Source organism: Avibacterium sp. 21-586, from assembly GCF_026226775.1.
Taxonomy (GTDB): domain Bacteria; phylum Pseudomonadota; class Gammaproteobacteria; order Enterobacterales; family Pasteurellaceae; genus Avibacterium.
The window spans coordinates 1,547,672-1,605,342 of sequence record NZ_JAKKOD010000001.1; the positions used below are offsets into that span (position 1 = coordinate 1,547,672).

At 39.1% G+C, this 57,671-nt stretch carries 52 protein-coding genes, 5 tRNA genes and 4 pseudogenes (2 of these 61 running past the window's edge); 29 read left to right on the top strand and 32 right to left on the bottom strand.

Features of this window, described 5'->3' with window-relative positions; all coding sequences use genetic code 11:
- The 4 genes from lpxC to L5B71_RS07135 all read left to right on the top strand — a co-directional run.
- Nucleotides 1–431, top strand: partial view of a UDP-3-O-acyl-N-acetylglucosamine deacetylase gene (gene lpxC / locus L5B71_RS07120; protein ID WP_265757672.1) — the 3' end only. It extends 487 nt beyond the left edge of the window; only the last 431 of its 918 coding nucleotides appear in the window; its start codon lies beyond the left edge, outside the window; its stop codon occupies nt 429–431.
- 169 nt (nt 432–600) lie between these two features.
- Entirely contained in the window at nt 601–906 is a 306-nt protein-coding gene (locus tag L5B71_RS07125; protein ID WP_265756211.1) for a transposase, read from the top strand.
- Nucleotides 903–1,478 (top strand): IS3 family transposase, encoded by a 576-nt coding sequence (locus L5B71_RS07130; RefSeq protein WP_265757674.1) that lies wholly within the window; start codon nt 903–905, stop codon nt 1,476–1,478. The genes L5B71_RS07125 and L5B71_RS07130 overlap by 4 nt, the downstream gene beginning before the upstream one ends.
- A gap of 1 nt (nt 1,479) precedes the next feature.
- Nucleotides 1,480–1,743 carry an integrase core domain-containing protein gene (locus L5B71_RS07135; protein WP_265757675.1) on the top strand — a complete coding sequence of 88 codons (264 nt, stop codon included), beginning with the start codon at nt 1,480–1,482 and terminating at the stop codon, nt 1,741–1,743.
- 239 nt (nt 1,744–1,982) lie between these two features.
- Here L5B71_RS07135 and fabB read toward each other — a convergent pair whose 3' ends face one another.
- Entirely contained in the window at nt 1,983–3,203 is a 1,221-nt protein-coding gene (gene fabB, locus L5B71_RS07140) for a beta-ketoacyl-ACP synthase I (protein ID WP_265757676.1), read from the bottom strand.
- 157 nt (nt 3,204–3,360) lie between these two features.
- Here fabB and mnmC point away from each other — a divergent pair, with 157 nt between their 5' ends.
- The 8 genes from mnmC (at nt 3,361) to L5B71_RS07180 (ending at nt 9,734) form a co-directional block, all read left to right on the top strand.
- Nucleotides 3,361–5,391 carry a bifunctional tRNA (5-methylaminomethyl-2-thiouridine)(34)-methyltransferase MnmD/FAD-dependent 5-carboxymethylaminomethyl-2-thiouridine(34) oxidoreductase MnmC gene (mnmC, locus tag L5B71_RS07145; protein ID WP_265757677.1) on the top strand — a complete coding sequence of 677 codons (2,031 nt, stop codon included), beginning with the start codon at nt 3,361–3,363 and terminating at the stop codon, nt 5,389–5,391.
- A gap of 127 nt (nt 5,392–5,518) precedes the next feature.
- Nucleotides 5,519–6,322: a glucosamine-6-phosphate deaminase gene (gene nagB, locus L5B71_RS07150; protein ID WP_265757678.1), complete on the top strand. Its 804-nt coding sequence runs from the start codon at nt 5,519–5,521 to the stop codon at nt 6,320–6,322.
- Between the two features lie 274 nt (nt 6,323–6,596).
- On the top strand, nt 6,597–7,820 hold the full coding sequence (locus L5B71_RS07155) for an ROK family transcriptional regulator (protein WP_265757679.1): 1,224 nt from the start codon (nt 6,597–6,599) through the stop codon (nt 7,818–7,820).
- 146 nt (nt 7,821–7,966) lie between these two features.
- Nucleotides 7,967–8,043: transfer RNA gene (locus L5B71_RS07160), tRNA-Met, on the top strand.
- A gap of 5 nt (nt 8,044–8,048) precedes the next feature.
- Nucleotides 8,049–8,133 (top strand) — tRNA-Leu (locus tag L5B71_RS07165).
- A gap of 27 nt (nt 8,134–8,160) precedes the next feature.
- Nucleotides 8,161–8,235 (top strand) — tRNA-Gln (locus L5B71_RS07170).
- Nucleotides 8,236–8,278: 43 nt separating this feature from the next.
- Nucleotides 8,279–8,353: transfer RNA gene (locus tag L5B71_RS07175), tRNA-Gln, on the top strand.
- Nucleotides 8,354–8,474: 121 nt separating this feature from the next.
- Entirely contained in the window at nt 8,475–9,734 is a 1,260-nt protein-coding gene (locus L5B71_RS07180; RefSeq protein WP_265757681.1) for an NRAMP family divalent metal transporter, read from the top strand.
- Between the two features lie 213 nt (nt 9,735–9,947).
- Here the strand turns inward: L5B71_RS07180 and gorA are convergent, their stop codons facing one another.
- The 4 genes from gorA to dapA all read right to left on the bottom strand — a co-directional run bounded on the left by gorA (nt 9,948) and on the right by dapA (nt 14,400).
- The gene (gene gorA, locus L5B71_RS07185; protein WP_265757682.1) at nt 9,948–11,303 is read right to left on the bottom strand and encodes a glutathione-disulfide reductase; all 1,356 of its coding nucleotides are present in this window, start codon (nt 11,301–11,303) and stop codon (nt 9,948–9,950) included.
- 116 nt (nt 11,304–11,419) lie between these two features.
- A complete protein-coding gene (locus tag L5B71_RS07190) occupies nt 11,420–12,265 on the bottom strand; it encodes a 23S rRNA (adenine(2030)-N(6))-methyltransferase RlmJ (RefSeq protein WP_265757683.1) in 846 nt (281 codons plus the stop codon).
- An 81-nt stretch (nt 12,266–12,346) separates the two neighbouring features.
- Entirely contained in the window at nt 12,347–13,351 is a 1,005-nt protein-coding gene (gene bamC, locus L5B71_RS07195; protein ID WP_265757684.1) for an outer membrane protein assembly factor BamC, read from the bottom strand.
- Nucleotides 13,352–13,503: 152 nt separating this feature from the next.
- Nucleotides 13,504–14,400 carry a 4-hydroxy-tetrahydrodipicolinate synthase gene (gene dapA / locus L5B71_RS07200; protein ID WP_265757685.1) on the bottom strand — a complete coding sequence of 299 codons (897 nt, stop codon included), beginning with the start codon at nt 14,398–14,400 and terminating at the stop codon, nt 13,504–13,506.
- 135 nt (nt 14,401–14,535) lie between these two features.
- Here dapA and bcp point away from each other — a divergent pair, with 135 nt between their 5' ends.
- Nucleotides 14,536–15,003, top strand: coding sequence for a thioredoxin-dependent thiol peroxidase (bcp, locus tag L5B71_RS07205; RefSeq protein WP_265757687.1), 468 nt, complete (start codon nt 14,536–14,538; stop codon nt 15,001–15,003).
- A gap of 508 nt (nt 15,004–15,511) precedes the next feature.
- Complete coding sequence (locus tag L5B71_RS07210; RefSeq protein ID WP_268741543.1) at nt 15,512–16,336, top strand: DNA ligase; 825 nt, start codon at nt 15,512–15,514, stop codon at nt 16,334–16,336.
- Nucleotides 16,337–16,406: 70 nt separating this feature from the next.
- Here L5B71_RS07210 and metG read toward each other — a convergent pair whose 3' ends face one another.
- Nucleotides 16,407–18,458 carry a methionine--tRNA ligase gene (gene metG, locus L5B71_RS07215; protein WP_265757688.1) on the bottom strand — a complete coding sequence of 684 codons (2,052 nt, stop codon included), beginning with the start codon at nt 18,456–18,458 and terminating at the stop codon, nt 16,407–16,409.
- 191 nt (nt 18,459–18,649) lie between these two features.
- Between metG and apbC the strand changes: the two genes are divergently transcribed.
- Nucleotides 18,650–19,774 carry an iron-sulfur cluster carrier protein ApbC gene (apbC, locus tag L5B71_RS07220; protein ID WP_265757798.1) on the top strand — a complete coding sequence of 375 codons (1,125 nt, stop codon included), beginning with the start codon at nt 18,650–18,652 and terminating at the stop codon, nt 19,772–19,774.
- Entirely contained in the window at nt 19,731–20,123 is a 393-nt protein-coding gene (locus L5B71_RS07225) for a hypothetical protein (RefSeq protein ID WP_265757690.1), read from the top strand. Before apbC ends, L5B71_RS07225 begins: the two co-directional genes overlap by 44 nt.
- Nucleotides 20,124–20,233: 110 nt before the next feature.
- Here the strand turns inward: L5B71_RS07225 and rpsO are convergent, their stop codons facing one another.
- The gene (rpsO, locus tag L5B71_RS07230; RefSeq protein WP_017805737.1) at nt 20,234–20,503 is read right to left on the bottom strand and encodes a 30S ribosomal protein S15; all 270 of its coding nucleotides are present in this window, start codon (nt 20,501–20,503) and stop codon (nt 20,234–20,236) included.
- A gap of 168 nt (nt 20,504–20,671) precedes the next feature.
- Here rpsO and L5B71_RS07235 point away from each other — a divergent pair.
- Nucleotides 20,672–21,795: pseudogene (locus L5B71_RS07235) on the top strand (glycerate kinase).
- An 80-nt stretch (nt 21,796–21,875) separates the two neighbouring features.
- Here L5B71_RS07235 and ispD read toward each other — a convergent pair.
- The 3 genes from ispD to eno all read right to left on the bottom strand — a co-directional run bounded on the left by ispD (nt 21,876) and on the right by eno (nt 24,347).
- On the bottom strand, nt 21,876–22,577 hold the full coding sequence (gene ispD / locus L5B71_RS07240) for a 2-C-methyl-D-erythritol 4-phosphate cytidylyltransferase (RefSeq protein ID WP_265757691.1): 702 nt from the start codon (nt 22,575–22,577) through the stop codon (nt 21,876–21,878).
- Nucleotides 22,577–22,855: a cell division protein FtsB gene (gene ftsB / locus L5B71_RS07245; RefSeq protein WP_265757692.1), complete on the bottom strand. Its 279-nt coding sequence runs from the start codon at nt 22,853–22,855 to the stop codon at nt 22,577–22,579. The genes ispD and ftsB overlap by 1 nt, the downstream gene beginning before the upstream one ends.
- A gap of 190 nt (nt 22,856–23,045) precedes the next feature.
- Nucleotides 23,046–24,347, bottom strand: a complete 1,302-nt coding sequence (gene eno / locus L5B71_RS07250; RefSeq protein ID WP_265757693.1) for a phosphopyruvate hydratase — start codon at nt 24,345–24,347, stop codon at nt 23,046–23,048.
- A gap of 250 nt (nt 24,348–24,597) precedes the next feature.
- On the opposite strand from eno, the gene ypfJ reads away from it, so the two are divergent.
- Nucleotides 24,598–25,422 carry a KPN_02809 family neutral zinc metallopeptidase gene (gene ypfJ / locus L5B71_RS07255; RefSeq protein ID WP_265757694.1) on the top strand — a complete coding sequence of 275 codons (825 nt, stop codon included), beginning with the start codon at nt 24,598–24,600 and terminating at the stop codon, nt 25,420–25,422.
- Nucleotides 25,423–25,465: 43 nt separating this feature from the next.
- Here ypfJ and lysC read toward each other — a convergent pair whose 3' ends face one another.
- From lysC to L5B71_RS07270, 3 genes are all read right to left on the bottom strand, one after another.
- A complete protein-coding gene (lysC, locus tag L5B71_RS07260) occupies nt 25,466–26,824 on the bottom strand; it encodes a lysine-sensitive aspartokinase 3 (protein ID WP_265757695.1) in 1,359 nt (452 codons plus the stop codon).
- A 172-nt stretch (nt 26,825–26,996) separates the two neighbouring features.
- Nucleotides 26,997–28,253 carry a glutamate-5-semialdehyde dehydrogenase gene (proA, locus tag L5B71_RS07265; RefSeq protein WP_265757696.1) on the bottom strand — a complete coding sequence of 419 codons (1,257 nt, stop codon included), beginning with the start codon at nt 28,251–28,253 and terminating at the stop codon, nt 26,997–26,999.
- A 23-nt stretch (nt 28,254–28,276) separates the two neighbouring features.
- Nucleotides 28,277–28,948: a trimeric intracellular cation channel family protein gene (locus L5B71_RS07270; RefSeq protein WP_265757697.1), complete on the bottom strand. Its 672-nt coding sequence runs from the start codon at nt 28,946–28,948 to the stop codon at nt 28,277–28,279.
- Nucleotides 28,949–29,123: 175 nt separating this feature from the next.
- Between L5B71_RS07270 and dnaE the strand changes: the two genes are divergently transcribed.
- Nucleotides 29,124–32,600, top strand: a complete 3,477-nt coding sequence (gene dnaE, locus L5B71_RS07275) for a DNA polymerase III subunit alpha (RefSeq protein WP_265757698.1) — start codon at nt 29,124–29,126, stop codon at nt 32,598–32,600.
- A gap of 137 nt (nt 32,601–32,737) precedes the next feature.
- Here dnaE and L5B71_RS07280 read toward each other — a convergent pair whose 3' ends face one another.
- Complete coding sequence (locus tag L5B71_RS07280) at nt 32,738–34,153, bottom strand: sugar porter family MFS transporter (protein WP_265757699.1); 1,416 nt, start codon at nt 34,151–34,153, stop codon at nt 32,738–32,740.
- A complete protein-coding gene (locus tag L5B71_RS07285) occupies nt 34,140–35,249 on the bottom strand; it encodes a prolyl oligopeptidase family serine peptidase (protein ID WP_265757700.1) in 1,110 nt (369 codons plus the stop codon). The genes L5B71_RS07280 and L5B71_RS07285 overlap by 14 nt, the downstream gene beginning before the upstream one ends.
- Nucleotides 35,250–35,363: 114 nt before the next feature.
- Here L5B71_RS07285 and L5B71_RS07290 point away from each other — a divergent pair, with 114 nt between their 5' ends.
- Nucleotides 35,364–36,284 carry an AraC family transcriptional regulator gene (locus L5B71_RS07290; RefSeq protein ID WP_265757701.1) on the top strand — a complete coding sequence of 307 codons (921 nt, stop codon included), beginning with the start codon at nt 35,364–35,366 and terminating at the stop codon, nt 36,282–36,284.
- A gap of 171 nt (nt 36,285–36,455) precedes the next feature.
- Nucleotides 36,456–37,107 (top strand): annotated as a pseudogene (locus tag L5B71_RS07295) (IS1595 family transposase).
- Nucleotides 37,108–37,236: 129 nt separating this feature from the next.
- Here L5B71_RS07295 and L5B71_RS07300 read toward each other — a convergent pair.
- From L5B71_RS07300 to fbp, 3 genes and pseudogenes are all read right to left on the bottom strand, one after another.
- Entirely contained in the window at nt 37,237–38,601 is a 1,365-nt protein-coding gene (locus L5B71_RS07300; RefSeq protein ID WP_265757702.1) for an L-serine ammonia-lyase, read from the bottom strand.
- 77 nt (nt 38,602–38,678) lie between these two features.
- Nucleotides 38,679–38,933: pseudogene (locus L5B71_RS07305) on the bottom strand (serine transporter); the annotation flags it as partial.
- 96 nt (nt 38,934–39,029) lie between these two features.
- Nucleotides 39,030–40,022: a class 1 fructose-bisphosphatase gene (gene fbp, locus L5B71_RS07310; protein ID WP_265757703.1), complete on the bottom strand. Its 993-nt coding sequence runs from the start codon at nt 40,020–40,022 to the stop codon at nt 39,030–39,032.
- Nucleotides 40,023–40,169: 147 nt separating this feature from the next.
- On the opposite strand from fbp, the gene mpl reads away from it, so the two are divergent.
- Complete coding sequence (gene mpl, locus L5B71_RS07315) at nt 40,170–41,540, top strand: UDP-N-acetylmuramate:L-alanyl-gamma-D-glutamyl-meso-diaminopimelate ligase (protein WP_265757704.1); 1,371 nt, start codon at nt 40,170–40,172, stop codon at nt 41,538–41,540.
- Nucleotides 41,541–41,716: 176 nt separating this feature from the next.
- Nucleotides 41,717–41,926: a cold-shock protein gene (locus L5B71_RS07320; protein ID WP_046097841.1), complete on the top strand. Its 210-nt coding sequence runs from the start codon at nt 41,717–41,719 to the stop codon at nt 41,924–41,926.
- Nucleotides 41,927–41,980: 54 nt separating this feature from the next.
- Here the strand turns inward: L5B71_RS07320 and L5B71_RS07325 are convergent, their stop codons facing one another.
- The 4 genes from L5B71_RS07325 to rho all read right to left on the bottom strand — a co-directional run bounded on the left by L5B71_RS07325 (nt 41,981) and on the right by rho (nt 44,846).
- Complete coding sequence (locus L5B71_RS07325) at nt 41,981–42,304, bottom strand: HI1450 family dsDNA-mimic protein (protein ID WP_265757706.1); 324 nt, start codon at nt 42,302–42,304, stop codon at nt 41,981–41,983.
- A 193-nt stretch (nt 42,305–42,497) separates the two neighbouring features.
- Nucleotides 42,498–43,142, bottom strand: a complete 645-nt coding sequence (gene adk, locus L5B71_RS07330; protein ID WP_265757707.1) for an adenylate kinase — start codon at nt 43,140–43,142, stop codon at nt 42,498–42,500.
- Between the two features lie 203 nt (nt 43,143–43,345).
- Nucleotides 43,346–43,435: transfer RNA gene (locus tag L5B71_RS07335), tRNA-Ser, on the bottom strand.
- 148 nt (nt 43,436–43,583) lie between these two features.
- Nucleotides 43,584–44,846 (bottom strand): transcription termination factor Rho, encoded by a 1,263-nt coding sequence (rho, locus tag L5B71_RS07340; RefSeq protein WP_265757708.1) that lies wholly within the window; start codon nt 44,844–44,846, stop codon nt 43,584–43,586.
- 455 nt (nt 44,847–45,301) lie between these two features.
- On the opposite strand from rho, the gene L5B71_RS07345 reads away from it, so the two are divergent.
- On the top strand, nt 45,302–45,457 hold the full coding sequence (locus L5B71_RS07345) for a hypothetical protein (RefSeq protein WP_265757709.1): 156 nt from the start codon (nt 45,302–45,304) through the stop codon (nt 45,455–45,457).
- 115 nt (nt 45,458–45,572) lie between these two features.
- Here L5B71_RS07345 and lipA read toward each other — a convergent pair whose 3' ends face one another.
- The 10 genes and pseudogenes from lipA to L5B71_RS07395 form a co-directional block, all read right to left on the bottom strand.
- The gene (lipA, locus tag L5B71_RS07350) at nt 45,573–46,535 is read right to left on the bottom strand and encodes a lipoyl synthase (protein ID WP_265757710.1); all 963 of its coding nucleotides are present in this window, start codon (nt 46,533–46,535) and stop codon (nt 45,573–45,575) included.
- A gap of 17 nt (nt 46,536–46,552) precedes the next feature.
- On the bottom strand, nt 46,553–47,206 hold the full coding sequence (lipB, locus tag L5B71_RS07355; protein WP_265757711.1) for a lipoyl(octanoyl) transferase LipB: 654 nt from the start codon (nt 47,204–47,206) through the stop codon (nt 46,553–46,555).
- 26 nt (nt 47,207–47,232) lie between these two features.
- Complete coding sequence (ybeD, locus tag L5B71_RS07360; RefSeq protein ID WP_265757712.1) at nt 47,233–47,535, bottom strand: DUF493 family protein YbeD; 303 nt, start codon at nt 47,533–47,535, stop codon at nt 47,233–47,235.
- Nucleotides 47,536–47,628: 93 nt separating this feature from the next.
- The gene (locus L5B71_RS07365; RefSeq protein ID WP_265757714.1) at nt 47,629–48,816 is read right to left on the bottom strand and encodes a serine hydrolase; all 1,188 of its coding nucleotides are present in this window, start codon (nt 48,814–48,816) and stop codon (nt 47,629–47,631) included.
- Between the two features lie 20 nt (nt 48,817–48,836).
- The gene (locus tag L5B71_RS07370; RefSeq protein ID WP_265757716.1) at nt 48,837–49,694 is read right to left on the bottom strand and encodes a septal ring lytic transglycosylase RlpA family protein; all 858 of its coding nucleotides are present in this window, start codon (nt 49,692–49,694) and stop codon (nt 48,837–48,839) included.
- A gap of 38 nt (nt 49,695–49,732) precedes the next feature.
- Entirely contained in the window at nt 49,733–50,848 is a 1,116-nt protein-coding gene (gene rodA / locus L5B71_RS07375) for a rod shape-determining protein RodA (RefSeq protein WP_265757717.1), read from the bottom strand.
- Complete coding sequence (gene mrdA, locus L5B71_RS07380) at nt 50,848–52,785, bottom strand: penicillin-binding protein 2 (RefSeq protein WP_265757718.1); 1,938 nt, start codon at nt 52,783–52,785, stop codon at nt 50,848–50,850. The genes rodA and mrdA overlap by 1 nt, the downstream gene beginning before the upstream one ends.
- A gap of 3 nt (nt 52,786–52,788) precedes the next feature.
- Nucleotides 52,789–53,256 carry a 23S rRNA (pseudouridine(1915)-N(3))-methyltransferase RlmH gene (gene rlmH / locus L5B71_RS07385; RefSeq protein WP_265757719.1) on the bottom strand — a complete coding sequence of 156 codons (468 nt, stop codon included), beginning with the start codon at nt 53,254–53,256 and terminating at the stop codon, nt 52,789–52,791.
- Nucleotides 53,257–53,568 carry a ribosome silencing factor gene (rsfS, locus tag L5B71_RS07390; protein WP_103853974.1) on the bottom strand — a complete coding sequence of 104 codons (312 nt, stop codon included), beginning with the start codon at nt 53,566–53,568 and terminating at the stop codon, nt 53,257–53,259.
- A 461-nt stretch (nt 53,569–54,029) separates the two neighbouring features.
- Nucleotides 54,030–54,682, bottom strand: a pseudogene (locus tag L5B71_RS07395) (IS1595 family transposase).
- A 158-nt stretch (nt 54,683–54,840) separates the two neighbouring features.
- Here L5B71_RS07395 and L5B71_RS07400 point away from each other — a divergent pair.
- The 5 genes from L5B71_RS07400 to L5B71_RS07420 form a co-directional block, all read left to right on the top strand.
- Nucleotides 54,841–55,935 carry an EndoU domain-containing protein gene (locus tag L5B71_RS07400; protein ID WP_265757720.1) on the top strand — a complete coding sequence of 365 codons (1,095 nt, stop codon included), beginning with the start codon at nt 54,841–54,843 and terminating at the stop codon, nt 55,933–55,935.
- 10 nt (nt 55,936–55,945) lie between these two features.
- Complete coding sequence (locus L5B71_RS07405; protein ID WP_265757721.1) at nt 55,946–56,461, top strand: hypothetical protein; 516 nt, start codon at nt 55,946–55,948, stop codon at nt 56,459–56,461.
- Between the two features lie 80 nt (nt 56,462–56,541).
- On the top strand, nt 56,542–56,925 hold the full coding sequence (locus L5B71_RS07410; RefSeq protein WP_265757799.1) for an EndoU domain-containing protein: 384 nt from the start codon (nt 56,542–56,544) through the stop codon (nt 56,923–56,925).
- A 1-nt stretch (nt 56,926) separates the two neighbouring features.
- The gene (locus L5B71_RS07415) at nt 56,927–57,442 is read left to right on the top strand and encodes a hypothetical protein (RefSeq protein WP_265757722.1); all 516 of its coding nucleotides are present in this window, start codon (nt 56,927–56,929) and stop codon (nt 57,440–57,442) included.
- Between the two features lie 81 nt (nt 57,443–57,523).
- Nucleotides 57,524–57,671, top strand: the 5' portion of a protein-coding gene (locus L5B71_RS07420) for an EndoU domain-containing protein (protein WP_265757800.1). It continues 233 nt past the right edge of the window; the window shows 148 of its 381 coding nt (coding positions 1–148); the start codon lies at nt 57,524–57,526; the stop codon falls past the right edge of the window.

Sequence of the window (57,671 nt, forward strand, 5' to 3'; positions counted from 1 at the left end):
ATCCGGCGATTGGTAACAATGTACGTAATTATGTGATGGATTTCTCAGCTCAAGCGTTCGTGCAACAAATCAGCCGAGCAAGAACTTTTGGCTTTATGAAGGATATTGAATATTTACAATCACAGGGCTTGGCATTGGGCGGTAGCTTAGATAATGCGATTGTGCTTGATGATTATCGTATTTTAAATGAAGATGGCTTACGTTTTAAAGATGAGCTAGTTCGTCATAAAATGCTTGATGCGATTGGTGATTTATATATGTGTGGCTATAACATCATCGGTGATTTCAAAGCTTATAAATCAGGACACGGTTTAAATAACAAGTTATTAAGAGCCTTGCTTGAGAGTCAAGATGCGTGGGAATTTGTTACCTTTGAGGATAAACAAAGTGTGCCACAAGGCTATTTATCGCCTGCTCAAGTACTTATTTAATTGAATGTGGATAAATTAATATAAAAAAAGGTTAATTCTGTTGAATTAACCTTTTTTTATGTGATCAGTTTACATATATAGTAAACAATACGTTGAAAAATAGTGTAGTGGTACACTAATTTTACAGTCCTAGATAGGTGGTAAACTATCACAAAAAGAGGACACTAAAATGAGAAGAACATTTAGCCCAGATTACAAAGTGGCCGCAGTAAAATTAGTCACCGAGCAAGGTTACTCTATTGCCCAAGCCTGTTTAGAATTAGGCATAGGCGAAACAGCCCTGCGTCGTTGGATAAAACAAGTCCAAGCAGAAAAACAAGGCTATGTATTACCAGGAACTAAGCCACTTTCACCCGAGCAACAACGGATACGAGAGCTTGAGCGACGCATTAAAATACTTGAAGAGGATAAAGAAATCCTAAAAAAGGCTACAGTGATTTTCATGTCACTCGAGCGCAACGCTATCAAGCGGTGAAGACATTAAAATCATATGGAATAAAACGTGTTTGTGCTCTATTTTCTCTTTCAGAACGAGCTTATTATGCTCAGAGAAAGCAAAAAGCTAAGCCCAATAAGCATTTAGGCTTGGCGGTAGAGATAAAGGCGTTATTTGATGAAAGTCGGGGTTCAGCAGGAAAGCGGACTTTAAAGGTGAGATTAAAAAGTAAGGGGATTGAGGTAGGATTAGCCTTAATTCGAAAGCTGATGAAACAACAGGGATTGGTCAGTAAACAGCCACAAAAACGTTGGCGTCAAGGTACATTAGAGAAAGCGTCCACATTGTTTCATAATGTGTTAAATCGGCAATTTAATCCAACCTCAGAGACAACGGTATTATGTGGTGATACAACTTATCTAAAGGTACAGGGGGAGTGGCATTATTTGGCAGTGGTAATGAATTTAGCGCACCGTCAAGTAGTAGGTTGGCGATTACAGAAACAGCATGATTCAATGTTAGTGGTTGGCGCCTTAAATCATGCAATGCTAACAACGGAGAGAACGAGGGATGTTGTTTCACTCAGACCAAGGCAGTATTTATGGGAGTGAGTTGTTTATACAATGTGTGAAACAGCATGGTTTGATACAAAGTATGAGTCGCCGAGGAAATTGTTGGGATAATGCGCCGCTGGAACGTTGGTTTAGAAGTTTTAAATATGAATGGATGTTAAAGGGCGGTTATTCTTCCTTAGATGAAGCTAAGGAAGATATTAAACGTTATGTGTTTTACTATAACAGGGTGAGACCGCATAGCTATAATCAAGGATTACCGCCAATTTTAGCGAAAAAAACCTATCAGGGACTGCTAATTTAGTGGATCACTACATAGTGTTGAAACCTTTTATCGTACTAGACATTAGTTTACGCTACTTATATCGCTAATTACGTTATTAGTATTTATGGCAAAATCTAGATGGATAGACTACTTGGTAGAGATTATGTTTAGCTAAAAAAGAAGTCGGGGGGATAAATCTGACAGCCATCAAAATTTAAAATCGAAAACTGTCAGATTATGGTTTTGTTCTTATAGACTTTTGGGGGTTAAATAAGAAATTATTTTGTATAGCGTCTAAACACTAATGTTGCATTTGTACCACCAAAACCAAAGCTGTTTGACATTACGGTATTTAAGCCTGCTTTTTCTTTCGTTTCAGTAACGATATTCATTCCTTCCGCTTGTGGATCGAGGGTCTCGATGTTAATGCTTGGGGCAATGAAATCGTTGTCCAACATTAATAAGGTATAAATGGCTTCGTGTGCGCCAGCCGCACCTAATGAGTGGCCTGTCATTGATTTGGTTGATGAAATGGCTGGTTTTTCATCACCAAAAACATTTTTGATCGCGCCCAATTCTTTCACATCCCCCACTGGTGTTGACGTGCCGTGTACATTGATGTAGTCGATAGGGGTATCTACCGTTGCCATTGCTTGTTTCATACAACGTTCTGCGCCTTCACCGCTTGGGGCAACCATATCATAACCGTCAGAGGTTGCACCATAGCCCACGATTTCTGCATAGATTTTTGCACCACGAGCAAGGGCGTGTTCTAATTCTTCCACCACGACCACAGCGCCACCTCCGGCAATCACAAAACCATCACGGTTTGCATCATAAGCACGCGAAGCTTTTTCTGGCGTATCGTTATATTTGGTAGAAACTGCACCCATTGCGTCAAATTCTGTAGCACATTCCCAGGATAATTCTTCGGCACCACCTGCAAAAACAATATCTTGCTTGCCTAGTTGGATTAATTCTAAAGCGTGGCCGATACAATGGGCTGAAGTGGCACAAGCAGAGCTGATACTATAGTTTACGCCACGAATTTTATAAGGCGTGGCCAAACAAGCCGACACGCTTGATGCCATTGTTTTGGTTACGGCATAAGGTCCAACGGCTTTCACACCACGCGGACCACGCACCGCATCACAAGCGATAAGCTGATTGCGTGCAGAACCTGTTCCTGCGCCGATCACTAAACCAGTGCGATCGTTAGATACTTGTTCTTCTGTTAGACCTGCATCTTCAATTGCTTCTTTCATTGAAAGATAGGCATAAGCTGCTGCATCGCCCATAAAGCGATAAACTTTACGATCAATCAATTCTGAAGGTGTAATTTTGAGCGTACCTGCGATATGGCTACGCATACCCATTTCCACAAATTCAGGCACTAATTCAATGCCTGATTTACCCGCTTTTAATGAAGCTAATACTTCTTCTTTATTGTTACCAATACTGGAAATGACACCGAAACCAGTAATCACCGCTCTTCTCATAGATTATTCCTTTTGAGTTGAAAGAGTAAAAAATACAGTTGATCGCTAACTTACTATGAAATGAAAATATTGCAAGCATTTCTTTGAAGGTTCGACCAATCCCGAAAATTTGGTTATTATAGCAAACTCAAGTAGTACAACAAAGATGCCAGCAAAGATGTTTAAACTTAATCACGCAGAGATTTATTTTAATCAAGAAAACACGCCTGTATCGCACCAATTTGATGATGTGTATTTTTCTAATCAAGATGGTTTGGCAGAAAGCCGTTATGTATTTCAACAAGGGAATGAACTATGGGAACGTTGGCATCAGTTTCACCAGAGACATTTTGTGATTGCCGAAACTGGCTTTGGTACAGGGCTGAATTTTTTTGCAGTCACCCAACTTTTTCGTCAATTTCGCCAAGTCAATCCGCACAGTCCGCTAAAACGCTTGTTTTTTATTTCTTTTGAAAAATATCCGCTCAATTCAACACAACTTATCCAAACCCATCAGCCTTATCCTGAATTTGCCGATTTAAGCGCGCAACTTTGTCGCCATTGGCAGCCGATGATCACAGGCTGCCAGCGTTTTCATTTTGCCGAAACCACGTTGGATATTTGGTTTGGTGAAATAGCTGCAAGCCTGCCACAACTGGGTGATTATATGCAAAATCGCATTGACGCGTGGTTTTTAGATGGCTTTTCGCCTAGCAAAAATCCGCAAATGTGGAGCGAACAACTTTACAATGCAATGTTTGATTATTGCAAACCTAACGGCACGTTTGCTACCTTCACCGCCGCAAGTGCGGTGCGAAAAGGCTTAGAAAATGCAGGATTTAGCGTGCATAAGCGCAAAGGATACGGCAAAAAACGTGAATGTTTAGCGGGCATTAAACCAGAAAATTCCGCAAAAAATCACCGCACTTCCACAATTTTAACCCCTTGGTATTTGCCACAAGCTGCTCAAATGAATGAAACACAAGACATCGCCATTATCGGCGGCGGCATTGCTTCTGCCTTTACCGCGCTTTCTTTATTGCAACGTGGCGCGAATATCACACTTTATTGTGAAGACGAGCAAACCGCACTCAACGCCTCAGGCAACAAGCAGGGGGCATTTTATCCGCAACTGAGCGATGATGATGAACGTAATATTCGTTTTTATATTCACGCGTTTTTATATGGGCAACAGCAACTGCATTGGGCGATTGATCAAGATATTGAATTTGAACGGGATTTTTGCGGTGTAGCGCTCTGTGCTTATGATCATAAAAGTGCGGTGAAATTAAACAAAATTTCTGGCTTAGCTCTGCCCGAAGCCTTATTCCAACGCCTTTCTCAAGCTGAATTAAGCGAAAAAGTAGGCTTGCCACTGCCTTGTGATGGCGCATTTATTCCGCAAGGTGCTTGGCTTGCGCCCCGTCAACTCGTGCAAAACTTATTTGCCTATTTGCAAAAGCGTGGCGTAACCCTAAAAACTTTGCAAAAAATCACCGCACTTTCTCAACAAGGCGAAGGCTGGTTGCTGACTAATGCACAGGGCGAAACCTTTTCTCATCAGATCGCCATTATTGCTAATGGGCATAAACTCAAAGACTTTAGCCAAACCGCACAACTGCCTGTTTACCCCGTGCGTGGGCAAGTGAGCCAAATTCCCACCACACCACAGCTAAAACAACTTAAAGCGGTGCTTTGCTATGACGGTTATCTCACCCCTGCGGATCAAGAACAAACTAGCCATTGCATTGGCGCAAGCCACATTCGTGATAATCAAGATCGCCAATTCTGCCTACCAGAACAGCAAGAAAATCAGCACAAAATTCAGCAAAATCTTGCCGGTGTGGAATGGGTGAATACGATTGATACGTCTGACAATCTAGCCTGTATCGGCGTGCGTTGTGCGGTGCGTGATCGCATTCCTATGGTGGGCAACGTGCCAGATTTCGCACAGCAAGTAGAAGACTATAAAAACCTGTTTAATCTCCGCCGCCGCAAACAGCCTATTTCGCCTGCGGCAATTCATCGTAATCTTTATTTAATTGGTGCGTTAGGCTCAAGGGGATTAACGTCCGCTCCCTTACTTGGCGAACTGCTGGCTTCATTAATTTATCGCGAACCTTTGCCGTTAAGTGAAGATATTTTGCATCAGCTCAGCCCAAATCGAAGTTGGATAAGAAAATTGCTGAAAGGTACGTTGATCAAATAAATATTATTTTGTGATATAAATCATAGTTTTCCTTTTTAGGTTAAATTTTATTTCATTTTGAAGTTAATATTATTTTATAATTATCTCTATGAAAAAACACTTCAAAAAATAAAAATAGGAGAGAGTTATGCGTTTAATTCCTTTAAAAACAGCAGATCAAGTTAGCAAATGGGCAGCACGTCATATTGTTGAGCGTATTAATGAATTTAGCCCAACGGAAGAACATCCTTTTGTATTGGGATTGCCAACGGGCGGCACGCCGTTACAAACCTATAAAGAATTAATCAAACTTTATCAGGCTGGGGAAGTGAGCTTTAAAAATGTAGTGACCTTTAATATGGATGAATATGTTGGTCTGCCTAAAAATCATCCAGAAAGTTACCGCTCTTTTATGTATAAGAATTTTTTCGATCACATTGATATTCAAGAAAAAAATATTAATTTGTTAGACGGTAATGCCGCCGATCTAGATGCTGAATGTCGCCGTTATGAAGAAAAAATGCAGTCTTACGGCAAGGTAAATTTATTTATGGGCGGGGTCGGCGTGGATGGGCATATTGCCTTTAACGAGCCGGCGTCATCACTAGCTTCTCGCACCAGAATTAAAACCCTAACGGAAGATACCCTTATCGCTAACTCACGTTTCTTTGATAATGATGTGAACAAAGTACCTAAATATGCGTTAACCATTGGTGTAGCTACCTTGCTTGATGCTGCTGAAGTAATGCTTTTAGTGACAGGGCATAATAAAGCATTGGCGTTGCAAGCCGGAGTGGAAGGAAGTGTAAATCATTTTTGGACAATTAGTGCTTTGCAGCTACATCGTCATGCTATTTTTGTCTGTGATGAGCCAGCAATGCAAGAATTAAAAGTGAAAACGGTGAAATATTTTACTGAATTAGAGGCTAAGGCTATCCATAGTGTTTTATGAAAATAGTAAGAAATGGTTTATCAGCTAGGTAATCATGTATATCGTATAGATAGTTGGGGACTGTAGACAGCAATTTTCTATTATTATATGAACAGAAAATGGTTAATCTTTTTTAGCGTAAGTTTACTGCATTAGGCTATGCAGTGAGTGGATAATAGTTTAGATAAAAAAGAAATTCGGTTGCATTTTTTGCTAGTCAATTTTACAGTCTAGGCATTTTATTGAATTCATTTTAGAATAGACTATTATTAATTTTCTATACGTGGGAAAAAGAATGCGTGATAATCATCAAATCGCGAATATTGATTTTGTTAAACAAACGAATAGTGCCGTAGTTTATAAATTGATTGATCAGCAGGGGCCAATTTCCCGCATTCAGATCTCTGAACTTAGCCAACTTGCCCCAGCCAGTGTGACGAAAATTACTCGTAATCTTTTGGCGCGAGGATTAATTAAAGAAGTTGCTCAACAAGAATCAACAGGTGGGCGGAAGGCAACTTCGATTATTGTGGAGAGTAAGGCTTTTCACTCAATTCTGGTTCATTTAGGTACTAAGCAGATGACTTTGGCGATTATGAATCTTTCCTCAGAACTCTTAAAAAAAGAGATTCTCGATTTACCAGATTGTCAAAGTGCGGTGGAAATGGAGCAATTTTTAATCGCTCACCTTGCGAGATTTATCGAAAAAAATCAACGTAAAAATGCAGCGTTGATTGCTATCGGTATTACAGTTCCTGGGTTTGTAGATGTTAAGACTAATTGTATTCAATATTTACCACATTTATCTCTTAGCGAACCTTGGGATTTAGCTAACCATCTTGCGGAATATTTTCAACTTATGACTTTTATTGGTCATGATGTGCGAAGTTTGGCGTTAGCGGAGCATTATTTTGGGGCCACGAAAGACTGTTATGATTCCTTATTATTGCGTATTCATAGAGGGGTTGGTGCTGGGATTGTTATTAACCATGAGATTTTCCTTGGTTATAAAAATAATGTCGGTGAAATTGGACATATTCAGGTTGATCCGTTAGGGAAACGTTGTTTATGTGGTAATGTTGGTTGCTTGGAGACTGTGGTTAGTAATGAGGCAATTGAGGAAAAAATGCTAGGTTTGCTTGAAGAGGGCTATAAAAGCAAATGGATTTCATTAGAAAGTCACGATATAGAAGCAATCTGCAACGCAGTGAATAAGCACGATATAGTAGCGGTCAATTTAATTGAACATGTTGGTACGCAAATTGGGCGAGTGTTGGCAATGAGTGTGAATATGTTTAATCCTGAGAAAATAGTGATTTCAGGGGAGATAACGCAAGCACAGAATGTATTATTTTCTGCTATTCATCGTACATTGGATAATCTTGCGCTACCGGCTTTTGTAAAAAACACTCCGTTGGTTGTCTCGGAATTGCAAAATGAAGATGTTATTGGCGCATTTGCCTTGATAAAACAAGCTTTATTAGATGGTAGATTGCTACAACATTTGCTCTCGGAGTAAAGCGGGATCGCTTTTATGCTAATATTGTATAATCTCTATGCGAACGAGAAAGAATTTAGGAAAAAGAAGAAAAAAAGAGTTGACGAAGGGCTATCAGATCCGCATAATTAGCCCCGCAAAGCCGATGAGGTGAATGCAAAATGTTTGGCTATGTAGCTCAGTTGGTTAGAGCACAACACTCATAATGTTGGGGTCACAGGTTCGAATCCCGTCATAGCCACCATATTTGCGGGACTGGCGAAATTGGTAGACGCACCAGATTTAGGTTCTGGCGCCGCGAGGTGTGTGGGTTCAAGTCCCTCGTCCCGCACCATTCATTAGCTTGCAGTTCTTTAGTAGGTGGGGTATCGCCAAGCGGTAAGGCACCGGGTTTTGATCTCGGCATCCCTAGGTTCGAATCCTAGTACCCCAGCCATACTACCTAACGTTTCAATCTTTTTTCGTAAAGAATTTTCTATTGGGGTATCGCCAAGCGGTAAGGCACCGGGTTTTGATCTCGGCATCCCTAGGTTCGAATCCTAGTACCCCAGCCATTATATTTATTATCGTTATTCAATTGGATTATTGAAAAATATTAAATTTTTCGTGAAGTCCACTATACTTGTATTTGTTTGAATAAATCAATTATAATCTTGTTTTTAATAGGAATTTATTATGCAAACAAATATGATTAAAAACACTTGGAAAACTAAGCTTCAAGCTTTAGGACCTGGTATTTTGATGGCTTCAGCCGCAATCGGTGGATCACACGTTATTGCTTCCACACAAGCTGGGGCTATTTATGGTTGGCAATTAGCGATTATTATTATTTTAGCTAATCTTTTTAAATATCCGTTTTTTCGTTTTGGTGTGCAGTACACATTAGATTCAGGGAATACTTTGCTTGAAGGCTATTACCAAAAAGGAAAAGTTTATCTCTGGATCTTTTTTCTACTTAATCTTTTTTCAACTGTGATTAATGTAGCAGCTATTTCATTATTATGTGCTGCGATATTAACTTTTGCATTACCATTTCCTGTACCAGTTCCAACGCTAAGCCTGATCGTAATTTGTGTGACGGCAGCTATTTTATTATTAGGTAAATATCGTTTTTTAGACAGTTTTGCGAAGTTGATTATGATTTCCCTTTCGGCAACAACTATTCTGGCAGTTGTTGTCGCACTAATGAAAAATGGACTTCAAGGCGTTGCTGCAGCAGATTATATTTCTCCCTCACCTTGGAGCTTAGGTGCCTTAGGATTTATTGTCGCACTGATGGGGTGGATGCCCGCACCAATTGAGATTTCAGCGATCAATTCGATGTGGGTCGTTGCGAAACGTCGTATTTCTAAAGTTTCTTATGAAGATGGTATTTGGGATTTTAATATTGGTTATATTAGTACCGCAATTTTGGCTTTAGTTTTTTTAGCTCTAGGTGCATTAGTGCAATTTGGTTCAGGAGAAGCGGTGCAAATGGTGGGCGGAAAATACATTGCTCAACTTATTAATATGTATGCTTCAACGATCGGTGAGTGGGCAAGAGAGCTTATCGCATTTATTGCTTTTATGTGTATTTTTGGCACGACAATCTCTGTAGTCGATGGCTATTCACGTACAAATGTGGAAACTTTGCGTTTATTAATGGGAAAAAAAGAGAGTAGTCCAAAGACATTAAATATAGCAATTATTCTTGCTTCATTATCTGGCTTAGCAATTATTTTCTATTTCAATAATGCTGTAGGACCAATGCTTAAATTCGCAATGATTGGCTCTTTTGTCTCCACTCCTGTTTTTGCATGGTTAAATCTATCATTAGTTATGAATGGTGAGCATAAAGTAAAAGGTCAATTATTATGGTTATCTCTAGTTGGATTAATTTACCTTACTGGTTTTACATTACTTTTTATTGCCTCACAAGCTGGATTATTTAGCTAAAAAATATAAACACTGTTACATTTTGATAAATGTATTTTTCTTGATCGTAAATTTATGCTTGGATTGCCAGCTTAAAACAGAGCAGTGTAGTGGTAAACTACACTGCTTATATTTTATCTGCTCGTTATTTCGTTGAAGTATTTAGCTTTCAAGGAATAGCGTATTTTAAATGCGGGTGGCTATGTATTGAGAGAGAGAAAAAGTACGCTTAATCTATCTCATCGTTACAAATTCTTCCGAACCGGTTGGGTGAATAGCAACAGTGTTGTCGAAATCGGCTTTGGTTGCCCCCATTTTAATGGCTACCGCAAAGCCTTGAATCATTTCATCAACACCAAAACCAATGCCGTGCAAGCCGACAATTTTTTCATCTTTACCGACACAAACTAATTTCATTTGGCAAGGTTGGCGATGTTGGGTTACCGCACTGTACATTGGCGTGAACGATGATTTATACACTTTTACGTTTTCTGTGCCATATTGCTCAATGGCTTGCGACTCAGTTAAGCCAATAGTGCCGATTGGTGGGTGGCTAAACACTACGGTTGGCACAAGATTGTAATCTAAATGTTCGTTTGGTTTATTGTTGAATAAACGTTCAGACAAACGGCGTCCGGCAGCAACGGCAACAGGGGTGAGTTCAATCCCTCCTTCAATAATATCGCCCACCGCATAAATGCCTTTCACATTGGTGTTTTGATATTTATCTACTTTAATGAAACCTTTATCGTTGGTTTCTACGCCTGCTGCTGCAAGGTTGATGTTCGCTGTATTTGGTTTACGACCAATCGCCCAAATTACTTTTTCAACAGTTTGCTCACGCCCATCTTCTAATTTTAAGGTGAAAGAACCGTCAGCATTTTTAACCACTTCTTTTGGAATGGCGTGGGTGTGCAGATGAATGCCATCTTGCGCCATCACTTCTACAAGGGTTTCTACAATAAGCGGATCAAAGCTACGCAACGGGCTTTGTTTACGCACAAATAGGTGAGTGTTCACGCCTAGGCTGTTTAATACACCGGCTAATTCCACTGCGATGTAACCTGCACCGACAACAGCAACGGATTTTGGTAACGCATTTAATTCAAATACGCCGTCAGAATCAATGCCGTATTCTGCTCCTTTAATTTCAGGGTGGGCAGGATAGGCCCCTGTTGCGATCAAAATATGATCTGCGCTGACTTTCTCGCCGTTTACTTCAATGGTGTGGGCATCAACAAATTTGGCAAAGCCTTTGATCACGTCCACGTTATTTTTGGCTAATACATTGTTATAAGAATTGTGGATACGTCCAATATAAGCCTGACGATTTTCCACTAACTTGCTGAAATCGAACTCTTTTACCGCAACATCAAAGCCGTAATCTGGCGCATACAGATTGATCGCTTCTGCCACTTGTGCGCCATACCACATTACTTTTTTCGGCACGCAACCCACGTTTACACAGGTTCCGCCTAGTTCTTTTGCTTCAATAATGGCACATTTTTTGCCATAGCTTGCCGCACGGTTGATTGAAGCAATACCGCCACTTCCGCCACCAATGGCGATGTAATCATAATGTTTTGTCATTTTTAACTCCCTAAATTGGTGAATTGGGCTGTGAATGCGAAAAGCCCATAATAAATCTGCGCTATTTTGCCGAAAAATACGAGATAAAGCGACTAATTAATCTAATCGGTAAATTCTTACTCTGGCGCGATCCATTCTACCTTCCAGCTGCCCGTGCCTTCTGGCACAAGGGTTTTGGTTAAATAAGGCAGAATTTTTTTCATTTGTGCTTCTAGCTGCCAAGGAGGATTAACCACAATCATTCCGCTTGCGGTCATTCCACGTTGATCCGAATCAGGACGCACCGCCATTTCAATTTGGAGAATTTTGCGAATGCCCGTGTTTTCCAACCCTTTTACAATGCGCTTGGCTTGTTGACGTAGCACCACAGGATACCAAATAGCATAAATGCCCGTGGCAAAACGCTTCACGCCCTCTTCAATGGCTTTTACCACCAAATCATAATCTTCTTTTAATTCATAAGGGGGATCGATCAAAATCAGCCCGCGTCTTTCTTTTGGCGGTAAGGTGGCTTTAATTTGCTGAAAACCGTTATCGCGTTTGGTGGTAACATTATCAAATTCTTTGAAATTATTGCGTAATAATGGGAAATCCGCAGGGTGCAGCTCGGTTAATAATGCTCGATCTTGTGGACGCAATAAATGTGCGGCGATCAGCGGTGATCCGGCGTAATATCGTAGCGATTTGCCACCATAATTCAGCTTTTTAATCAGGGCGACATAACGCGCCACTTCTTCGGGCATTTCTGTTTGATCCCACAAACGCCCGATCCCTTCTTTATATTCACCGGTTTTTTCCGCTTCATTGCCGAATAAGCGATAATGCCCCACACCGGCGTGGGTGTCTAAATAATAAAAGCCTTTGTCTTTTTGTTGCAGACTTTCAATAATCAGCATTTGCACAATGTGTTTTAGCACATCGGCAAAGTTGCCTGCGTGGAAGCTATGACGATAACTCAGCATTAGTTTGCCCTTAAAAATTTGATAAAAAAAGACCGCACTTTTATGCGATTAGGAAAAGTGCGGACATTTTTTGGTGTTAAATTACTTTGCTAAAATATTGTGTAATGCTTGATAAATGTGCTGGATTTTTTCTTCTGGTAAGGTTTTGTTATCTTCATCAGAAATAATCACAGCACTTTGTCTGCCAAGTGAGATTAGCTGCATAGTGTAAGTGTCGTTTTCTAATTTTGGATCGACGCTACCATATCTTGCCCATTCCGTAGCTTCGGACGCGGAATAACTTAATTTACGATAGCCTTTTACTGGATTTTCTTCGCTTGTTTTAAAGCCTAATAAATTTAATGCAGGGCGCAGTCTATTCCAAGAATAGGTAAAAGAGGCATCTAAACCTAAAGCTAATCGACCATTCATATCTCGCACTAATTGTGATGTAATCGGCGTGGAAATCCCACTATTTAATTCTTGTTGTTGCTTGTTATAAGCTGTATTCAACTGACCAATCAGTTGGTTTAAGCGATCGGACGTATAACGTTGAATCTCAAGCGTTGTTGGGGTAAAAATCACATCATCTCGTTTCATTTGTAGGATTGAAACCAATAATGCAGTTGCATCTTTAGTGGTAACTTGCTCAATTAAATAACGAATTTGAGTATCCCCAATATCATCATTACGTCCAGTTGTTGTCCAATTAGTTTCAATTTGACTTTTTGTCACTGTATAACCAACACCTTGTTCTTTCAGTAAACGTTCTACTTGAGTTAAGTTATATACGTTTTGTTTATCAAGTGGATAAACAATTAATGAGTGTTGGCCATCAAAGTGCGTGATAGAATTATTGATTAAAGCAATCGGCGTACTTGGTGGACGGATATCCATAGGCTGATAATTGATCTGACCAGTTTCAGGTAAACGATAAGTACTATCTTGTTGTATTAATGTTAACCCACCTGTATTTAACGGTGAAAAGTTAATTTGTTGCTCGGCGTGCTGCCCAAAAGAATCATCGGCAGATTGTTTGTTTTCATTGCTTGTTGAACAAGCGGCCAAAGTGAGTAACAGGGGAGCGGTAAATAACCAATATTTCATCATTATTCCTCAAGGTTAGGTTAGGCATTTGATATAAAGTAACATAAAAAAATAAAAACGTTCAATTTTCTGCAACTTTGACCAATTTATTGGCAAAAAGTTTAAGAGGCCGAATAAATTACAGCCTCCTTTATTTGATTTGTTATCGTTAATTATAATAATTTTGCGTCTTGAAGCGCTTTGAGCATAATTGGCTGAGCACTTTCACTTAACACGGTAAGAGGTAAGCGTAATACTGGTTGAGGAATTAAGCCAAGTTTATAAGCCGCCCATTTTACCGGGATCGGGTTTGATTCGACAAAAAGATCTTTATGAAGAGGCATTAAACGTTGGTTAATTTCTTCGGCCTCATCAAATTTACCTGCAAGGGCTAAATCGCACATTTTTGCCATATCTGCGGCGGCAATGTTATTGGTTACAGAAATCACCCCTTCACCACCGGCTTTCATACTTTCTAATCCCGTAGCATCATCACCGCTCAATACGATGAAATCTTCACCAGCAAGCTGTTTGATTTTCGCGACACGGCTGACATCACCAGTGGCTTCTTTAATTGCGACAATGTTTTTTATTTTTGCTAGGCGAGCAACAGTTTCTGGTTGCATATCGCTACCTGTTCGTCCTGGCACATTGTATAAAATCTGTGGTAAATCCGTACTTTCTGCGATCGCTTTAAAATGCTGATACATTCCTTCTTGAGTCGGTTTGTTATAATAGGGTACAACAGATAGGCAACCAGCAACACCACTACCATTCAATAATTTTGTCATTGTGATGGCCTCACTGGTTGCATTGGCTCCTGTCCCAGCAATAACCGGAATGCGCGAATCTGCAAATTCAAGTGTTTTTAAAATGGTTTTGACATTTTCTTCAATACTTAATGTTGCTGATTCCCCAGTTGTTCCTACTGATACAATTGCATGCGTGCCAGAATTGATATGGTATTCAACAAGTTTTTTTAATGCATCAAAATCTACTTCACCATGTTGATCCATTGGGGTGATGAGAGCAGTAATACTTCCATAAAATAAAGCGTTTCTTGCAGACATAAGGCCTCCGAATTATTTTTGTTATTTATATTGAGTTTGCTTGAAAAATTCTCATTAGGATCGCTAAAATAGCGTTAATTTGCAAATCATTTTTTTGCTTTTTTTACTAACTTGCGATTTTAAAGGATGTTTTTTATGCAAACATTAAAAGCTGGAGATTTTGCACCGCACTTTGCTTTGCTTGATCAAAATGGACAATCTGTTTCTCTTGCTAATTTTAAAGGTAAAAAAGTGTTGGTTTATTTTTACCCTAAAGCGCTCACACCAGGTTGCACCATACAGGCCTGTGGATTGCGTGATACAAAAGAGACACTTGAAGAACATAATGTGGTGATTTTAGGTATTAGCCCTGATAGTTCAAAAAAATTAGCGAATTTCACTGAGAAAAAATCGCTTAATTTTACCTTGCTTTCTGATCCAGAACATCAAGTCGCAGAGCAATTTGGTGTATGGGGAGAGAAAAAATTTATGGGGAAAACCTATGATGGCATTCACCGAATAACTTTTTTAATCGATGAACAAGGCAAAATTGAAAAAGTATTTGATAAGTTTAAAACGGGTGAACATCACCAAGTGGTGTTAGATTATTTAGAGCAAGGATAGTCACTATAACGTGTGTTTATTTATCAGGTGTGGTAGATAATCCTGTGCTATTTTAATTCATTGATTAATCAATTTGTTATTAAAAAGAGCACATCCTAAGGGGAAAAAGGTTTTTATTTTTAGCACACCTTTGAATTTATAATATTATTTAGCTCAAATTTTTCTCACAATTGGGGTAATAAAATAAAGTGCTATTATTCATTAGTTAGCGTATTGCCTTCCTCCATATGGATACACAATATTATGATGGTTAATTTATATAATCATACACTATCTAGTCTCTACTTGTTCCGTTTCCTTAGTGTTCGTTACAGTATTCTAATGTAGATTTTTATTTATCAATTCTAATGAAAAATCCATGTATAAGTAAAAAATTCAACATAATATTTTTTATATTATGAAAAAATTTTACGATCAGGATCGCATAATGTTGCTTCTTTTCTCATTATTCTTAATACGTTGGTTAATATCTTTGCCATAATTTCTAATATCTAAAAAGGAGAAAATATTGTTTCATATTAAACCTATTTTATTGGTTTTTGTTATGCTATTTTCAATATTGATTTATGCGAAGCCCCCTGATTTAATGTTACTCGGTACTTACCACAATCAAGATGTAAAAAATTGGGTAATGAGTGAAAAATTGGACGGTGTTAGAGGATATTGGGATGGTAAGCAACTTTTTACGCGACATAACAAAATACTTAAGCCGCCGTTGTATTTCATTAGAAATTTTCCACCTTTTGCTATTGATGGAGAGTTATTTAGTCAGCGTAATGAATTTGAGCAAATATCTTCCATCGTGCGTTCACAAAAAGATAAAGGTTGGGAAAAACTTAAACTTTATGTGTTCGATGTGCCGAATGCCAAGGGTAACTTGTTTGATCGCTTAGCTATGCTGGAACATTATTTAGCCCAACATCCAAGCGAATATATTGAAATTATTGAACAAATTCCGATTAACAGTTACGACCAAATACAACGTTTCTTGAACAGGATTGAGCAAAAAAAAGGAGAGGGAATAGTATTGCGTAATCCGAATGCACCTTATGAAAATAAACGTAGTAATCAAATTTTAAAATTAAAAACCGAACTTGACGAAGAGTGTGAAGTAATCGCTCATCATCAAGGTAAGGGTAAATTTAGCGGTAAACTAGGGGCTATTACGTGTAAAAATCACCGAGGTCAATTTAGAATTGGTTCTGGATTTAAATTAGCTGATAGAGAAAATCCACCAGCGATAGGTTCAATAATCACTTATAAATATCGCGGTTTAACGAAAAAAGGTTTACCAAGGTTCGCTACTTATTGGAGGATAAAACGTGTGGAATAAAATAAGGCAGATTATTATCTGCCTTAATCAAAAAATGCGCATCATGAAGGGGAATGCTCAATAGTTAAAATTATTTTACACGAGAGCCAGTTTTTGCACCAGAATCCACATCAAGTAAGAATAAATCTGCGCCCCCCGTGCCTGCAGAAAGGATCATTCCTTCAGATAGACCAAATTTCATTTTGCGTGGTGCAAGGTTGGCGACCATAATCACCATTCGCCCTTCCAATTCTTCTGGTTTGTTGTAGGCTGCTTTAATGCCCGAGAACACTTGACGCTGTTCCATGCCTAAATCTAGAATAAATTTTAATAATTTATTGCTTTCAGGCACAGCTTCGCATTTCAGCACTTTGGCAACGCGTAAGTCTAATTTGGCGAAATCATCAATGGTGATGGTCTCTTCAAAAGGCTCAAAATCTGCTGCATTTTGCACCGCACTTTTTTCTGTGCTACTTTGCGGATTGAGTTGGGCATTTTCCGCTTTTGATGCTTCGATCATCTGCTCAATTTGCTTCATATCTAAACGAGAGAACAAGGCTTTAAATGGCGAAATTTTGTGAGCAAGCAATGGTGTTGTGAGGTTATTCCACGTAATTTCAGTCTGTAAGAAGGCTTCAGCACGCTCGGCTAATTTGGGTAGCACAGGTTTTAAGTAGCCCATTAATACACGGAATAACTCAATACCCATTGAGCAAACTTGTTGTAATTCTTGCTCGCGCCCCTCTTCTTTTGCAATTACCCAAGGAGCTTTTTCGTCAATATATTTATTGGCTTTGTCTGTTAATGCCATAATTTCACGAATGGCTTTGCCGAATTCACGGTTTTCGTAGTAAGTCGCAATGTTATCCGCTTGTGAAGTAAATTCTGCGAATAAGACGGGATCTTGTAAGGTCGCAGCTAATTCCCCTCCAAAACGTTTTTGGATAAAACCGGCATTGCGCGAAGCAAGATTGACTAATTTGTTTACCACATCAGTGTTCACACGCTGTACGAAATCTTCCAAATTGAGATCTAAATCGTCAATGCGGTTGCCTAATTTTGCCGCATAGTAGTAACGCAAATATTCTGGATCAAGGTGTTTTAAATAGGTTGCCGCTTGGATAAATGTGCCGCGAGATTTCGACATTTTCTCGCCATTAACGGTTACATAACCGTGTACAAAAATATTATCAGGCTTGCGTAATGCCACACCTTCTAACATCGCCGGCCAGAATAATGAGTGGAAGTACATAATATCTTTACCAATAAAATGATAAAGTTCAGCTTGGCTATCTTTATTCCAGAAGCTATCAAAATCAATATCACCTTTACGGTTGCACAGGTTTTTGAAAGACGCCATATAACCAATCGGCGCATCAAGCCAAACGTAGAAATATTTGTTTTCTGTCCCTGGGATTTTAAAACCGAAGTAAGGTGCATCACGAGAAATATCCCATTGCTGAAGCCCTGCTTCAAACCATTCTTGCATTTTGTTTGCCACTTCTTGTTGCAATGAACCCGAGCGAATCCACGCTTTCAACATTGCTTCAAAACTTGGTAAGTCAAAGAAAAAATGCTCACTCTCTTTCAACACAGGCGTTGCCCCCGATACCGTAGAATGCGGATCGATTAATTCCGTTGGGCTGTAAGTGGCAGAACAAACTTCACAGTTATCACCATATTGATCAGGGGATTTACATTTTGGACAAGTGCCTTTAACGAAGCGATCAGGCAAGAACATTTGTTTTTCAGGATCAAATAATTGCGAAATAGTATGGCTTTTAATAAAACCATTTTCTTTTAATTTATTGTAAATGCTTTCTGCCAGCTCGCGATTTTCTTCACTATGGGTTGAATAATAATTATCAAAACTAATGTTAAAGCCTTTGAAATCTTCAACGTGTTTTTGTTGCACATCGGCGATTAACTGCTCAGGGGTAATGCCCATTTGATCGGCTTTAAGCATAATTGGCGTGCCGTGCGCATCATCAGCACAAACAAAATAAATTTCGTTGCCACGCATACGTTGGAAGCGCACCCAAATATCGGCTTGGATATGCTCAAGCATATGTCCTAAATGGATCGGACCGTTTGCATAAGGTAATGCGCAAGTGACTAAAATTTTACGAGGTGAATTTGACATTATCTGTTACCTTTATCATCAGAAAAATTGTGCCGAATTTTACCTTATTGGCGGTATTTTTTCCAGTTCCAGGCAGTTTATCTCAATTTATACTTAACAGCACCGCCTTACCGTGTTTAAATATACCCACAAATTTACTCAACTATTCTCTAACTATTTACTTAACAGCGACTTAACAATAGGAAATAATGATGAGCATTCATTTTTCAGCGAATTTAAGCGAGGCTCAACAAGCCGAGATCCAACAATTATTCCAACAATTTCAACACCCTAGCTTACAACGTGATTTAATCACTCTTAATGCGATCAAAAAAGTAGAGCTAGGCGCAGGCGTTTTACGCATTGAAATCACAATGCCTTTTGCGTGGAACAGTGGTTTTGAACAATTAAAAGCAACGCTAACCAATGAGCTAGAAAAAATCACCCAAGCCACAGAAGTAAAATGGGTGCTGAATTATCAAATTGCGACTTTAAAACGCGCCAATAATCACCCCGCGGTGAAAGGTATCAAAAATATTATTGCAGTAAGTTCAGGCAAAGGCGGCGTGGGTAAATCTACCGTTTCTGTCAATTTAGCTTTAGCCTTACAAGCACAAGGTGCCAAAGTTGGCTTGCTCGATGCGGATATTTATGGCCCATCTGTCCCCCATATGCTTGGCGTGGCAGATCAGCGTCCAACTTCGCCAGACAACAAACATATTAACCCCATTGAAGTATATGGATTACGCACCAACTCTATTGGCTATTTGATGGAACCTGATAACGCCACCATCTGGCGCGGCCCAATGGCAAGCAGTGCGCTAAGCCAACTTTTGCAAGAAACCTTATGGGCGAAAGATGGCGTCGAGCTAGATTATTTAGTGATTGATATGCCGCCCGGCACAGGCGATATTCAGCTTACGCTCTCACAACAAATCCCTGTAACTGGAGCGATTGTGGTGACCACACCGCAAGATATTGCTTTAATTGATGCAATTAAAGGTATTTCAATGTTCCAGCGTGTTTCTGTCCCTGTGCTTGGTATTGTGGAAAATATGTCTGTGCATATTTGTAGTAATTGCGGCCATCACGAACCTATTTTTGGTACAGGTGGTGCAGAAAAAATGGCAGAAAAATATCAAGTAAAAGTGCTTGCACAACAGCCATTGCATATCCGCTTGCGCGAAGATATGGATAACGGCAAACCAACAGTGGTTTCCGCACTAGATAGCGAAATTGCCCAATCTTTCCTACAACTCGCCGAAAAAGTTGCCAGCGAACTTTATTGGCAAGGTGAAATTATTCCAAGCGAAATTTTATTTAAAGCAGTGGAATAAAAATAACATAAGCGAAAGAGCGGTGGTTTTTACGGAATTTTACGTGGTTAAAAATTTGTGGAAAAGTACCGCTCTTTATTATTTAGTTCATTATTGTTGGCTGATTACTTATTTCTTTGTGGTAAATAACGGGTTTCGCTCGTTGAGCGACTTCCTTTCTTTTGCTTACCCAAAAGAAAGGAAGCAAAGAAAAAGGAACCCCGATCAAACCACTTTTCCTCATTCCAATAAAATTTTCTTAACGAAAAATCAGCCTGATGTTCGCTTGGCTCCCGTTCGGCGTGATTTTTCTAAAAATTTTATTTCCATTCGGGCGGTTTGGACGGGGAATGGGGGGGCTAAATTTTAAAGTGCGGTGTTTTTTTGGGGGGCAGACATAGGTTTATTTTTGCTATTGATAAAATATCCCCATAAAAAAACGCTCAATGTCTTGAGCGTTTTCTTGTTCTAATTTGGAAATTAGCGACGTAAACCTAAACGAGCGATAGTTTCGCTGTATTTAGCTAAATCAGTACGTTTTAAGTAGTCTAATAATTTACGACGACGAGAAACCATACGTAATAAACCACGGCGACCGTGATGGTCTTTTTTATGCACAGCAAAGTGTGCTTGTAAGTGGTTGATTTGTGCAGTTAATAATGCAATTTGAACTTCTGATGAACCAGTATCTTTTGCATCACGACCAAATTCAGCAACGATCGCTGCTTTTTTTTCTGTGCTTAGAGACATATTAAAATCCTCAATAGTAGGGTTAGTCATACATCAAACGCCGATCTCTAATTCAGCGCCGACAAGGAACAACAATTGTAGCGATTAAGAGAAAAAATGCAATAAATATCTTGGGATTTTTTCGCTCAACAAGGTAGTATAAGAACAGTTTTTTAACAGGAATTAACAATGAAAATACTCATCGCACCTGATTCATTCAAAGAAAGTTTGACCGCGCTTGAAGTGGCGGAGGCGATTGAAATTGGGTTTCGCAAGATTTTTCCGCACGCGCAATATTGCAAAATCCCAATGGCTGACGGTGGGGAGGGCACAGTGCAATCTTTGGTGGACGCCACGCAAGGAAAGCTTATCCAATGTACGGTTACCGCCCCTTTGGGCAATAAGATTGACGCATTTTGGGGGCTTTCTGGTGATGGTGAAACCGCATTCATTGAAATGGCAGCAGCGTCGGGGTTGCATCTTGTGCCAATGGAGGCACGCAACCCATTGAAAACCACCAGTTTTGGTACGGGAGAATTAATTTTAAACGCCTTACATTATGGGGTGAAAAAAATTATTCTCGGCATTGGTGGAAGTGCAACCAATGACGCTGGCGTGGGAATGTTGCAGGCTTTGGGGGCTTGCTTTCTCAATGCTGAAAATCAATCTTTGGGCTATGGTGGTGAACAGTTAATTCACACCGCTCATATTGATTTAAGCCAACTTGATTCACGTTTAGCGCAAGTACAAATTGAAGTGGCTTGTGATGTGAATAATCCATTATGTGGTGAAACTGGCGCATCAGCAGTGTTTGGGCCGCAAAAAGGTGCTACCACTCAAATGGTGCAACAACTTGATGCCGCGCTTGCTCATTTTGCAGGAAAAGTACAGCAACAGTTGGACATTAATATCTACAATCAAGCTGGCACTGGTGCGGCTGGCGGAATGGGCGGTGGGTTATTGTTATTGCCTAAAGTGCGGTTAAAAAAAGGCGTAGATATTGTGTTAGAAACCTTAAATTTTAGCACCCAAGTGAAAGATGCCGATTTGGTGATTACTGGGGAAGGGCGAATGGACGGGCAGAGTGCTTACGGAAAATCGCCAAATTTGCCAAGCAATTTGGTAAACCTGTGATTGCTATCGTAGGCAGCCTGCGGGAAGATTATGAAGTGGTGTATGAGCTGGGCATTGATGCAGTATTCCCTATTATTCGTCAACTTGATAATCCGAAAAACACACTACAAGCTGGTAGAGAAAATATAATTTCTGCTAGTCAAAATATTGCACGATTTTATCAATTAATGATGCGATGAAATAATCTGCCATAAAGAAAAAGTAAGTGCGGTAGTTATTTTACTCGTTTTACATCATACGTGTGTTCTTTTATAACTTTTTAATTATGTTGGTCTTTTTGGCTTAAATAAAATTCTGCAAGAGCTAAGTCATCAGGATGGGTAATTTTAATGTTACTCGTTTTTCCCATTACTAATTGAGGTTTAAAGCCTAAAAGCTCCATTGCAGAAGATTCATCTGTGATATTTTGTTGTTGTATTAAGGCATATTCTATGGCCTGCTTCAGTGAAGCAAGAGGGAAAAATTGGGGCGTTTGAGCCAACCAAATTTCAGTGCGATCTTCAGTCTTTTCAATTAAGTGATATGGATTACTTCTCTTTATTGTATCGACAGCAGGAATAGCAAGGATTGCACCATCTGGATGAGTAATACTTGCCAACGCCTCCAACTCTTGCAGGGTCAAACAGGGACGAGCTGCATCATGTACCATTACCCAAGCATTTTCTTCAGTATTAATCGCTCTTAATCCATTTAGTACCGATTCGGCACGAGTTTCTCCACCATTGATCAGCGTAATGTTCGGATGTTGTAACAAATTGATTTCAGATAAGTAAGAATCATTTGGGTTAATAGCAAGAACAATACGAGAAATCTTGTCGGCACTTAACAGTAATTCAAGGGTATGTTCAAGAATTGTTTTGCCATGGATAGTTAAATATTGCTTAGGTCGATCGGCATTCATTCGACGCCCAATTCCTGCGGCAGGAACTAAGGCAATAATTTTGCGTTCAGTATTACTCATTATTTATTTTCTTTAACAATTCGATAAAAAATTTCATTATTTTTGATCATCTCATGTTGTTGTCGAGCTCTTTCTTCAATTGCATCTACACCTTCTTTGAGATCTTTAATTTCAGCAGCAATTGCCTGATTTCTTTGAGTCAATTGTTCATTTTCTTGTTGATGTTGAGTAATCTCTTGCTGAAACTGTTTGTTATCAAAATATCCATTTTTGCCAAACCAAAAGTTATATTGGAATAATAACAATATTGTTAGCAAAAGAAATACAAGTAAACGCATAACGTTCCTCTATTATTCTGTGCTAAATGCAATAGTATACGTTGAAATCATAAAAAAGTTACACAAAACTTCTTTGAGATAATAAATATTCACAGCATACTGTTACACGAAATTCACTTCAATCACAATAATAAAAAAGTGCAGGTTGAACCCCTACACTTTTTATTATCAAGTGGTCAATTGTTGTTGATTAAGCTTGACCTTTCACTGCTTTTAAGCCTAAGAATGGGGCTTTATCACCTAATGCTTCTTCAATACGGATTAATTGGTTGTATTTAGCAATACGGTCAGAACGGCTCATAGAACCTGTTTTGATTTGACCTGCCGCAGTACCAACCGCTAAATCTGCAATGGTTGCATCTTCAGTTTCACCAGAACGGTGTGAAATAACCGCAGTATAACCAGCATCTTTTGCCATTTTGATTGCGGCTAATGTTTCTGTTAATGAACCAATTTGGTTAAACTTGATTAAGATAGAGTTTGCGATACCTTTTTCAATACCTTCTTTTAAGATTTTGGTATTGGTTACGAATAAATCATCACCAACTAACTGTACTTTATCTCCTAATACTTTAGTTTGGTATGCAAAGCCGTCCCAATCTGATTCGTCTTGACCATCCTCGATAGAAACGATAGGGTATTCTTTACATAAACCTTCTAAATAGTGTGTAAACTCTTGAGAAGTGAATGATTTGCCTTCACCTTTCATTTCATACATACCGTTTTCTTTGTTGTAGAATTCAGATGAGGCACAGTCCATTGCTAATGTTACATCTTTACCTAAAACATAACCTGCTTTTTCTACCGCTTCTTTAATACAAGCTAAGGCAGCTGCATTAGATTCTAGGTTAGGGGCAAAACCACCCTCATCACCTACCGCAGTGCTTAAACCTTTCGCTTTTAATACTTTTGCAAGGTTGTGGAATACTTCAGCACCAATGCGTAGTGCTTCTTTTAATGTTTTTGCACCTACTGGCTGGATCATAAACTCTTGAATATCCACATTATTATCAGCGTGCTCACCACCATTGATGATGTTCATCATAGGTAATGGCATTGAATATTGACCCGGAGTACCGTTTAATTCTGCGATCCACGCATAAAGTGGTAAGCCTTTAGATGCTGCTGCTGCTTTAGCATTAGCAAGAGATACTGCTAAAATTGCGTTTGCACCGAATTTAGATTTGTTTTCTGTACCATCTAAATCGATCATAATTTGATCTAGCTCAGCTTGGTTACAAGCATCTTTGCCAACTAAGGCTTGAGCAATTGGACCATTTACCGCTTCAACCGCTTTTAACACACCTTTACCCAAGAAACGAGATTTATCACCATCACGCAATTCTAATGCTTCACGCGAACCTGTTGATGCACCAGATGGAGCCGCAGCAAGACCGACGAAACCACCTTCAAGGTGAACTTCTGCTTCCACAGTTGGGTTACCGCGAGAGTCAATGATCTCACGACCAATAATTTTAACGATTTTCGCCATTTTATTTTCCTCATATTTAAGTTAATTTTCAAAGATAAAATCTGAAATCTCGTTCATCTTAAAACGATTTTTCATTTTTGTCTTGTAAAAAATGCGATTAAATTGATCACTGTTAAATTTTAGTACATTCATTGCTGGAAATCTAGAAAGCGAGTGTTAGGTTGCTAGAAATAAATTGACTGCAAATTGCCCTATGAAATATTTTTTGTAATAAAATAACCGCACGTTAATGATAAATAGGATAAAAATTATGCGTTGGCAAGGGCGTAGAGAAAGCACAAATGTTGAAGATAGAAGAAATTCAAGGGGAAGCTTTCGTGGAGGAAAACAAATAGGTGTACTCAGTTTTATCATTTTGCTTGTTGGTGCCTATTATGGCGTAGACCTTTCTGGGTTGGTTGGCACACCTGATTTTAGTGATCCAATAAGTTTAAATACGCAAGAGCAACAAAGGCTTGATAGCTTATCGAGAGTCGTCTTAGCCGATACGGAAAATGTATGGGGAAATTATTTTGCTCAGCATAATCAATCTTACCATCCGCCTATTATGGTACTTTACAATCGTGAAACACACACTGCCTGTGGAATGGGACAGGCCGCAATTGGCCCCTTTTATTGTCCAAATGACTATCGTCTTTATCTTGATCTTTCTTTTTACAATGATATGAGAAATCAGTTGGATGCAGAGGGGGACTCTGCCTTTGCTTATGTGATTGCACACGAAGTAGGGCATCATATCCAAAATTTATTGGGGATTTTGCCTAAAGTGCATCAGGCTCAACGAAATTTAAGCCCCATACAAGCTAATCAACTTTCTGTGAAATTAGAATTACAAGCCGATTGTTTTGCGGGCGTATGGGCAAGCCAAGCAAGCAAAATAGGTTTATTTGAAACAGGTGATATTGAAAAAATCTTTCGGGCAGCTCAAGCTGTTGGTGATGATCGATTACAAAAACGCACACAAGGATACATCGTCCCAGATAGTTTTACGCACGGTACTTCTGCGCAGCGTCTAGCGTGGTTTAAGCGAGGATTCCAAAGTGGTCAGCCTAGGCAGTGTGATACATTTGATTGAGAATAAAAATGGAAGTCTATGACTTCCATTTTTATCATTATGATTATTCAAATAAATTTTTATGTAATGCTCTTACCACATCATCAGCTTGCGCGTTCTGTACTAACATACAAATGTTGTTGGTGCTTGCGCCGTAACTGATCATTCTTACGTTGTAGCTTTCTAGGGTGTCAAAAATTTGTTTTGCGATACCTGCAGTGATATGCAGATCATTCCCCACTAATGCTACTAAAGATAAGCCTGTATCCACTTTTACACTGGATACTTCTCTTAGTTCAGAAAGTAATTCTGGTGAGAGCATTTCCGCACCCGATGAGGCAGAACCTGTTTTATCTAAGGTCAGTGCTACGCTTACTTCGGAAGTAGTGATGGTATCCACTGAAATTTTGTGTTTTGCTAAAATGTTAAACACATTCGCTAAGAAACCCTGTGCGTGTAACATACTTAGGCTTGAAAGTGTTACCAAGGTTTGATCACGGCGTAATGCGATCGCTCGGAAGGTTGGACGTGGCTGGGGATCTTTTGTTACCCAAGACCCGCCATCTTGTGGTGCTTTACTTGAGCCAACGAATACAGGAATATTACTGCGTACTGCCGGAAGTAACGTTGCTGGGTGCAACACTTTCGCACCGAAGGTCGCCATTTCTGCAGCCTCAGCAAAGCTCATTGCGTCAATCCGTTTTGCAGCTGGCACAATGCGTGGATCCGTTGTGTAAATACCCGCAACATCAGTCCAAATTAACACGTCTTTAGCATTTAGCACCTCTGCTAAAAGTGCGGCAGAATAATCACTGCCACCACGTCCTAAAGTAGTCGTTTTGCCTTGAGAATCTCGACCGATAAAGCCTTGTGTGACAATCATTGTATCGTTATCTTGAGCCAGAATCGGTTTTAATAGCGCATCGCTGTTTTTTTGTGTTTGCTCATCATCTGGCACGGCTTTACCAAAATGGCTGTTGGTTGCCACAATGGTGCGTACATCTACCCAAGTAGCTTTCGCACCTAACTCTTTTAAAACTTGTACAAAAATCAAGGTAGACATCATTTCCCCTTGACTGATTAATTCGTCTGTTAAAGCATCCGATACAGCCACACTTGCCGCATCAGCAAGGGTTTCAATATGTTCTAAAATTTCCTCAATTTTTGACCGCACTTCACAGCCATCTTTGAGCTCCGCTAAGATGTTTTCTTGAATTTGACGTACTTCAGCAATTAACTTCGCACGCTCTTCAAGCTCTTTACCATTTGCGAGAGCTACCAATAAGTTAGTGACCCCAGCTGAGGCAGAAAGCACAACAACACGCGTGTTAGGATCGGCAGTAACGATTTGAGCACACGAAAGCATTGCGTTATGATTTGCAACACTAGTGCCACCAAATTTTGCAACAGACAAATGAGACATAAGATTTTCCTTCCTGTAAGTATAAATGATTGTTGTATTAAAATATCTTAGAAATAACTATTCCAGTAAGCATTGTCAAATAGTATTTTATAAAAGAAAATAAAAAAACACCATTTTAAAATGATGTTTTAACATATTAAAACTTTATTATGAATTATCCAATAATCTCCAATTAGGGACGGAGTAAATAATCACCCACGCCAATCCATTTGTAAGAGGTTAGTGCTTCTAATCCCATAGGCCCACGGGAATGCAATTTTTGTGTACTCACTGCCACTTCTGCGCCTAAGCCAAATTGTCCGCCATCGGTAAAACGTGTACTTGCATTGACATACACTGCAGCGCTGTCCACTTGATTAATAAATTGTTGTGCAAGGCGTTGCGAGCTGGTTAAGATCGCATCAGAATGTTGCGTACCGTATTGATTAATAAAGGCTACCGCTTCATCAATATCTTTAACCATCACCACATTGAGATCAGGCGATCCCCATTCTTGTTGTAAATCTTGCTCCTGTAATGGCACAACGGTTGCCCCTGCTTGGTTTAATAGTGAAAGTGCGGTGGAATTTGCGTGAAATTTTATTTTTGATTGGCTAAATTCCGCTAGCATTGGCAAAAATTGTGCGGCGATGCTTTCTTGCACTAACAAGGTTTCAAGGGTGTTACAAGTGCTTGGACGCTGCGTTTTGGCATTGCTAATCACCGCTAATGCACGGTTTAAATCTGCACTTTCTTCCACGAAAGTATGGCATACGCCCACGCCCCCAACGATCACAGGAATGGTGGAATTTTCTTTACAAAGCTGATGTAAGCCCGCACCGCCCCTTGGAATAAGCATATCCACATAGCGATCTAGTTTCATTAATTGCATCACTAAATCACGGTTTGGATCAGTAATCGCTTGCACAGCATATTGTGGTAAATTGGCTTGTAATAGGGCTTGTTGTACCACTTCTACTAAGATTTTGTTGGAGTGTTGAGTTTCTTTTCCTCCGCGTAAAATTACTGCGTTGCCTGTTTTTAAACATAGGCTGGCTACATCGATGGTTACGTTTGGACGGGCTTCATAAATGGTTGCCACCACACCTAAAGGTACACGCACACGTTCAATTTTTAGCCCACTGTCTAGCGTACCGCCGTCAATGATTTTGCCCACAGGATCAGGCAGCGAAATAATATGACGAACATCTTGGGCAATGGCGTGTAGCCGTTCAGGTGTGAGTAATAGGCGATCAATCAAGGCATCTGATAAACCATTTTGCTTAGCGGTTTGAATGTCTTTTTCATTTTCCGCCAAAATACGAGCAGCTTGTTGTTCTAATTGATCGGCAATACATAGCAAGGCACGATTTTTGTCTTTTTCACTACATTGTGCCAATACAAAAGCCGCGTGTTTGGCTTGTTTACCCATTTCTACTAAATTCGTCATTATTTATCCTTATTTTTTAATTTTTATTTGATTTTTTTCGGCAGTTTATCATCGGTTTGCTTTTCGGCGATTTCCTGCTCTTGATAATCGAATACTGGCAAATGCCATTCAAAACGAATAGCAAGCAATCGAATGGTAAAACCGCAAGCTAGGGTTACCACGATCACGATATTGTGATTAATATTCAACTGGCTCAAGCCAATATAAATACTTGCTGCCAGCAATGCAATGCTGGCATACAGCTCTTTTTGGAAGACAAGTGGAATGCGGTTGCATAGCAAATCCCGTAGCACACCGCCAAATGCCCCGGTGATAATTGCTGCAATAACCGCAATGATAAAGCTATGCCCCATATCTAATGCGATTTGTGTGCCAATAATGGAAAACACGATAAGTCCCAAGGCATCTAGCACCAAGAAAATGGTACGAAAATAACGCATAAAATGTCGAATGAATGGCGCAATTACCACCGTCAGCACCGCGGCGCTGGCAACAATAATAAAATAATGGGGATTTTTTACCCAACCAAGAGGATAATGCCCCAGCAGCACATCGCGCACTGAACCACCACCAATGGCAGTCATTGCTGCAATGATAATGACGCCGAAAATATCCATTTTTTCTCGTCCTGCGGCTAATGCCCCCGTGATAGCTTCGGCACTAATTCCAATAATATATAAAATGCTAAGTAGCATAAATCCCTTCATTTAAGAGCGATAAGAATTTCAGTTATTTTAGACAGTAATTTTATCGCCAACAAGGAATAATTTAACATATGAAATAATGCATAAAAGCCATTTAATCCTCTTGAAATTCAAGTTAAAATGAAAGATCGATTTCTACTTAATTTTATTTTAGCAAGGATTTTTTATGTCAGAACCGCGTTTCGTACATTTACGTGTGCATAGCGATTTTTCAATGATTAATGGTATTGCGAAAGTAAAACCGTTAGTTAAAGCCTGCGTGGAAAACGAAATGGTGGCAATGGCATTGACGGATTTTACCAACTTCTGCGGTTTAGTGCGATTTTATGGGGAAGCCCTTTCTTCAGGAGTGAAGCCCATTGTTGGGGCAGACGTGTTAGTGAAAAGCGATTTGCTCGGCGATGAGCATTTTGAACTTACCTTACTTGCCAAAAATAATACGGGCTATCACAACATCACCCTGTTGTTATCCAAAGCGTATGAACGAGGTTACACGGATTTACCCTATATTGATCAGCAATGGCTGATGGAACACCGTGAAGGCTTGATCATTCTTTCCGGTGGGCGCAATGGTGATGTGGGAAAAAAATTACTGAAAAATAATCTCGCGGATGTAGAAAGTGCGGTGCGTTTTTATCAAGAATTTTTTCCTGACCATTTTTATTTGAGTCTTTGTCGCACAGGGCGTCCTGAAGAAGAGCGTTATATTCAAGCCGCCTTAAAATTAGCAGAAAAACATCGTATCCCCCTTGTGGCAACCAATGATGTGTGCTTTTTGTCTTCCGAAGATTTTGAGGCACACGAGATCCGCGTTGCGATTCACGATAGCTATACGCTTGATGATCCAAAACGCCCGAAACTATATAGTGCTCAGCAATATTTCCGTAGCGAACAGGAAATGTGCGAATTATTTGCTGATATTCCCACCGCACTTGCAAATACCGTGCAAATTGCCAAACGTTGTAATGTAACCATTCGTTTGGGCGAGTATTTCTTACCCAAATTTCCCACAGGGGAGCTCAGCACGGAAGATTATTTGGTACAAAAATCCCGTGAGGGCTTGGAAGAGCGCTTAGCGTTTTTATTTCCAGATGAAAAAGAGCGGGCAGAAAAACGCAAAGAATATGACGAACGCTTGCAAGTTGAGCTAGATGTAATTAACCAAATGGGGTTCCCCGGTTACTTCTTAATCGTAATGGAGTTTATCCAGTGGTCGAAAGATAATGATATTCCTGTTGGGCCGGGGCGTGGTTCTGGGGCTGGCTCATTAGTGGCTTATGCGTTGAAAATCACTGATCTTGATCCCCTTGAATTTGATTTACTTTTCGAGCGTTTCTTAAATCCAGAACGGGTATCAATGCCCGATTTTGACGTGGATTTTTGTATGGATGGGCGAGATCGCGTGATTGAACACGTTGCGGAAACTTACGGACGTGGCGCGGTGTCGCAGATTATCACCTTTGGTACGATGGCGGCTAAGGCGGTAATTCGAGATGTGGGGCGTGTGCTTGGACACCCTTATAGTTTCGTGGATCGCATTTCCAAATTAGTGCCGCCTGATCCGGGTATGACCTTAGCCAAAGCCTTTGAGGCTGAACCGCGCTTGCCTGAAATTTATGAAAGTGATGAAGAAGTCAAAGCCTTAATTGATATGGCGCGCAAGCTCGAAGGGGTAACGCGTAACGCAGGGAAACACGCTGGGGGCGTGGTGATTTCCCCAGGGCTGATTACAGATTTTTCGCCGCTCTATTGTGATAGTGAGGGTAAACACCCTGTTACCCATTTTGACAAAAATGATGTGGAATATGCAGGGCTAGTGAAGTTTGACTTCTTGGGATTGCGCACCCTAACCATCATCAAATGGGCATTGGATATGATTAATACTCGCCTTGCCAAAGAGGGCAAGCCGTTAGTGGATATTAATCGTATACCCCTTGATGATCCGCAATCTTTCCAAGTGTTACTCAATGCAGAAACAACCGCAGTGTTCCAGCTAGAGTCGCGCGGAATGAAAGATTTGATCAAGCGCCTAAAACCAGACTGTTTTGAAGATATTATCGCGTTGGTGGCGCTATTCCGACCGGGGCCATTGCAATCGGGAATGGTGGATAACTTTATCCGCCGTAAACACGGGGAAGAAGAAATTTCCTACCCTGATGCAGAATATCAACACATTTCCCTAAAACCGATTTTAGAACCAACTTACGGTATTATTTTGTATCAAGAGCAAGTAATGCAAATTGCTCAGGTGCTAGCAGGTTATACGCTCGGCGGGGCGGATTTATTACGTCGTGCAATGGGGAAAAAGAAACCGGAAGAAATGGCGAAACAACGCTCTGTGTTTGAAGATGGGGCGATTAAAAACGGCATTGACGGCACGCTTGCAATGAAAATTTTCGATTTGGTGGAAAAATTTGCAGGCTATGGTTTTAATAAATCGCACTCTGCTGCTTATGCCTTGGTTTCTTACCAAACGCTATGGCTAAAAGCTCATTATCCTGCAGAATTTATGGCTGCGGTAATGACTTCTGAAATGGATAATACAGAAAAAATCGTTGGACTATATGATGAATGTTTGCGTATGGGCTTAACAGTTACGCCGCCAGATATTAATACGGGGAAACATCATTTCAGCGTGAATGATAGTGGCGAGATCGTGTATGGCATTGGGGCGATTAAAGGGGTAGGAGAAGGTCCGATTGAAGCCTTAATTTCTGCTCGTGAGCAAGGAGGCATTTTTAAAGATTTATTCGATCTTTGTGCCAGAGTGGATTTAAAGAAAATTAACCGTCGCACTTTTGAAAGCCTTATTATGTCAGGCGCATTCGATAAACTAGGCCCACACCGCGCCGCACTGGCGAAAAACTTAGAAGATGCACTGAAAGCCTCTGAGCAATATGCCAAAAACGAAGCTATAGGGCAGGCGGATATGTTTGGTGTGTTGACAGAAACCCCTGAAAAAGTGGAACAGGCCTATGCGAAAACGCCACGCTGGAGCGAAAAACAAATTTTAGATGGCGAACGGGAAACCCTTGGGCTTTATTTAAGTAGCCACCCGATTAGCCCTTATTTAAAAGAGATAGCCCATTACAGCTCAACAAGATTAAAAGATCTTGTGCCAAATTATCGTGGGCAAATCAGCACAGCCTGCGGTTTAGTGGTGAGTTCGCGTGTGGCGATCACGAAAAAAGGCAACCGCTTAGGTATTGCCACCTTAGATGACCGATCAGGACGTTTAGATCTCACGTTATTCGGTGAAAGTTTAGATCGGTTTGGCGAAAAATTGCAAAAAGATACTATTGTAATTGCCTCAGGCCAAGTGAGTTTTGATGATTTTTCGCAAGGCTTAAAAATGTCGGTGCGAGAATTAATGACTCTTGATGAGGCGCGCAGTCGTTACGCCAAAAGCCTCGCTATTTGCTTGATGCAAGAACAACTTTCACCACATTTTATTAAGCAATTTAAAGACATCCTTAGCCCATATAGCGGTGGATCGTTGCCAATTAATATTTATTATCAAAGTCCACAAGGACGTGCTTTAGTAAAACTTGGCGTGCAATGGTCAGTGAATCCAAGTGATGAATTAATTAATATGCTAGTAGAAATGCTAGGCGAAAGTGCGGTGGAAGTTGAATTTAAATAATTAATAAAAATGTGTGAAGTTATTACGATATTGTGAAATTAACGATTTGACTGAGAAAATATTATCGGCCAATAAAAAGCCTATCGCTAAGCGATAGGCGTACATTCATCTCGCGTAACGCAATCACTTTGTATTTCTTATTGGCTATTCCGCTGAATTTGATAAGACATTTCTTCTAACTCTTTGTTATTTGTTTCTGGGATAAGATATTTCACCATAAAAAAAGATCCTATACAGCAAATACCGTAGAAAAAATAGGTTGGCGCTAATCCAAAGAACTGTAACATTGGTGGGAAAGACCAAGTAACGATAACATTGCCAATCCAGTTAGCACAGGTTGCAACACCAATTGCGGTTGTTCTAATTTTATTTGGAAATACTTCTCCTAAAATTACCCAAATCGCAGGTCCCCAAGTACTGCAGAAGAAAATATAAAATAAATGTGCACTAATTAAAGCAGACCACGAAAGTACTGGCGTAAGTGTCAAGCTGCCATTAACTTCAGTCGCATTTATAAAAATAAATGCTGTTGCCCATAACGAAATACCCATGCCAATAGAGCCAATAAGTAATAATTTTCTTCGACCAATTTTATCAATTAAAAGCATACCAACAACTGTCATCAATACACCAATAATCGTTGTACCAATAGGTACAGCAAAAGAAAGAGATTGAGAAAATCCAGCAACACGCCATAATGACGAAGCATAGTAAAGAATAATATTAATTCCTGTAAATTGAGCAACAAAAGCAAAACTAATACCTACCCATACAATCGGGACAAACAAAGTTTTTGGTGATAGTACGTGTTTGATAGAAACAATATCATCTAGATTTCCTAATGTTTGTTTGATTTGCTCAATTTTTTGTTCAGGCAAAGTCTCCTGAGTATATTTAATTAAGACGTGTTTAGCTTGCTCAATTTTATTTTTACTTACAAGATAACGTGGTGATTCAGGTAATCGCAATGCCATTAGACCATATAATGCAGCAGGGACTATCTCAATTAATAACATCCAACGCCAAGCTAGTAAATTCCACCATAATGGTGCATTTGGTGAATGATGAATATTAGCAAAGTAGTAATTAGAAATAAAAGAAGCCAATAATCCAATTGCAATCGCTAATTGTTGTAAACTACCTAATCGCCCACGAAGATGAGCAGGCGATACTTCTGCAATATATGCAGGTGCAATCACAGCGGCAATACCTACGCCTAATCCTCCAACTAATCGCCATAAAGAGAAATCCCATAATCCGACAGATAATGCTGATCCGATAGCTGAAATTGAGAAAAGTAGCGATGCCGTTAACATTACTTTTACTCGCCCAAATTTCATTGCCGCTAAACCAGCATACCAAGCTCCAACCGCTGAACCAATTAATACTGATGCAACGGCAAACCCTAATTCACCCGATGTTAATCCAAAACCAAACTTCTCATCTCTAATTGATTCAACCGTACCACTAATTACTGCTGTATCAAATCCAAATAGGAAACCACCAAGTGCAGCAATGGTTGATATGTAAACCACCGATCTATTTGTAGCCATTATTCTCTCCTTTTGTTTGTTTACTTAGCCATTGAAATATCGATATATTTTTAGATACGATTTTATTCTCGTAAATTAAAAGAAAAATAGCGTGAGGATTAATTTCATTATGATTAATTTCTACCCTATCACAGTATGTAGCCTGTTGAAGTGTTGCTTGATGTTGCTGTAAATACTGTATAATTTTTTCTGTATTTGCGACGGGAACAACTTGATCAGCATAGCTATGTATAAACCACAAAGGTATGTTTGTGAGCTTATGCCATTCACGTTTATATGGTAATTTTGCTGGACAAGCAATAATACCTGCAGTAAATAAATTAGGATCATAGGTTAATAAAGCAAGAGCCTGATATCCTCCCATTGATGCGCCTATAATATAAATACGGTTGGGATCAATATCGTGATATCGTTGGATAACATGCTTAATTAGCTGATGAAGCGTTGGAGTATAATTTTGTTTGCCTCGATATACGCGCCCATTTAGCTTAAAACGATCAACCCAAAAACTAGGACATTGTGGTGCAAGAACATAGGGATAATCAAACTTTTTTTGCTGTTCGTTATGGCAAAATGTTTCAACCATCCTATCGGCAAAGAGCTGGCTATGATTGTTTCCACCTTCTCCTGCACCATGTAAACAAATAATTAAAGGATGGTTTGATTTCTGCTTTTTTGGTCGATGAAGACTATAACGAAGCGTTTGATAAATATGCTTTGAAACATTTAATTCGGTGATATAACGAATAGGTAATATCTCTATTTTTTGAATAGATCGATCCTTAATATGATATTTAAAATGGGGATAGCAAAATTGCTGGCGAAAAGAGTTTTGGTTGAAATAAAGTAATTTTAAAGAAGTATCAAATGTAGAAAGATCAATGTGCAACGTATAATGTTTCTCGCTATGCTGAGTGTAGTGAGAAATAGAGATTTTCTGCCACTTATTATGACTATTTTTGCTTTTAATAAAAAGTGAAATTAAACCCAAATAAATAGTACTTAAATCACCCAAAATATTAAGCTCAAAGCGGACAAGTTGTAATCCAAACTCGCGTATTTCTGCAATAGGTTGAAGTTTACCAATATTATTCATATACTTTCTCTTATATTGCTAAATAATGGTGTTATAATACGATCGGAATGACATCTATTGCTAATACTATTGTATTTATTTTTTAACACAATCGTATTCAACGGAGACTGAGAAATGAAAATATCATTACAGCTAATGGATAATCATGCAGAGATTATCCAATCCTACTTGCCTTACATTAATATTGGTATACAACACAATCACCTTTCTTATTTTGAAGAAAAGAAAGCTCTTTGCCATTGGCATAATGATATTGAACTGATAAAAATTATTTCTGGTGAGATGAATTTTTATGTAAATGGTCATGTCATTCAACTAAAAGAGCGTGATGGCTTGATTATTAATGCAAAAGCAATGCATTATGGATATGCTATTGATGATCAAGACTGTCAATTTATTTGTGTTCTCATCAATCCTAATATTTTTAATGAAGAGACATTGCTATATCAAAAATTTATAGCGCCCATTATTAATACCCCCTATCTAAATTTTTCTTATTTATCTTTCAATAAAAAATCACACTTGAATTTACTGAATATCATTGATAATTTCAATATTTTTAAAAATGAATATTTATCAGATAAAAGATTAATTGATTTTCAATGTGTAGCTTTAGCAAGTATATTTTGGGAAAATTGGTTTGATCTTGTTAAGAGTCAGATTAACGATTTAAATAACGATGAACCCAAAGAAGTTAAAATACAAAAGAAGATGATAAATTTTATCCAACAGAACTATATGAATCCGATTACGTTGGAAAATATTGCAAGATCTGCTAATATTGGTAGAAATAAATGCTGTATACTATTTGATAAATATACTCAACAAAGCCCTATTAAATTTGTTACTCACTACCGAATAGAGAAAGCAAAGGAATTATTTTGTCAAGCCAATTTTTCCGTTACGGAAGTTGCATATTGCTGCGGATTTAATAATCTCAGTTATTTTTCTAAACAATTTTATAAATTGACAGGTTGTTTACCCAGTCAATACAAAAAAACAAAAATTAGTTTTGCTAAAAAAATACTTTTATAAAAGTATGGTATTGTTATAAACAATATTAATTATTTATTAAAATAACACCTTAAAATACCCATTTTTATATTATTCTTAGTTTATTTTTTTTGTAGTGTTTTGAATCTCAATAGTGATAAAAAGGTAAAAAATGGGGCTGTATTAGATTAGCAGTAATGTTAGTCTATAAAAATGAAGATAACTCATTGTAAACTCAAGAAATCTATACAGAAAAAACGGCTTGAATTTTTTGTGCTCGAAGTAACAGCCTGTTCAGCAGCAAATTTATTAGAAATCAATCCTAATTCAGCTGCCTTATTTTATCGCAAAATTAGAGAGATGATTAGTTACCATTTAGCTCAAGATGCTAATGAAGTTTTTGCAGGTGAAATTGAATTAGATGAAAGTTATTTTGGCGGAAAAGAAAAGGAAAAGGGGGAGATGTGCTAGGGGGAAAGCAGCTGTTTTTGACATGCTGAAATGAGATGGAAAAGTCTATACCGTTGTCGTTGAAAATACCTAGACAGATACCTTACTCCCTGTTATTAAAAAGAAAATTATGCCTGATAGCATTGTTTACACCGATTATTATCACAGTTACGACGTGCTAGATGTGAGTGAATTTAAGCATTTCAGAATTAATCATTCAACCCATTTTGCCGAAGCAAAAAATCACATTAATGGGATTGAAAATTTCTGGAAACAGGTTAAAAGAGTGCTAAGAAAATATAACGGAATTAATAAGAAATCCTTTCCGTTATTCTTGAAAGAATGTGAATTTCGGTTTAACTTTGAAACACCAAAAGAACAGCTAAAAATGCTGCGATTTTGGTGTGGAATTTAGGGCTTATCTAATACAGAATCTAAAAAATTGATTAAAAATTTAACTAAAGAAATATATAAATTAGAAACATAAACTATGTTAAAAAATATTTAAAGGCAGAATAAATCTGTCTTATTATTTTTATTCACCTTAAGTACAAGCCACTTTGATTGCTAAACCACCTTGTGAGGTTTCGCGGTATTTGGCGTTCATATCTTTGCCTGTTTCGTACATCGTTTCGATGACTTTATCTAAGCTCACGCGTGGGTTAGAAGTGCGTTGCAATGCCATTCGGCTAGCATTAATGGCTTTGACAGAAGCAATTGCATTACGCTCAATGCAAGGCACTTGCACTTGACCTCCTACAGGATCGCAAGTCAGCCCAAGATTATGTTCCATTGCAATTTCTGCTGCCATACAAACTTGTTCAGGGCTACCGCCTAAAATTTCTGTTAAACCTGCTGCAGCCATTGAGCAAGCTACTCCCACTTCGCCTTGACATCCTACTTCTGCTCCTGAAATAGAAGCATTCATTTTGTACAGTGAGCCGATCATTCCGCAAGCAAGTAGGTAGCGTTCTACAATTTCATCGGTAATTGGCGAAATGAATTTTTCATAATAAGACAGCACCGCAGGCACGATACCGCAAGCGCCGTTCGTTGGTGCGGTAACTACACGCCCACCAGCTGCATTTTCTTCATTGACTGCAAGGGCGTACATATTGACCCAATCGATCACTTTCATTGGGTCGTTGGAAAGCCCATTATTGGCTTGCAGTAAACGATGTAAGGTCGCCGCACGGCGAACCACTTTGAGCGGGCCGGGTAATAATCCTTCGGTAACCAAGCCGTGTTCGATACATTCTTTCATTGTTTGCCAAATGCGTTTTAGGTGTGTTTGCGTTGCTTCTTTTCCGTGTAAGGCGATTTCATTTTGTAACATCACGCTAGATAGGGCTAAGCCGTTTTCTTTGCAATGATGCAAAATATCTGCCGCACTTTGATAAGGGAAAGGCACGTTGATATCGGACTCTTCCTGCTGATTAAAGTGCGCTTCATCCACAATAAATCCACCACCAATAGAATAATAGGTTTGCTGATAAAGTAAGTTGTCATTTTCATAGGCGGACAGTGTCATTCCGTTTTCGTGTAAAGACAGAAAGGTTTGATGAAAGATCATATCGCTTTCATAAGCAAATTTCGCCAGTTGTTGCCCTCGCGCTAGAGGCAAAAGTGCGGTGCTTTTTACATCAGAAATAAATTTAGCAATTAAATCAATATCCACATCGTGCGGTAAATAGCCCGCTAATCCCATAATAATGGCAATATCGGTATTATGCCCACGCCCTGTCATTGAAAGTGAGCCATAAACATCCACCTTAACTTGGGTTACCTGGGCGAGTAAATTTTTCGCCACTAAGTCATCGACAAATTGCTTACCCGCTTTCATTGGCCCAACGGTATGAGAGCTAGAAGGCCCAATGCCGATTTTAAACATATCAAAAACACTAATCATCGTTTGCTCGAAATTTTCTGGCAGGCATTTTGTCCTGCTTAAGGTTATTATTCTAAAAAGTGCGTATTCTATCTTAATTAATAAAATAATCCATACACCACTGCGGAGATTGCAATCGTTCCCATAATGGTGACGAAAACATTGCTGGCATAGCCTTGATAACTCGCCATTGCTGGCACTTTACGAATAGCATACATTGGCATTAAAAACAGAATTGCGGCGATAATTGGCCCACCAATAGACTCAATTAAACCAAGAATGCTTGGATTGATAATTGTCACAGCCCATAAGGTTAATAAAAAGAAAAGTGCGGTGAAAACATTTCTATTTTTTTACGGTAGGTAGGGTAAATAGAAAGATTTCATTTTATGTGAGAAATAAAAAAGCGTTGTACTTTTATACAACGCTTTAACCTATGGTAATTATTCTTAATCCATAAAACTTTGTGCTTTTTCCACCATTTCTTTTGAGCCAACAAAGAACGGTGAGCGTTGGTGTAATTCGGTTGGCTGAATATCTAAAATTCGCTGATAGCCATCAGTGGCAAGACCGCCCGCTTGTTCGGCTAAAAATGCCATTGGATTACCTTCATAAAGCAAACGAAGTTTACCATTTGGATAGTTTGTAGCACTTGGATAAATATAAATCCCACCTTTTAATAAATTGCGGTGGAAGTCAGAAACCAAAGAGCCAATATAGCGTGACGTATAAGGACGCTGAGTAGCTTTATCTTCTTCTTGGCAGTATTTAATGTATTTTTTTACCCCTAATGGGAATTTAAGATATTGGCCTTCGTTAATGGAATAAATTTTGCCGGTTGCGGGCATTTGGATATTTTCGTGCGAAAGGCAGAATACGCCTAAAGAAGGATCGTAAGTAAAGCCATTTACCCCGTTTCCTGTGGTGTAAACTAACATCGTTGATGAGCCATAAACAATGTAGCCTGCCGCCACTTGGCGATGCCCTGGTTGTAAAAAATCATCTAAGGTTACTGGCGTACCAATAGGGGAAACACGGTGGTAAATAGAAAAAATCGTCCCAACGGCAACATTGACATCAATATTTGATGATCCATCTAAGGGATCGGTTAAAATCACATATTTTGCATTGCGTCCGCGTTCCGTATCAAAGGCAACAAAATTTTCTTCTTCCTCAGAGGCAAATCCCGCCACCTCTTCCCGCGCTATGAGAGCTTGTTTCATCGTGTTGTGTGCAAATAAATCTAATTTCATTTGCACTTCACCCTGTACGTTTTCTATCCCAGAATTGCCGATAATGTTGTTGGTCAGTCCTGCTTTGTTAATATCGCGATGGATCACTTTCGCCACTAAGCGAATAGAAGAAAGAATACCCGAAAGCTCGCCTTTCGCATTGGGATATTCGGCTTGCTTTTCGACAATAAATTGCCCTAACGTTTTCATAATTTGCCCTTATTTTGATTGAATACATTGTACAGTTTGAATGAGTTGATTTATTATAGCTAGCCTTTGAGCAAGAGAAATAATCTCCTATTGAGTTTGTGATCTCAGGCACATTTTATTTTCGTTTTTTGTATAAGAGATAAAAAAATGACACAAAAACATATTCATATTCTTGGAATCTGCGGCACCTTTATGGGGGGCGTGGCAATTATTGCCAAACAAATGGGATATAAAGTAACGGGATCGGATGTTAATGTGTATCCGCCAATGAGTACTTTTTTACAGGAAAATCAAATTGAAATTATCTCTAATTATGAGCCAACCCAGCTTGAGCCGGCACCAGATTTGGTGTTAATTGGCAATGCGATGAAGCGTGGCAATCCTTGCGTGGAATATGTGCTTGAGAACGGTTTACCTTATACTTCAGGTCCACAGTGGCTGCACGATAATTTATTGCATGATCGTTGGGTGCTAGCAGTTTCCGGTACGCACGGTAAAACGACCACAACAGGTATGCTCAGTTGGATTTTAGAGAAAAACGGATTAAACCCAGGCTTTTTAATTGGTGGCATTGCGGGCAATTTTGGTACGTCCGCCCGTTTAGGTGAAAGTCCATTTTTTGTAATCGAAGCCGATGAATATGATACCGCATTTTTTGATAAACGCTCAAAATTCATTCACTACAATCCAAAAACCTTGATTATCAATAATATAGGTTTTGATCACGCTGATATTTTTGATGATCTAAAAGCGATCCAACGCCAATTTCACCATATGATCCGCACCATTCCTGTAAGTGGACGCATTTTATCTTTCGCCAATGAACAAAGTGTAAAAGAAACCTTAGAAATGGGCTGTTGGTCTGAACAGCAATTCTTGGGAGAAGGACAAGAATGGTATGCCGAACGCATCACCAATGATTGCACCGAGTTTTCTGTGTATCATTTTGGTCAAAAAGCGGCACAAGTGAAATGGAATATTGTTGGACAACATAATATGCACAACGCATTAATGGCGATTGCGGCAGCGTATCACGCTGGCGTGTCGATTGAAAATGCCTGTGCCGCTTTAGGTAGTTTCATTAATGCAAAACGTCGCTTAGAGCTAAAAGGCGAAGTGAATGGCGTTAGCGTGTATGATGATTTTGCTCATCACCCTGCAGAAATTCTCGCAACCTTAACCGCTCTTCGCGATAAAGTAGGGGGCGGCGTGCGAATTCTTGCAGTGCTAGAACCCCGTTCTAACACAATGAAAATGGGCGTTCATAAAGATGAACTAGCACCAGCGCTAGCGCGTGCAGACCATATCTTTTTATTACAGCCAGACAACATTCCTTGGGATGTCGTGGAAATCGCAAACCAATGCATTCAACCTGCCAGCTGGACTGCAAATTTAGATAAATTGGTTGATATGATTGTGGCTGAAGCAAAACCAAGCGACCACATTTTAGTTATGTCTAATGGTAGCTTTGGGGGGATTCATAAAAAATTATTAGCTAAACTAGCGAATGAAAAATAAAGCAAATTTATTGAAAATAAAAAGTGCTATTTTAACAATATGCTGTTAATATAAATATCGCTTTTTAAGCGATATAGAGATAACAATCAATAATCGGTGGCTATATTTAAAGTTTTTTATTTTATCATCATAATATTATTGCGTTATCTAAGATTAGATTTAACTTAGGATTCAAAATGTCTAAAAATAATGGAACCGTAAAATGGTTCAATGAAACAAAAGGGTTTGGTTTTTTACAATCAGAAGGTGGAGAAGAAGTGTTTGTGCATTTCTCAGCAATTCAATCTAAAGGATTTCGCACCTTAAAAGAAGGTCAAGCCGTGGAGTTTGATATTATTGATGATAAAAGAGGAAAAAAAGCAGAAAACGTAATAGTTTTAGCTTAATTCCTTAGAAAATAAACCATCACGAAAAAGTGATGGTTTTTACTTTTCTAGGAATTATTTCTTCCAAATAATATGATATTCCCGATCATTTTCTCGATGTGAAATTAGGAATTTAGCAAAAATATCATTCATTTCATCATTATCATCAACAAGCCCAATCCAAACTTCAGCATACTCGTCAGGCTCAATTAATACTCCAATTTCCTGTTCCCAATTATCCGCAGTTTCTACAAATTCCACCGCACCGCGTTGTTCAAATTCTAGGTTGAAGAGTAAAATATCGGCGGGATCCAGATTTTCTGCCGCCATTTCAAGAAAAATATCATAGGCAATATCAATCGCCGTATCAGGATCTAATTTTTTGATGGATTCTGTCATTATTTATGTCCAAGAATGATAAAAAGAAATCATAGCATATACTGATATATGAGAAAATGGAACCATCATAAAATATGGTAATGATATTAGGCAAATGAAAAGTGGAAAAATAGATGGGAAAAGCCATCATTGATAGTAAATTTTATATTTAGAGTAAATAATAAAAGGGGATAATATGTTATCCCCTTAACTTCTAAGCTAAAATTTTATCTAATTCAGCGCTTACTTCCTCTACTTTTTGTGTACCGTCTAAGCGGAAATATTTTGTATTTCCTGCTTTTGCTTCAGCTTGGTAGTAATCTACCAATGGTTTTGTCGTATTATGGTACACTTTCAAGCGATCTAACACGGTTTCAGGCTTATCATCAGCTCTGATAATTAAATCTTCTCCTGTTAAATCATCTTTACCTTCCACTTTTGGCGGATTATAAATAATGTGGTAAGTACGTCCAGATGCTTGGTGAACACGGCGACCACTCATACGCTCCACGATTACTTCATCAGGAACATCAAATTCCAATACATAATCAATGCTAATACCTGCGCTTTTTAATGCATCTGCTTGTGGAATTGTGCGTGGGAAGCCATCTAGTAAAAAGCCTTTGGCACAATCATTTTGTGTGACACGTTCTTTTACTAAAGAAATAATTAAATCATCAGGTACAAGTTGCCCAGCATCCATTAACGTTTTCGCTTGTTTACCTAATTCCGTTCCTGCTTTAATTGCTGCTCGCAACATATCACCCGTAGAAATTTGTGGAATACCAAATTTGTTCATAATAAATTGTGCCTGTGTGCCTTTACCTGCACCTGGTGCACCTAAAAGGATAATTTTCATACTCACCTCAGTTATAAAAAAGTTAACATAACATACCCTTAATAGCTTTAAAACTCAAGACTCACGCTGTGATAGCAAGTAAATTTATTTTAGTTAGCAAGAAAATAAAGCCAAAAAGCACCGCACTTTATCTGGGAAGTTGTTAATTTTGATTGATAAAAAGAAAAAAGTCGTAAGCGATTAACTTACGACTTCTCAGAATATGGCGGAGGAAAAGAGATTCGAACTCTTGGAGGGCGTAAACCCTCGCCGGTTTTCAAGACCGGTGCCTTCAACCACTCGACCATTCCTCCGTGGAACGAGGCGTATATTAGAGATTTCTTATATTCAAGTCAATCAATTCTTTTTAAAATTGATTCGTTTGATTGTTTTTAGTTCAATTGCCTATTTTTTTATTAAAAATAGCACGGTTAAATCCTTAATGTGCTATTTCACAGACCATTAAGAACGCTTCATAATCTCGAAAAACTCTTCGTTAGTTTTGGCAACGGCGAGTTTATCAATAAGGAATTCCATTGCTTCCACTTCACCCATTGGGTTAAGGATTTTGCGTAGAATCCACATTTTTTGTAGTTCGTCAGGGGTAGTGAGTAAATCTTCTTTACGCGTGCCTGAACGGTTAAAGTCGATAGCTGGGAATACACGTTTTTCAGCGATTTTACGCGAAAGATGCAGCTCCATATTCCCCGTTCCTTTAAATTCTTCAAAGATCACTTCATCCATTTTTGACCCAGTATCCACAAGCGCAGTCGCAATAATGGTTAAACTTCCGCCTTCTTCAACGTTACGCGCTGCACCGAAGAAACGTTTTGGACGATGTAAGGCGTTGGCATCCACACCACCAGAAAGGATTTTACCTGAAGCAGGGGTTACGGTGTTATAAGCACGAGCAAGACGCGTGATACTATCTAATAAAATCACCACGTCTTTTTTGTGTTCGACTAAACGTTTTGCTTTTTCGATAACCATTTCAGCAACCTGAACGTGTCGTGAGGCGGGTTCATCAAAGGTTGAAGCAATCACTTCACCTTTTACAGAACGTTGCATTTCTGTTACTTCTTCTGGACGTTCGTCAATTAACAATACGATAAGTACACATTCAGGATAGTTGTGAGTGATGCTTTGTGCAATGTTTTGTAGCAACATCGTTTTCCCCGCTTTTGGCGGCGCAACAATCAAGCCTCGTTGACCTTTCCCGATAGGGGAGGCTAAATCTAAAATACGCGCGGTTAAATCTTCTGTTGAGCCGTTTCCACGTTCCATTCTTAAACGTGAATTTGCGTGAAGTGGGGTTAAATTTTCAAATAAAATTTTGCTGCGTGAAACTTCAGGTTTGTCATCATTCACTTGATCCACTTTTAGCAAAGCAAAATAGCGTTCCCCTTCTTTTGGTGGACGAATTTTACCTTCTATTTTATCCCCTGTTTGTAAGTTGAAACGGCGAATTTGGCTTGGAGAAACATAGATGTCGTCAGGACCTGCAAGGTAGGAGCTATCAGCGGAACGTAAGAAACCAAAACCATCAGGTAGGATTTCTAACACGCCGCCACCGAAAATATCCTCACCGCTTTTTGCGTGTTGTTTTAGAATTGCAAAGACAATATCTTGTTTACGTAAACGTGCTAGATTTTCTAAGCCCATTTTTTCTTCACCGAGTTTTACAAGCTCAGAAACAGGCATATTTTTAAGTTCTGTTAAATGCATAATAATTTGAAATAGTTGTTAGATTGGAAAATGAATTTGTTATGAAGATATTTGAATATTGAATGTATGCAAAGTTATCATTAAATAGCGCTAATGTCTAGGAAATAAAGGAATAAATAATAAAAAATTGGCTAATTGTATTAATTCTAGTTAAGGGTGATCTGTTTATTTAGGCTGAGTTTATGCAAAGGGCGGTTGGTAATTGTTTAAAAATATACTTTGAATAATGATTATTAATATTGTTATGGTGTTTTTTCCTTTCTAAAATAAGCAAAATTTTTTGAAAATGAAAACTTATCTACAAGAAAAGGATAAAAAACACTTATGAAAAGGAAATTTTCACCCTTGTATGTCGTATTGGCAGATACTCCTGATTTGCACCCCCTTATCGAAGATGAAAGCGACAGCCAATTTTTGCTCGGTACCGCTTAACGGCTTATGCGCAAATCGTTGAAGTGGCGAGGGATTCTGAACAATGGCAAATTGGTACGGCATTATGGCAAAATCACCACGGCAAGGTGATGAAAGAATTGGTTCAGTTCCAAGATTTCTCGCTATTTCATTTGAGCCCACAGCAAGGATTGTTTGTCAAAGGTTTTGTTCAAGCCTAATTGCAAAAAAGCGCCGCACTTTATTAGCGGGGTTTTATTATGCAGAAAAAGTGCGGTGAAAAATGTTGAAATTTTCCACCGCACTTAATGTAAGCGAGATTTTTTGGTTGCGTGATTATTTCACCAATCCGCCGCTAGCTTGTAGATCGGCGTGGTAAGATGAACGCACGAAAGGCCCGCAGGCGGCGTGTTCAAAGCCCATTTTGTTGGCTTTATCACGAAACTCGTCAAATTCTTCAGGCGGAACATAGCGTGCCACAGGTAAATGATGGCGGCTAGGTTGCAGATATTGTCCGAGAGTGAGCATTGTTACACCGTTAGTGCGTAAATCTTGCATCACTTGCAAAATTTCTTCATTGGTTTCGCCTAAGCCCACCATTAAGCCTGATTTAGTTGGAATATCAGGGAACATTGCTTTGAACTCACGCAATAATTTAAGCGACCATTCATAATCTGCCCCTGGACGGATATCGCGATACAAGCGTGGCACATTTTCCAAATTGTGGTTGAACACATCTGGTGGATTATCTTTTAATTTTTCTAGCGCTTGTTCGATGCGTCCACGGAAATCAGGCACAAGGATTTCAATTTTGATTCCTGGATTAAGTGCGCGGATTTCTTTCACACATTCAGCGAAGTGGCCTGCACCACGGTCAGGTAGATCATCGCGATCTACCGAAGTGATCACCACATAACGTAATTTCATATCCTGAATAGTTTCGGCTAATTTGCGCGGTTCATCAGGATCAGGCGGTAAAGGCTTGCCGTGTGCTACATCACAGAATGGGCAGCGACGCGTACAAATTGCGCCTAAGATCATAAAGGTTGCCGTGCCGTGGTTAAAACATTCGTGCAAGTTAGGGCAAGAGGCCTCTTCGCACACTGAATGCAAACCGTGGCGACGCATTCCATTTTTGATGCTATCAATTTTTGCTGAATTGGCTGGAAGTTTGATTTTCATCCACTCAGGCTTTTTCAATAAAGGCTGGTTGGGATCAATATTTTTTACTGGGATAATGGACGTTTTTGCAGCATCACGATATTTTACGCCACGTTCCATTTTAAAAGGAGTTGCCATTAATGATCCTATTTTTGTTAAGAATTTGTTACCGAATTATACCCCAATAATTGGGTGAAGTGTGTAACTAATTTGGGCGAAATCTTGTCTGGCTGAGCCTCATTATCAGGGATAAAATCAGCCATTTGACACATTTCAAGCCCTGCATAGCCACAAGGATTGATGTATAAGAAAGGCGTAAGATCCATATTAATATTTAGTGCGAGACCGTGGAAAGAACAGCCTTTGCGAATGCGTAAACCGAGCGAGCAGATTTTTTTGCCGTCTACATACACCCCTGGTGCATCAGCTTTGGGATACCCTTCAATGCCATAATCTGCCAGCGTTTGCACCACCGATTGCTCAAGGGCGGTAACCAGCTGGCGCACATTGAGATCTTTGCCTTGCGTTTTCAGGCGTTTAATGTCGATTAACACGTACATAATTTGCTGCCCCAATCCGTGATAGGTGATTTGCCCACCACGATCTGATTGCACTACAGGGATCGCACTTTGTTGCAACAAATGCTCTGGCTTGCCCGCAGAGCCTTGAGTGAATACTGCAGGGTGCTGAACGAGCCAGATTTCATCTTGGGTATTTTCATCACGATTATCAGTAAATTGCTGCATCTTATGCCAAATTTTTTGATAATCTTGCACGCCAAGTTGGCGGATAATAATGGATTGGGTCATTGCCTTTGCCTTATTGTTTATGCTGATTAAAGCACCATTCTGACGCCGTCAATTTTAGCAAGCTCTTGGTAAAGGGTTTCTACTTGCTTAATATTTTCAGCCACAATATCCACCGAAATGGATTTATATGTGCCTTTCCCACTGATATTTTCACGTGGATTATAGTCACCTTTGACATATTGTTGTACCACTGCAATTACATCATCAGCTAAATCAGGGCGGTTTGTACCGACCACTTTGAAAGTGAAATTGCAAGGAAATTCTAAAAGATCTTTTAATTGCTTTTGTGGAATATCTTCAAGTTTTACGATTTTTTCTTGTTCTGCCATTTTTTATTCTCAAATTTGTTAAAAATTTAGACCGCACTTTGGTTAGCGCGGTCATTTAAGCTTTAGATTGGGGACATTTTGTCCATTCCACGTTTAACTGAATAAACTTTTTACCGTTAACACTAACCAATCCCAAATTTTACCGAAGAAACCGCCTTCTTCAACATTGTTCATTACTTGTAAATCCACTTTAGCAATGTCTTTGCCATCAAGCTGATAGGTGATTTTGCCCACCACTTGACCTTTCGCCAATGGCGCTTCAAGGTATTTTTTATCTAAATCATAACGGGCTTTCACGTCCGCTTGGCGACCTTTGGGCAAGGTGATAAATTGATCCTGCAACACGCCAAGTTGCACTTTGCTGTTATTGCCGTAATAAACGCTTTGTTCAGAAAGGGTTTTGTTGGCTTCCAAGGCTTTGAACGTTTCAAAGTTAGCAAATCCCCATTGCAATAATTTTTTGCTTTCAATTTCACGGCCTTTGTAAGTTGGCACGCCCATCACCACAGAAATTAAACGCATATTGCCGTTGCCCAATGCGGAAGCCACAAGGTTATAGCCTGCTTTATCCGTATGTCCTGTTTTCATTCCATCGACGTTAAGGGTTTTATCCCACAATAAGCCATTGCGATTTGGTTGGCGAATTTTATTGAAGGTAAACTCTTTTTCCCCATAGATTTTGTATTCTTCAGGTAAGTCACGGATAATATGCGTACCAATTAATGCCATATCACGAGCTGAAGAGTATTGATTTTCATCATCTAAGCCGTGTACGGTGGTGAAATGAGTGTTTTTCAGGCCAAACTGTTCCACATAGTTATTCATTGCATTAATGAAATTTTGCGTTGAGCCTGAAACGTGTTCCGCCATTGCCACACAAGCATCATTGCCCGATACCACAATGATTCCGCGATTAAGATCGGCAACGGAAACCTGCTGGTTTAAATTTAAGAACATTTTTGAGGAACCTGGGAAGTTTTTACCCCAAGCGCTATTACCAATGGTAACCATATCTGTATTATGGATTTTGCCTTGTTTTAAGGCATCGCCTACCACATAGCTGGTCATCATTTTTGTGAGAGAAGCTGGGTATTGACGTTGATCTGGATTAAATGCGGCTAACACTGCACCAGAATTGTAATCCATTAAAATATAGGTTTGTGCATTAAGCTGTGGAGCTGCAATGCCATATTGAATCTCTTCCGCAAAGAGATTTTGGCTTGCACATAATGTTGCAGTTAAAAATGTGATTTTTGTTTTCTTAACAAGTTGTTTTAACATCATTTTTTCCTAATTTTAAGTTAGTTTTTATAGCTAGAAATAATAATCGGTTTGGTGCGATTGAGACGGTGCAATTTGCTTTTCAGTATTTGTGCCTGTTTCTTGGTTTTTATCTCCCGAAAGCGTACTTCATATTTTTTCTTATGGGAAATCATTTGTGCGTTAATGTTCATTTTTTTGGCTTTTTTAACGATTTCTACTGCTTGAGATTTGCTTAAATCGAGCATTCTTAGCTGGTAGCCTGAATAAATTTTATGAGAATTAACCGCACTTTTTTCTTGGCTTCCATTGGAGGAGGTTTCTAAGCGTTTTAGGGCTTCCTTTGTCTTTGCCATTTTGGCTAAAGAAGTGGCGCCAGCGCCTGAGATCTTTCCATTACGATCAACATACATCGCTTCAACCCGTACTTTACCTAAGCCACGATGCACGATACCGAGTTCACCCGCCGCTTTGCGTGAAAGGTCGATAATTCTACCTTTTACAAATGGTCCACGATCGTTAATTCGTACTACCACTTTTTTACCGTTACGCAAATTGGTTACCAAAACATAAGAATTTAACGGTAAGGTTTTATGTGCAGCGGTGTAACTATTTGGATTGTAGTATTCACCATTTGATGTTTTGCGGCCAGCAAACATTGTGTGGTAGTAGCTGGCAATTCCTTCTTTGCGATAATGTTTCGCTTCTTTCTTATGTTTGGTGGTGTAGGTTACGCCTCTTACCACATAAGAATAATTCTTTTCGGTTACTGGTTTATGGGTTAGCGTTGCCCCTTTTATACCATATAGTTTATGCGTTTCTGCTTGACTGTTTATGCTAGCAACTAAAAATATAAGTGTTGCACTGAGTTTTAGTAAAAAGGTAAATTTCATTTTCATTTGTGTCTTATTAAATAATTAGTCAGAGTAAAAAAGATTTATTTAGTTCCTTTAAAAAAATGCTGTTTGTGGGTGTGAATTGACATAATTAGTCCAAAACCTGCCATCAATGTTACAAAAGAAGTTCCTCCGTAGCTTATTAAGGGGAGAGGTACACCAACAACGGGTAAAATACCACTCACCATTCCTATATTCACAAAAACATAAACAAAAAAGATCAATGTTAATGCCCCAACAAGGGTGCGACCGAAAGCACTTTGTGCTTCCACACCAATCATCAAACCTCTTGCCACAATAAACAAATAAAGGCACATCAAAATGGCAAAGCCAACCATTCCGTGTTCTTCACTTAGTACGGCAAAAATAAAATCGGTATGTGGTTCAGGCAAAAATTCCAGCTGAGATTGTGTACCTTGCATCCAACCTTTGCCCCAAATTCCCCCCGAACCAATGGCGATTTTGGATTGTAAAATATGATAGCCTGCACCAAGGGGGTCTTTTTCAGGATCAAGCAAGGTTAGCACCCTTGTTCGTTGATAATCGTGCATCAGATAAAACCACATTATGGGAATAAAGCCAGCCAGACCAATCACTGCAATTAAAATCAACCACCAGCTCATTCCCGCTAGAAAAACCACGAAAATTCCAGACGCACTTACCAGAATTGATGTACCTAAATCGGGCTGAATAGCAACCAATAGGGTAGGCACAATAATAATAAAGAGTGCGATAAAGGTGTGTTTTAAGGTTGGCGGAAGTGGACGTTTACCTAAATACACTGCCACCATTAATGGCACCGCAAGTTTGACGATTTCTGAAGGTTGGAAACGGAATAAACCGAGATCTAACCAACGTTGTGCGCCTTTACTGGTTGTTCCGACCAAATCCACTAAAATCAGCAATACAATACCAATCCCAAATATATAAGGCGCAATCCCTTGATAAAAGCGTGGAGAAAGTTGTGCCATTACAAACATCACCACAAAGCCCAAGGTCACTTGAATGATGCGGTTGCGGAACATTACTTCGTTGCCACCAGAAGCACTGTATAGCACGAATAGCCCATAGACTGAAATAATCACAAGACCAATAAATAACCAGAAATCAATGTGTAAACGCTGCCACAAATTGAGCCAGATTTTCTTTTCACTCATTATTCTGTCTCCTTTTGCTGGGGTTGTGCTTCATTTTGTTTATTTTCCATTTGATTCACTTGTGGAAGACGCTGATTAAGATAATAATCCATAATTTTTCTTACCACAGGCCCTGCGTTGCTACCGCCACCACCTGCATTCTCTAAAATCACAGAAACCACAATTTTCGGGTTTTCATAAGGGGCATAACCAATAAACCATGCGTGATCGTGTAATTCTTTGCTCAGCGATTTGGCGTTATAAGTTTGATTTTCTTTTAAGCTGAAAACCTGCGCAGTACCTGATTTGCCCGCAACGTGATAGTTTGTACCTGCAAAGGCCTTGCGTCCTGTGCCATTGCTCGCATTAATTACGTTATACATACCGCGTTTAGCTTGTGCCCAATAGCTATCATTTGCTTCAATATCGGGATATAACAAAGGATCTTTGTAAGGTTCAAAGAAAGAGCCTTCCACCCCCTTCATTAAGTGCGGTGTATTGACTTTACCATTATTAATCAATATCGCTAGGGCTTTTGCCACTTGTAATGGCGTTGCTGTCCAATAGCCTTGCCCAATGCCTACAGAAATAGTATCCCCTTGTAACCAAGGTTTTTTATAGCGTTTTTGCTTCCATTCACGAGAAGGCATTATTGCGGAAGTTTCTTCGCGAATATCTAATCCTGTTGGCATACCAAAGCCAAAGGCTTTCATCCAGCCAGAAAGTTTATCAATCCCCATATTGTAAGCGAGTTGATAAAAAAACGTATCGGAAGATTCGGTAATCGCCTTGTTTAGATCGGTATAACCGTGGCCTGATTTTTTCCAGTCGCGGAATTTTTTCGTACTATTTGGTAACATCCAGTAGCCTGGATCAAACACAGTAGTGCTAGGTGTGATCACGGCATCTTGTAGACCTGCCACCGCAATAAAAGGTTTTACTGTAGAAGCGGGCGGATAAGCCCCTTGTGTAACACGGCTATAAAGCGGACGCTCAGGATCTTCAAGCAAGCGTTTGTAATCTTTGCTTGAAATGCCATCAACGAAAAGATTATTATCATAACTTGGGGTTGAAACCATCGCTAAAATGCTGCTGTCTTTCGGATCTAGCACCACCACCGCACCTTTATGTCCTGCTAAAAGATCGGTGATATAGCGTTGCAATTCTAAATCAATGGTGAGATGAATGCTTTTACCTGCTACTGCGGGCTGTTCGCGCAATTTACGGATCACCTTGCCACGGTTGTTAATTTCTACTTCTTCAAAGCCCACTTCACCGTGTAATTGTTCTTCGTAATAGCGTTCAATACCGAGCTTACCGATATTGTGTGAGCCAGCATAATTGGCATATTTGTCTTCTTTTTTCAGACGTTCTACATCTTTATCATTAATTTTTGCCACATAACCCAAAATATGCGTGAGTGGTTCGCCGTACAAGTAATGACGTTTAAAATAAGGTTTAACGGATAGACTTGGGAATTGATGCTGATTTACCGCAAAACGTGCGATTTGTTCTTCGGTAAGATCGGGCTTGAGTAAAATGGACGTATAGCGTGAAGAACGGCGGCGTTCTTTGTTAAAATTCGCAATATCGTCTTGATTTAAGCCTACCATTTGCTTGAGCTGTTCAAAAGTGCGGTCTAAATTTTCTACTTTTTCTGGCACGATATATAAGCCAAAAAAGGTGAGATTCTCAGCGAGCAATTTGCCATAGCGATCGTAAATCAAACCACGTGTTGGTGGTAACGGCAATAATTTGATACGGTTGCCGTTAGAACGGGTTTGATAAGTGTCATAATTGACGATTTGCAGATGATATAAATTGGTGAGCAAAATTGCAGACAGCCCAAGCACACCTAAAAAAGACACTAAGGCGCGGCGAATAAACAGATTCCGCTCCGCTTTTTTATCGCGGATCGGCTCGATTGCAGGCTGAGAAAGCAATTTCTTTAAATCCATTGATTACTCTCGATGATAAGGGTGATTGGTAGTAATCGACCAAGCACGATACAAACTCTCTGCCACCACCACGCGCACTAAAGGGTGGGGTAAAGTTAAAGGGGAAAGCGACCAACTTTGTTCAGCGGCAGCTTTACATTCTGGCGATAAACCTTCAGGCCCACCGATCAATAGGCATAAATCCCGCCCGTCATTTTTCCAACTTTCTAGCTGTTGTGCTAGCTGTTCGGTTGTCCAAGGCTTACCAGGGATATCTAAAGTAACAATCTTATTGCGTCCACAAACAGCCAGCATTGCTTTGCCTTCTTGCTCCAAAATACGTTTAATATCTGCGTTTTTGCCCCGTTTTCCCGCAGGAATTTCGATCAGCTCAAAAGGCATATCTTTTGGAAAACGGCGTTGATACTCCTCAAAACCTGTGGTTACCCAAGCAGGCATTTTTGTGCCTACCGCAATTAATTGGATTTTCATTTAGCCCCAAAGTTTCTCTAATTGATACATTTCACGGCTGTCGGCTTGCATTATATGTACCATTGCTTGTCCGAAATCCACCACTACCCAATCAGCGGTGGCTTTTCCTTCTTCACCGAAGGATTCAAAACCTGCTTGCTTACTTTCATCAATCAGTTTTTGTGCCAAAGAACTAATGTGACGGCTTGATGTTCCTGTGCAAATAATCATATTGTCCGTTACACTTGATTTGCCTTGCACATCTAAATGCAAAATATCAACCGCTTTTAAATCGTCTAATTTGTTAATTAAAAAATCTACTAATGTTGTCATACAAAAGGTTATCGCTCATTAAATTTGTGTGTTAAAAATCGGTCAATTCTATCACGAGATAAAACAGAAATAATAGAAAAAATCACCGCACTTTTAGTGTTTATGTTTTGTTCATAAAAGTGCGGTGGAATTTTGGCGATTTTATCTAGCAGTTGTACAAAGCTCTGTCCTGTAATAAAGATTAGGGGACCATTGATATTCATCAATCAATGGAGATTTTTTATGTTATCCGATTATATCAAATAATATAAAGAAAGAAAAAATTCACCACTTGCGAAGAAGTTCATCAAAAAGCAGGAGATTGCTCAGAAGAAAAAAGAGAACATTAGAAAAATGGTTTGCCTTTCTGTAATCTGATTGCGGTATATCAATCCGTTTATGTGAAAGTAATATGCTAGAATTTAAATAGTTTTATCGCCATTAAGCTTCATTTTTACTTTTGGGGCTGTATTAGATAAGCCCTAAATTCCACACCAAAATCGCAGCATTTTTAGCTGTTCTTTTGGTGTTCCAAAGTTAAACCGAAATTCACATTCTTTCAAGAACAAGGGAAAGGATTTCTTATCAATTCCGTTATATTTTCTTAGCACTCTTTTAGCCTGATTCCAGAAATTTTCAATCCCATTAATGTGATTTTTTGCTTCGGCAAAATGGGTTGAATGGTTAATTCTGAAATGCTTACATTCACTCACCTCTAACACGTCGTAACTGTGATAATAATCGGTGTAAACAATGCTATCAGGCATAATTTTCCTTTTAATAACAGGGAGTAAGGTATCTGTCTTGGTATTTTCAACAACAACGGTATAGACTTTTCCATCTCGTTTCAGCATGCCAAAAACAGCTGTTTTACCTTTAGCACCTCGCCCCCTTTTTCCTTTTCTTTTTCCGCCAAAATAGCTTTCATCTAGTTCAATTTCACCTGCAAAAATTTCATTAGCATCTTGAGCTAAATGGTAGCTAATCACCTCCCTGATTTTGCGATAAAATAAGGCAGCTGAATTAGGATTGATTTCTAATAAATTTGCTGCTGAACGGGCTGTTACTTCGAGCACAAAAAATTCAAGCAGTTTTTTTGTATAGATTTCTTGAGTTTACAATGAGTTATCTTCATTTTTATAGACTAACATTACTGCTAATCTAATACAGCCCCTAGATATTTTATGGTTCTTAAAACTGAATGATGAAGTTGATAATTCAGCGAAAGCTTTCTTACAAACACAAAGCAATCAAACATTCACTGACAGTGAGGGCAATGAGCAACATTATTTTGTGGCGAAAGACAATGAATTTTTTGAATCACGTAAATATGCAAGAGAAGCAGATGCTTATAACCAACAACAAGGTGATAAATTTCTTGAGAAGAATTTACAATCGGGGATTATTCGTAGTGCAGCAGAGGGTTTAGTAGATAAAACGAAAAATTTAGCTAATACAGTTGCAGAATCTCCATTGGAAACAGGAAAAGCGGTAGTAGGTGGCATAGCCAATAGCCTAATGGAATGTGCTAAGTCGCCACTAGATTGTGGCAAGGATTTTGTGGTTGATACATTTAACACAGGGGTATCAGCAGCTACAGAAACCTACCACAATATAAAAGGCACAGACCAAGATGCAATAAATGCAATTTATGGTGAAAATGTTAGTACTGATATGCTAGTGGTATCGGGTTTGCAGGTAGCGGGGACGGCAGCTGAGTTAGTTGGTGCAGGTAAAGCTGTTAAGGCTGGTGGCAAAGCGGTTGTATCGGCGGGTAAGCAAGTTGGTAAAACTGTGGTTGAGTCTGGTCAAGCAGCAATAAATAAAGCTAGTGATAAACTAAAAGAGGTCGAGATTGCGAAGATTGATGTTAATACAATAACATCAGGAGACAAAAACACCCCACTTCAAGGAGCCAACTGGAATACCAACCGCCCAGTTAAGCCACTGGATAAGGTGGATCAGTATTACATCAATAAAACAGATGCAGCAAAACTTTCTGAAATAGACATAGAGCATATACTAAAAGGCCATCTGAATAATCGAGGTAATGCAGTAGGCTATCATCATGAGCCAAGTGGCACACAAGCACGGGTAACGCAATATACTTCACCGCCCAATGCTCAAGGGGTGTATAAAGGCAAAGTAGCATTACAAGGTAAAGACAGTAATCAATGGGTACCCAAACGGGCAGAATCGACCTTCTTCCCCAAATCGTGGTCGGAAGCAAGGGTGAAGTATGAAATTACTGAGGCATATAAGAAAAGACCTAATAATTTGCCAAAAGATAAAGGTTTTACAGCTACTACGCCATCAGGTATCCCGATAAAATTTGTACCACCGACAGATAAAATTGAACAATGGCGAGCTTGGCCATTACAACAATAGGAGAATAAAAATGAAATTTAAATTTTTATATACAGAATGGCAAGAAGATGAAGGTTTTGAAATTGAAATGATACCAATCATAGATTGTTTAGAAAAAACAGATATGACTCAACCAGAAGATTTTGATGCTTTTATAAAAGGCTATTTTGATTATATGCTTTTCATTCGTACGCAATTAGGAGATGTAAAACATATAGAAGATTTAGAACAACAACTTGAAGAAGCGAAAAAGAATGGGCTAGGCGAAATAGTTTTTTATATAGAAGAACATTTAGGTAGTAAGGAAAGGGCTTGGAAATTCGTAATCAACGCCAATGAAACTAAGTTTTTTAAACCTCGTAGAAATATAGAAAATGACGAACATTTCCATAATACTGCCATACCCACAGAACTATTTTTAGCGTTACTCAAGGAATGGAAGATCTATATTGAAAGCGGCAGCCAAGAAGAAAAGATTGTGGATATTCCCTTTGACTATGACGAAGCGCTTTACCGCAGCACAGGAAAAATTCGGCGGAAGCAGTAAAAAGCCAGTGCGGTGGAAATAACAGAAAAAACACCGCACTTTTACAGGCTGCCTGAACTAAAAAAATAGACATAGACCATATACTCAAAGGCCATCTGAATAATCGCGGTAATGCGGTAGGCTATCATCACGAACCAAGTGGCACTCAAGCACGGGTAACAGAATACACCTCACCGCCCAATGCTCAAGGGGTGTATAAAGGTAAAGTAGCCTTGCAAGGCAAAGACAGCAATCAATGGGTGCCCAAACGAGCAGAATCAACCTTTTTTCCACAATCGTGGTCAGAAGCAAGGGTGAAGTATGAAATTACTGAGGCGTATAAGAAAAGACCTGATAATTTGCTAGATGATAAAGGTTTTATAGCTACTACGCCATCAGGCATCCTAATCAAATTTGTACCACCGACTCAAGATGGTAAAGTTAAACAATGGCGAGCTTGGCCATTGCAACAAACAGGAGAATAAAATGAAATTTCAATTTGGCTATATAGAATGGCAAGAAGATGAAGGTTTTGATATTGAAATGATTCCAGCTATGGGGTGTTTAGAAAAAAGAGATATGACTCAGCCAGAATATTTTGAAACCTTTATGAAAGGTTATTATGACTATATGTTATTTATTCGCACAAATTTATCAGAGGTAAGGCATATAGAAAATCTAGAACGACAACTTGAAGAAGCAAAAAAAAATGGAATAGAAGAAATCACCTTTTACGTGAAAGAATACTCAGAGAGTGAAGCAGATGCTTGGAAATTCGTTATCAACGCTAATGAAACCAAGTTTTTTAAGCCTCATCGGAATGTAGAAAATGACGAACATTTCCATAACACCGCCATACCCACAGAACTATTTTTAGCGTTACTTAAGGAATGGAAGATCTATATTGAAAGTGGCAGCCAAGAAGAAAAGATAGTAGATATTCCGTTTGCTTATGATGAAGCACTTTACCGCAGCACAGGAAAAATTCAGCGGAAGCAGTAAACAGCCAGTGCGGTGAAAATAACAGAAAAAAACACCGCACTTTTACAGGCTTCCTGAACTAAAAAAATAGACATAGAGCATATACTAAAAGGCCATCTGAATAATCGCGGTAATGCGGTAGGCTATCATCACGAGCCAAGTGGCACACAAGCACGGGTAACGCAATATACCTCACCACCTAATGCCCAGGGGGTGTATAAAGGCAAAGTAGCCTTGCAAGGCAAAGACA

Bases quoted from the DNA above. Each gene is read 5' to 3' on its own strand.
- rpsO (WP_017805737.1), bottom strand. From the start codon at position 20,503: ATGTCTCTAAGCACAGAAAAAAAAGCAGCGATCGTTGCTGAATTTGGT.
- ybeD (WP_265757712.1), bottom strand. From the start codon at position 47,535: ATGGCAGAACAAGAAAAAATCGTAAAACTTGAAGATATTCCACAAAAG.
- bcp (WP_265757687.1), top strand. From the start codon at position 14,536: ATGCAAACATTAAAAGCTGGAGATTTTGCACCGCACTTTGCTTTGCTT.
- L5B71_RS07190 (WP_265757683.1), bottom strand. From the start codon at position 12,265: ATGCTGAGTTATCGTCATAGCTTCCACGCAGGCAACTTTGCCGATGTG.
- eno (WP_265757693.1), bottom strand. From the start codon at position 24,347: ATGGCGAAAATCGTTAAAATTATTGGTCGTGAGATCATTGACTCTCGC.
- fbp (WP_265757703.1), bottom strand. From the start codon at position 40,022: ATGAAAACGTTAGGGCAATTTATTGTCGAAAAGCAAGCCGAATATCCC.
- adk (WP_265757707.1), bottom strand. From the start codon at position 43,142: ATGAAAATTATCCTTTTAGGTGCACCAGGTGCAGGTAAAGGCACACAG.
- lipB (WP_265757711.1), bottom strand. From the start codon at position 47,206: ATGACCCAATCCATTATTATCCGCCAACTTGGCGTGCAAGATTATCAA.
- L5B71_RS07125 (WP_265756211.1), top strand. From the start codon at position 601: ATGAGAAGAACATTTAGCCCAGATTACAAAGTGGCCGCAGTAAAATTA.
- apbC (WP_265757798.1), top strand. From the start codon at position 18,650: ATGAGCATTCATTTTTCAGCGAATTTAAGCGAGGCTCAACAAGCCGAG.
- metG (WP_265757688.1), bottom strand. From the start codon at position 18,458: ATGTCAAATTCACCTCGTAAAATTTTAGTCACTTGCGCATTACCTTAT.
- L5B71_RS07280 (WP_265757699.1), bottom strand. From the start codon at position 34,153: ATGGCTACAAATAGATCGGTGGTTTACATATCAACCATTGCTGCACTT.
- rsfS (WP_103853974.1), bottom strand. From the start codon at position 53,568: ATGACAACATTAGTAGATTTTTTAATTAACAAATTAGACGATTTAAAA.
- L5B71_RS07405 (WP_265757721.1), top strand. From the start codon at position 55,946: ATGAAATTTAAATTTTTATATACAGAATGGCAAGAAGATGAAGGTTTT.
- nagB (WP_265757678.1), top strand. From the start codon at position 5,519: ATGCGTTTAATTCCTTTAAAAACAGCAGATCAAGTTAGCAAATGGGCA.
- rodA (WP_265757717.1), bottom strand. From the start codon at position 50,848: ATGAGTGAAAAGAAAATCTGGCTCAATTTGTGGCAGCGTTTACACATT.
- mnmC (WP_265757677.1), top strand. From the start codon at position 3,361: ATGTTTAAACTTAATCACGCAGAGATTTATTTTAATCAAGAAAACACG.
- L5B71_RS07290 (WP_265757701.1), top strand. From the start codon at position 35,364: ATGAAAATATCATTACAGCTAATGGATAATCATGCAGAGATTATCCAA.
- lipA (WP_265757710.1), bottom strand. From the start codon at position 46,535: ATGGCAACTCCTTTTAAAATGGAACGTGGCGTAAAATATCGTGATGCT.
- L5B71_RS07320 (WP_046097841.1), top strand. From the start codon at position 41,717: ATGTCTAAAAATAATGGAACCGTAAAATGGTTCAATGAAACAAAAGGG.
- fabB (WP_265757676.1), bottom strand. From the start codon at position 3,203: ATGAGAAGAGCGGTGATTACTGGTTTCGGTGTCATTTCCAGTATTGGT.
- ispD (WP_265757691.1), bottom strand. From the start codon at position 22,577: ATGAGTAATACTGAACGCAAAATTATTGCCTTAGTTCCTGCCGCAGGA.
- lysC (WP_265757695.1), bottom strand. From the start codon at position 26,824: ATGTCTCATTTGTCTGTTGCAAAATTTGGTGGCACTAGTGTTGCAAAT.
- L5B71_RS07365 (WP_265757714.1), bottom strand. From the start codon at position 48,816: ATGTTAAAACAACTTGTTAAGAAAACAAAAATCACATTTTTAACTGCA.
- L5B71_RS07180 (WP_265757681.1), top strand. From the start codon at position 8,475: ATGCAAACAAATATGATTAAAAACACTTGGAAAACTAAGCTTCAAGCT.
- dapA (WP_265757685.1), bottom strand. From the start codon at position 14,400: ATGTCTGCAAGAAACGCTTTATTTTATGGAAGTATTACTGCTCTCATC.
- ftsB (WP_265757692.1), bottom strand. From the start codon at position 22,855: ATGCGTTTACTTGTATTTCTTTTGCTAACAATATTGTTATTATTCCAA.
- dnaE (WP_265757698.1), top strand. From the start codon at position 29,124: ATGTCAGAACCGCGTTTCGTACATTTACGTGTGCATAGCGATTTTTCA.
- bamC (WP_265757684.1), bottom strand. From the start codon at position 13,351: ATGAAATATTGGTTATTTACCGCTCCCCTGTTACTCACTTTGGCCGCT.
- L5B71_RS07415 (WP_265757722.1), top strand. From the start codon at position 56,927: ATGAAATTTCAATTTGGCTATATAGAATGGCAAGAAGATGAAGGTTTT.
- mrdA (WP_265757718.1), bottom strand. From the start codon at position 52,785: ATGGATTTAAAGAAATTGCTTTCTCAGCCTGCAATCGAGCCGATCCGC.
- rho (WP_265757708.1), bottom strand. From the start codon at position 44,846: ATGCATTTAACAGAACTTAAAAATATGCCTGTTTCTGAGCTTGTAAAA.
- proA (WP_265757696.1), bottom strand. From the start codon at position 28,253: ATGACGAATTTAGTAGAAATGGGTAAACAAGCCAAACACGCGGCTTTT.
- gorA (WP_265757682.1), bottom strand. From the start codon at position 11,303: ATGACAAAACATTATGATTACATCGCCATTGGTGGCGGAAGTGGCGGT.
- L5B71_RS07285 (WP_265757700.1), bottom strand. From the start codon at position 35,249: ATGAATAATATTGGTAAACTTCAACCTATTGCAGAAATACGCGAGTTT.
- mpl (WP_265757704.1), top strand. From the start codon at position 40,170: ATGACACAAAAACATATTCATATTCTTGGAATCTGCGGCACCTTTATG.
- L5B71_RS07370 (WP_265757716.1), bottom strand. From the start codon at position 49,694: ATGAAAATGAAATTTACCTTTTTACTAAAACTCAGTGCAACACTTATA.
- rlmH (WP_265757719.1), bottom strand. From the start codon at position 53,256: ATGAAAATCCAATTAATTGCGGTAGGCACAAAAATGCCTGCTTGGGTA.
- ypfJ (WP_265757694.1), top strand. From the start codon at position 24,598: ATGCGTTGGCAAGGGCGTAGAGAAAGCACAAATGTTGAAGATAGAAGA.
- L5B71_RS07300 (WP_265757702.1), bottom strand. From the start codon at position 38,601: ATGATTAGTGTTTTTGATATGTTTAAAATCGGCATTGGGCCTTCTAGC.
- L5B71_RS07270 (WP_265757697.1), bottom strand. From the start codon at position 28,948: ATGCTACTTAGCATTTTATATATTATTGGAATTAGTGCCGAAGCTATC.
- L5B71_RS07155 (WP_265757679.1), top strand. From the start codon at position 6,597: ATGCGTGATAATCATCAAATCGCGAATATTGATTTTGTTAAACAAACG.
- L5B71_RS07325 (WP_265757706.1), bottom strand. From the start codon at position 42,304: ATGACAGAATCCATCAAAAAATTAGATCCTGATACGGCGATTGATATT.